Source organism: Citrobacter sp. C13 (assembly GCF_014596815.2).
GTDB lineage: Bacteria > Pseudomonadota > Gammaproteobacteria > Enterobacterales > Enterobacteriaceae > Citrobacter > Citrobacter portucalensis.
The window spans coordinates 1,608,182-1,665,852 of the sequence record NZ_CP115024.1; the positions used below are offsets into that span (position 1 = coordinate 1,608,182).

Here is a 57,671-nt window from a genome sequence, read left to right on the forward strand (position 1 = left end):
GATCCCACCAGCGTGACGCGACTGCTTCAAACTTGGCAATTTCTTCATGGTCAACGTTGTGAGCTACCGGAGGTTTTTCGGCATTCATTGGGGCTTCTACTCCTAAATTTGCGATGCAAATGAGTATATCAGCCTGACGGGATGAATAAAGCCTCTGTCAGGGGGAATCCATTTACCTGAATCTGCACGGATGTGTTATAATTTGCGACCTTTGAATCCGGGATACAGTAGAGGGATAGCGGTTAGATGAGCGACCTTGCGAGAGAAATTACACCGGTCAACATTGAGGAAGAGCTGAAGAGCTCCTATCTGGATTATGCGATGTCGGTCATTGTTGGCCGTGCGCTGCCGGACGTCCGAGATGGCCTGAAACCGGTTCACCGTCGCGTACTTTACGCCATGAACGTATTGGGCAACGACTGGAATAAAGCCTATAAAAAATCTGCCCGTGTCGTTGGTGACGTAATCGGTAAATACCACCCTCATGGTGATACCGCCGTTTACGACACCATTGTTCGTATGGCGCAGCCATTCTCCTTGCGCTACATGCTGGTAGATGGTCAGGGTAACTTTGGTTCTGTCGATGGCGACTCCGCAGCGGCGATGCGTTATACGGAAATCCGTATGTCGAAAATCGCCCATGAGCTGATGGCTGACCTGGAAAAAGAAACGGTTGATTTCGTCGACAACTATGACGGCACCGAACAAATTCCTGACGTCATGCCGACCAAAATTCCTAACCTGCTGGTGAACGGTTCGTCCGGTATCGCGGTAGGTATGGCGACCAACATTCCGCCGCACAACCTGACCGAAGTGATCAACGGCTGTCTGGCATATATTGACGATGAAGACATCAGCATTGAAGGGCTGATGGAACATATTCCGGGTCCGGACTTCCCGACTGCCGCGATCATCAACGGTCGTCGTGGTATCGAAGAAGCCTACCGTACCGGTCGTGGTAAAGTGTACATTCGCGCACGCGCGGAAGTCGAAGCGGATGCCAAAACGGGTCGTGAAACCATCATCGTTCACGAAATTCCGTATCAGGTAAACAAAGCGCGCCTGATTGAGAAAATCGCCGAGCTGGTAAAAGACAAACGCGTTGAAGGCATCAGCGCGCTGCGTGACGAGTCTGACAAAGACGGTATGCGCATCGTGATTGAAGTGAAACGTGATGCGGTCGGGGAAGTGGTTCTGAACAACCTCTATTCCCAGACCCAACTGCAGGTTTCCTTCGGTATCAACATGGTTGCATTGCACCATGGCCAGCCGAAGATCATGAACCTGAAAGATATTATTGCCGCGTTCGTACGTCACCGCCGTGAAGTCGTTACCCGTCGTACTATCTTTGAACTGCGTAAAGCCCGCGACCGTGCGCACATCCTTGAAGCGCTGGCGATTGCGCTGGCGAACATCGATCCGATCATCGAACTGATCCGCCGCGCGCCGACCCCGGCTGAAGCGAAAGCTGCGCTGGTTGCGCGTTCGTGGGAACTGGGCAACGTTTCCGCCATGCTGGAGCGTGCCGGTGATGACGCCGCGCGTCCTGAATGGCTGGAGCCGGAATTTGGCGTGCGTGACGGTCAGTACTACCTGACTGAACAGCAGGCCCAGGCGATTCTGGATCTGCGTTTGCAGAAACTGACCGGCCTTGAGCACGAAAAACTGCTCGACGAATATAAAGAGCTGCTGGAACAGATCGCTGAACTGCTGCACATTCTGGGCAGCGCCGATCGTCTGATGGAAGTTATCCGTGAAGAGATGGAGCTGATTCGTGAACAATTCGGTGACGCTCGTCGTACTGAAATCACCGCGAACAGCGCTGACATCAACATCGAAGATCTGATTAGCCAGGAAGATGTTGTCGTAACCTTGTCTCATCAGGGCTACGTGAAATATCAGCCGTTAACCGATTACGAAGCGCAGCGTCGTGGCGGTAAAGGTAAATCAGCAGCACGCATTAAAGAAGAAGACTTTATTGACCGCCTGCTGGTGGCCAACACCCATGACACGATCCTCTGCTTCTCCAGCCGTGGTCGTTTGTACTGGATGAAGGTCTATCAGTTGCCGGAAGCAAGCCGTGGCGCGCGTGGACGTCCAATCGTCAACCTGCTGCCGCTGGAAGCTAACGAACGTATTACCGCAATTCTGCCAGTACGTGAGTACGAAGAGGGCGTGAACGTCTTCATGGCAACCGCCAGCGGCACCGTGAAGAAAACGGCGCTGACCGAATTCAGCCGTCCGCGTTCTGCCGGTATTATTGCGGTTAACCTGAACGAAGGCGACGAACTGATTGGTGTAGATCTGACATCTGGCAGTGACGAAGTCATGTTGTTCTCTGCGGCAGGTAAAGTAGTGCGCTTTAAAGAAGATGCTGTCCGTGCAATGGGTCGTACCGCGACCGGTGTACGCGGTATCAAGCTGGCGGAAAAAGATAGCGTGGTATCGCTGATCGTTCCGCGCGGTGAAGGTGCGATCCTGACCGTTACTCAGAACGGTTACGGTAAACGTACGGCGGCGGAAGAGTATCCGACCAAGTCTCGTGCGACCCAGGGCGTTATCTCCATCAAGGTTACCGAGCGCAACGGTTCCGTTGTTGGCGCAGTGCAGGTTGAAGATACCGACCAGATCATGATGATCACCGACGCAGGTACGCTGGTACGTACTCGCGTGTCGGAAATCAGCGTGGTAGGGCGTAATACCCAGGGTGTGATCCTTATCCGTACTGCGGAAGACGAAAACGTCGTGGGTCTGCAACGCGTTGCTGAACCGGTTGATGATGAAGAGCTCGACTCCATCGACGGAAGCGCAGCTGAAGGTGACGAGGATATCGCACCTGAAGCGGAAAGCGATGACGATGCAGCAGCGGATGACGCTGACGAGTAATTAAGACGCTATAAAAAGGGCCGGAGAAATCCGGCCCTTTTTTTAATGGCATTGCGACAAAAGACATTTACCGCTACCTTAACCACACTCTATTAATGCCCTGAGGCGGAGCTTCGCCCCTTTGAAATACCTTGCTTCCGTTCATTCAACCCTAAAAGTCTCACGCTACCTGTTTAGAGCGTTGGCGCTCGTTATCTGGTGTCTGATTGCGTTTGCTTCCGTGTTCTACATTGTGAATGCGCTGCACCAGCGAGAGTCTGAGATCCATCAGGAGCTTAATCTCAGCTCCGATCAGGCCCAGCGCTACATTCAGCGCACATCTGATGTCATTAAAGAGCTGAAATATATTGCCGAGAATCGCTTAACGGCGGAAAACGGTGTGATGTCGCTGCGGGCGCGAGATGATAAAACCGTCGTGCCTAATTTTGAGCCGTTGTTTGCCGACTCCGACTGTTCTGTCATGGGCAACGCCTGGCGAGGTTCTCTGGAATCACTGGCATGGTTTATGCGCTACTGGCGCGACAACTTTTCCGCCGCCTATGATTTAAATCGAGTGTTCCTGATCGGCAGCGACAACCTCTGTATGGCCAATTTCGGTTTGCGTGATATGCCCGTTGAACGTGACGAGGCCCTGAAGGCGCTGCATGAGCGCATTATTAAGTATCGTAATGCTACCCAAGACGAAAATGGCAACAACTTGTTCTGGATCAGCCAGGGGCCACGTCCGGGAGTAGGGTATTTCTATGCGCTGACGCCGGTTTACCTCGCCAATCGCCTCCAGGCACTGTTGGGCGTAGAGCAGCCAATTCGCATGGAGAATTTCTTCACGCCGGGCAGTTTACCGATGGGCGTGACCATCCTCGACGAAAATGGGCATGCGCTAATTTCTCTCACTGGCCCTGAAGGGAATATTAAGGCTGAGCCCCACTGGATGCAGGAACGCTCCTGGTTTGGTTACACACCGGGTTTCCGCGAGCTGGTATTGAAGAAGAATCTGCCTCCGTCCTCCCTGAGCATCGTGTACTCCGTACCGGTCGATCTGGTGCTGGAGCGGATCCGCATGATGATCCTGAACGCTATCTTGTTGAACGTGCTGGTCGGGGCGGCATTGTTTATGCTCACGCGCATGTATGAACGGCGCATTTTTATTCCAGCGGAAAGCGATGCTCAGCGTCTGGAAGAACATGAGCAGTTTAACCGTAAAATCGTAGCTTCTGCGCCGGTGGGTATTTGTATTCTGCGCACGATGGATGGCATTAACATCCTGAGTAACGAACTGGCGCACACCTATCTGAACATGCTGACGCATGAAGACCGTCAGCGGTTAACGCAAATTATTTGCGGCCAACAGGTCAATTTTGTTGATGTGCTGACCAGCAACAATACCAATCTGCAAATCAGCTTTGTGCACTCGCGCTATCGCAATGAAAACGTGGCAATTTGTGTCCTGGTTGATGTCAGTGCGCGCGTTAAAATGGAAGAGTCGTTGCAGGAGATGGCGCAGGCGGCGGAACAGGCCAGCCAGTCCAAATCGATGTTCCTTGCGACGGTGAGCCATGAGCTACGTACACCTCTATATGGCATTATCGGTAACCTTGATTTGTTGCAAACCAAAGAGTTACCGAGTGGGGTGGATCGTCTGGTAACGGCGATGAATAACTCTTCCAGTCTGCTGCTGAAAATTATCAGCGATATTCTCGACTTCTCAAAAATTGAATCTGAACAGCTGAAGATTGAGCCGCGAGAGTTTTCACCGCGTGAAGTCATGAACCATATTACGGCTAACTATTTGCCGCTGGTGGTCCGCAAGCAGTTGGGGTTGTACTGCTTTATCGACCCGGATGTGCCTGTGGCGCTGAATGGCGATCCGATGCGTTTACAACAGGTGATTTCTAATCTGCTGAGTAACGCAATCAAGTTTACCGATACCGGTTGTATTGTGCTGCACGTGCAGTGCAGCGGCGACTACCTGAGCATTCGAGTGCGTGATACCGGTGTAGGGATCCCTGCCAAAGAGGTGGTTCGGTTGTTCGATCCTTTCTTCCAGGTGGGGACTGGCGTACAGCGTAATTTCCAGGGAACGGGACTCGGTTTGGCGATTTGTGAAAAACTGATCAGCATGATGGATGGGGATATTTCCGTCGATTCCGAGCCGGGAATGGGGAGTCAGTTTACGCTACGTATTCCGCTGTATGGCGCACAGTATCCGCTGAAAAAGGGTGTTGAAGGATTGGCCGGTACGCGTTGCTGGCTGGCAGTACGCAATGCGTCACTGTACCAATTTCTCGAATCCAGCCTGACGCGTAACGGGATGACGGTGCTGCGATATGAGGGACAACAGCCCGATGCGGATGACCTGCTGGTGGCTGACGATGTGCTGGAACAGGCGTGGCAGGGACGGGCTGCGGTGATTTTCTGCCGCCGCCATATTGGCATTCCGCTGGAAAGAGAGCCTGGAGAATGGGTACACAGCGTGGCGTCACCGCACGAACTGCCTGCGCTGTTGGCGCATATATACAGTGTAGAGTTGGGGAGTGAAGATCTCTCCACGGCGCTGCCAGCCCCGGATAAAGCCGGTGCGACGAACGATGACATGATGATCCTGGTTGTTGACGATCACCCTATCAACCGGCGCTTACTGGCCGATCAGCTGGGATCGTTGGGATATCAGTGTAAAACGGCGAATGACGGTGTGGATGCGCTCAATGTACTCAGCAAAAACCATATCGACATTGTGCTGAGTGACGTCAACATGCCAAATATGGATGGTTATCGCCTGACGCAGCGTATCCGCCAGCTAGGGTTAACGCTGCCTGTTGTGGGGGTAACGGCAAACGCGCTTGCCGAAGAGAAGCAGCGTTGTCTGGAATCAGGTATGGATAGCTGTCTGTCCAAGCCGGTGACCTTAGACGTATTGAAGCAAACGCTGGCGGTCTATGCGGAAAGAGTGAGAAAAACGCGGGGATAGGGAATAAAAGAGCCGGATGGCGGCGTTAGTCTTATCCGGCCTACGAAACGTGCACGATGCTGTGTGTTCGTAGGCCTGATAAACGCAGCGCCATCAGGCATTTTGACGTGATAAAGAATTATTCTTTGTCTGACGGACTCAGCGTCACGGAGGAGAGGTAATTCAGCAGTGCGATATCGTTTTCCACACCGAGCTTCATCATTGCCGATTTTTTCTGGCTACTGATGGTTTTAATGCTGCGGTTGAGCTTTTTGGCGATCTCAGTAACCAGGAAACCTTCGGCAAACAAGCGCAGAACTTCACTCTCTTTCGGTGACAGACGTTTGTCGCCATAGCCGCTGGCGCTGATTTTCTCCAGCAGACGAGACACGCTTTCCGGGGTAAATTTCTTACCTTTCTGCAGCGCGGCCAGCGCTTTTGGCAGGTCGGTTGGCGCACCTTGCTTCAGTACGATCCCTTCAATATCGAGATCCAGTACCGCGCTCAGGATAGCCGGATTGTTGTTCATGGTCAGAACGATAATCGACAGGCTCGGGAAATGACGCTTGATATATTTAATTAACGTGATCCCATCACCGTATTTATCTCCCGGCATGGAGAGGTCGGTAATCAACACATGCGCATCCAACTTAGGCAAATTGTTGATCAGTGCAGTGGAGTCTTCAAATTCGCCGACAACATTTACCCACTCGATTTGCTCAAGTGATTTACGAATACCGAACAGTACAATCGGGTGGTCATCGGCAATAATTACGTTCATAGTGTTCATGTATTGGGCTACCTTGCTACAGCAAGCTCTTGACGTAAACGTCAATGTCGCTGATGTATTTTTCTATACCTGGAGCATCTTTCTCTTGAATAAGATGTTCCAGCGCTTCACATAACTGCTTGCCGGGTACCAGATTAAGCATGGCAAACACGCCTTTCAGGCGATGGGCCGTTTGGGCTAATGCAGCGAAATCGCTGATAGCCGCCTCAGTATACAACCTCTTAACATCATCCGGTACTGTGTCTACAAAGAGTGCGTAGTAACCACTGGCATGAAGTTCGGCGTTTTCATCTCCGCCGAGGGGGAGTTCCTGGAACTCTTCTTGTGCCAGCTGCTCTTCAATCAGCTCAAGGACAGCTTCCTGCATAGCATTGCTCATATTAAAGTTGACGCGCAGCTGACCGGGGCCAATTTTCCGTACGCCAGACTCATCATCGCTTAAAAGCAAGCCCGAGGCAGTAAGATTAGACGGATTATCTGTTAAAAAGAGATCATATTCTTGACTATTCAACCGTTCATCGGGCGTGATGCAGGTTGCTCCCCAGTTTTCCAGTTGACGTAATACAATGCTCCGTACGTCATTTGAGGTGACATCAACCATTACGCAGACGTCATCCAACAGGCGCTCTTCACTATCAGCATGTTGATCGTGCAGCGGCATTTTAACATGGACGATGTAACGTGTTCCAAGTTCTTCCCGTGCTTTAATATTCAGGTGTCCGCCAAGCTTGCGGGCTAACTGATCGCACAGCCAGAACGTCAGCGGGTTGGCTTTGCCATACCGATCGCCCTGCGTGTCATTAATGAATGGGAAATGGAGATTATCAACTTCATTTAATGTGACGCCTTCCCCGGTATCCAGAATGCGGAAGGTCAGGCGTTCGGCCTCCGACTCATCCTGGTCGACTTCCAGCGTGATTTTACCTATCTGCGTGGTGGTTACCGCATATTGGATCAACAGCAGCAAAATACGGCGCAAGGCATCGCGATCGCCACGGCGTTCGTCATGGGCGCTTAGGTGATTTTTAATCAGTAGCTGCAGCCCTTTACGCTTAATGGCCGGCAGAACTTCCGGAACCACGTCGTCAATTAATGCCTGCACGGAAAACAGTGTGGATTCACCTTTCCAGGCATCGTTCTCCAGCAGGTTGGCTAGCTGGATTTCGTCCACCATCCGCACCAGAACGTCGGCCTGATTGGCCAGTTTCTGGCTGTCTGGTGTATTGAGCGCGGCGGCATTAGCAGCCAGCGTTTTCGCGGGGTCTTTCAGCGCGCTGCCAATATTCTGCATAAAGGCCGCTCGGGCCTGCTGGTTTTTCTCATACAGCCGCTGCGCTTGTTTCAGCTTCTTATTGACCAGCACCTCGCGGTCCTGGTCACGAATGATAAAGATCTGCGTTCTCGGGGAGATCTGGCTGCGAAACAGTCTGATTTCATACAGTTCATTATTGATGGTGGCCTGAATCACTCCCTGATGCTGCTCTGCCATATTGGTAATATTTTGCAGATTTAAATGCGGCAGCAGGTGGTCGGCAATTTTATTGCTGATAACCGTGCGGTTTGCTTCCTGATCGTGTACCAGTAATCCCAGCGGCAAAAGGGAAACAATCTCTTCATTGATTGCGCGCAGAACACGCAACTCATTATTTGCCGCAAGATTTGGCGCCACCTGGGTGGAACGGGCAGGGAGGTGGCGAAAGGTGGTATAGCCAAACAGCGCCAGAGCCAGTAACGCAATGTTCAGCAAAAGCGGTAGCAGAATGCTTTGCAATGTGTCGAGTAGCAATGAGCCAAACGGAACCTGCCACACCAGCCGCATATCCGTTGAGTTTAGCGCCGAAGAGATCTCAATTTTACTGTTGTTGAAATTAATGCTGACGCTGTCAGGCGACTCTTTTTCATTCAGGTGCTCGGTCGTTGAGGTGGCATCAGGTTCCAGATGGAAACTGTCCAGCGGCATACCGGGCGGGATCAAGTCATTAATCGGCAGGTCAAAGGCGACAACCGTTGCCAGATGTCCTGGCTGATTAAAGGTCGTGCGTAGCGTGAAGTAATGGCCGTTCTGCCAGGCCAGACGGCGCAGTGAAGAGAAGCTTTCACGTTCATCTAGCGCATTAGCCTGTTGCAGCATCTCAGCGCGCCGGGAATCGACAATATTCCCAATCGTCGATTCTTTAAAACCAGAGGTCAGATCTTTCAGCGGTAACGTTGAGATTAGGATCAGGCTGTTGTCCTGGCCATTCAGGTAATACATTGACCATGGGACATTCTCCGCGCCCCACAACGTGTCCAGATACGTTGAAATGCGCTGGGTCATTTCCAATGTAGAACTGTCATGCGAGCCGAAAATCAGCGCCTCAGTCTTTCTGCGCGGCTTCTCAAGATAATAGACGTCTTGTTTCAGACGTGTTTCCTGCAGCCCTTCTGCACCCGGCGAACTGGTTGAGGCGGCAATATTGTCATAGATTTGCCAGGTCACGTATCGCCAGGTATCGACCCTTTTATGAATGGCATGGGTAATATCAACAATCTGATAGCTCTTATCTTTTAACCAGGTGTTGACGGCGCTCTGGACCATAACACCCATCATCACCAACAGCACAACGATCAGTAATAAGAAGAAACGGGTAATACTTCCTGGTAACAGGGAGAATCGGGTGGAAACCGTTGTGTCAGACTGACTCATTCGTGTTTATGACCTGTTAAACGACGCGAAAGATGAAAGGGCAGTATAAAGGGTAATGTATGAATTACCACACTTACACCACGCCGCCTGGCCTGCATTCTTTGCGCCTGATTTTGTTGCAGCCATTACGATGCAAAGGTGTACAGAAGATAAAGGCGGGTACAAATATTCGTACGGAATGTATACATTTAGCATTAAATAACAAGAAATTATTTATCAAACTTATATCTGATCGTGACGCCCGAGATAGTTAATAGTCGTTATAGTTTTGCATCGGTAGCACGGAAAGGTAAGTTTTGTGTAAAGAAGGGTAAAAAAAACCGAACGCAGAGCATTCGGCTGAAATAGGGGTAAACAGACATTCATAAATGAATGACGGTAATAAATAAAGTTAATGATGATAGCGGGTCTATTTTAGTTGCGAGTGAAGATTTTGTTTTGTCATTCAGTGCTATAAGATTTTTTTGTGTAATGCATTGATTTTAAAGATCATTAAAATGATTCTTGATTATTTGTGCTTATTTTGTCTGTTTTTTGATTTTAAAAAAGTTCCCTCATATTAATATTTTGAAACATCTATACCGATAAATGAAACACCTTAAAAGTTTTAGTATCATATTCGTGTTGGATTATTCTGTGTTTTTGCGGAGAATGAAGTTGCCGACTGGTTAATGACCTTAATCAGTATGCAGTGGCATAAAAAAGCAATAAAGGCATATAACAGAGGGTTAATAACATGAAAGTTAAAGTACTGTCCCTCCTGGTACCAGCACTGCTGGTAGCAGGCGCAGCGAATGCGGCTGAAATTTATAACAAAGACGGCAACAAATTAGATCTGTACGGTAAAGTCGACGGTCTGCACTATTTCTCCGACAACAAAGGTGATGATGGTGACAAGACTTACATGCGTATCGGCTTCAAAGGTGAAACTCAGGTTAACGACCAACTGACCGGTTACGGCCAGTGGGAATACCAGATTCAGGGTAACCAGAGTGAAGCGAGCAACGACGCCTGGACGCGTGTGGCATTCGCGGGTCTTAAATTCGCTGATGCAGGTTCTTTCGACTACGGTCGTAACTATGGCGTGACATATGATGTAACGTCCTGGACCGACGTTCTGCCGGAGTTCGGCGGCGACACCTACGGTGCTGATAACTTCATGCAGCAGCGTGGTAACGGTTATGCGACCTACCGTAACACTGACTTCTTCGGATTGGTTGATGGCCTGAACTTTGCCCTGCAGTACCAGGGTAAAAACGGCAGCGTAAGCGGTGAAAACGTAGGTGGTCGTAGCCTGCTGACCCAGAATGGCGACGGTTATGGCGGATCTGTGACCTATGATATCGGCGCTGGCTTTGGTGTCGGTGGTGCTATCACGACGTCTAAACGTACTGCTGATCAGAATGCTGTTGGCGTGTACGGTAGCGGTGACCGTGCAACGGTTTATACCGGTGGTCTGAAATACGATGCTAACAACGTTTACCTGGCAGCACAGTACTCCCAGTCCTATAACGCAACCCGTTTCGGTACCTCTAATGGTAGCAACCCGATTGCTGCATATGGCTTCGCGGATAAAGCACAGAATTTTGAAGTTGTGGCACAGTACCAGTTCGATTTCGGTCTGCGTCCATCCGTCGCTTACCTGCAGTCAAAAGGTAAAGACATCAGCAATGGTTTCACCAACTACGGTGACCAGGATATCGTGAAATATGTTGATGTTGGCGCAACCTACTACTTCAACAAAAATATGTCTACCTATGTTGATTACAAAATCAACCTGCTGGATGACAACAACTTCACCCGTGATGCTGGCATTGCTACCGATGACATCGTAGCGCTGGGTCTGGTTTACCAGTTCTAATCTGCGCTCATGTCGTTAAAAGGCCCTGCGGGGCCTTTTTTAATGCCGTTTTTTCGCCGTACAAACAATGATTTTTGGTGTACTCTTGCGCCCGTTCGCATGAGGATAATTACGTATGGAAATGAATTTTTATCGCGCAGCACTGCTGGCTGTGACGATCTTTTTTGTCGGGTGCGATGAGGCCCCGAAACCTGCTCAGACCACAATTCCTGCCACGGTTCTGGAAGGTAAAACGATGGGCACTTTCTGGCGGGTCAGTGTGGTAGGCGTAGATGCCAAACGCGCCAGGGAACTGCAGGCCAAGATCCAGACTCAGCTTGATGCCGATGATCAACTGCTCTCCACCTATAAAAACGATTCTGCGTTAATGCGCTTTAACCTGTCGAAAAGTCTGTCGCCGTGGCCGGTTAATGACGCTATGGCGGATATCGTGACTTCGGCGCTACGCATTGGTGCAAAAACCGATGGGGCCATGGATATCACCGTGGGGCCGTTAGTCAACCTGTGGGGCTTTGGCCCGGATCAGCAGCCGTTGCATATTCCCACCCAGGGGCAAATTGACGCTGCAAAAGCGCAAACCGGGCTTTCTCATCTGAAAGTCGTGAATGAAGCGCATCAGAACTACCTGCAAAAAGACTTGCCGGATCTGTATGTTGATCTCTCAACCGTTGGCGAAGGGTACGCCGCCGATCATCTGGCTCGATTGATGGAGCAAGAGGGGATCGCCCGTTATCTGGTTTCCGTTGGTGGTGCGCTGAACAGCAGGGGAATGAATGCTGAAGGGCATCCGTGGCGAGTGGCAATCCAGAAACCCACCGATCGTGAAAACGCGGTGCAGGCGATTGTCGACATTAATGGGCATGGCATTAGCACCTCCGGCAGCTACCGGAACTATTATGAGCTGGACGGTAAGCGCCTTTCCCATGTTATCGACCCGCAAACCGGTCGCCCGATCGAACATAATCTGGTATCCGTAACGGTGATTGCGCCAACGGCGCTGGAAGCCGATGGCTGGGATACAGGATTGATGGTGCTCGGCCCGGAAAAGGCCAAAGAAGTCGTGCGTCGTGAAGGGCTGGCGGTCTATATGATTGTGAAAGAGGGTGAGGGGTTTAAAACCTGGATGTCGCCGCAGTTTAATAGCTTTCTGGTCAGCGAAAATAATTAAAAAGCAAGATTGCGGGTTTTTATGCCCGACGATGGGGACACACTGAGGCTAAGCGCTATGCTTAACAAAGGAGTCCGAAATGAAAAATCGTTTACGCATCACTGACGATGACCGTTGGCAGTCCGTTGTGGATCGCGACGTTGACGCCGATGGTCAGTTTGTTTTTGCCGTCCAGACTACCGGTATTTTCTGCCGTCCGTCCTGTCGGGCAAAACATGCGCTGCGCAAAAATGTCCGTTTTTTCGCCGATGCCCAGCAGGCACAGGATGCCGGGTTTCGCCCCTGTAAGCGCTGCCAGCCGGATAAAGACAGCGCGCAACAGCATCGGCTGGATAAAATTGCCCGCGCCTGTCAGTTGTTGGAGCAAGAGTCACCTCTTACGTTGGACGAGCTGGCACAGCAGGTGGCAATGAGCCCGTATCACTTGCATCGTCTGTTCAAAGCCACGACGGGCATGACCCCGAAAGTGTGGCAACAATCATGGCGTGCTCGCCGTCTGCGTGATGCCCTGGCGAAAGGTGTTCCGGTTACACAGGCGATTCTCAATGCCGGATTCCCCGACAGCAGCAGCTACTACCGCAAAGCCGATCAAGCATTAGGCATGACGGCAAAGCAATTTCGTAAAGGTGGCGACAACGTTTCTGTACGCTATACCCTCGCAGATTGCGCTCTGGGCCGTTGTCTGGTGGCGGAAAGCGAGCGGGGTATCTGCGCGATCTTGCTTGGCGATGATGACGCTACGTTGGTTGCGGATCTTCATGCGCTGTTTCCCGCCGCGCAGGATGTTCCTGCAGAGGCCAATTTTCAGCAGCGCGTGCGCGAAGTGATCGTCGCGATCAATTCGCGTGACGCGTCGCTATCGCTACCCCTGGATATCCGGGGCACCGCATTTCAGCAGCAGGTGTGGCAGGCGCTGCGCACAATTCCGTGCGGCGAAACAGTGAGCTACCAACAGCTGGCCAGTGCCATCGGCAAACCGAAGGCGGTGCGCGCGGTGGCCAGTGCCTGTGGGGCCAACAAACTGGCGATTGTTATTCCGTGTCACCGGGTGATCCGTGGCGATGGCGCACTTTCGGGCTACCGATGGGGTATTGCGCGCAAGGCGCAGTTACTGCAACGGGAAACTACTGGCGAGGAAACATAATGCTCGATCTCTTTGCGGATGCTAAACCCTGGCAGGAGCCGCTGGCTTCAGGTGCGGTTATTCTGCGACGTTTCGCTTTTGACTCTGCGCCCTCTTTACTGCAGGCGATAGCGGCTGTCGCCAGACAGTCGCCGTTTCGCCAGATGGTGACGCCCGGCGGCTATACAATGTCGGTGGCGATGACCAACTGCGGCCATCTGGGCTGGACGACGGATCAGCATGGCTATCTTTATTCTCCGTTTGATCCACTCACCGGCACGCACTGGCCGCCGCTGCCGGATGCGTTCGCTGATCTGTGCCAACAGGCGGCGACGGCGGCGGGCTATGCTGATTTTCAACCCGATGCCTGCCTGATTAACCGCTACACGCCAGGGGCAAAGCTGTCCTTACATCAGGATAAAGACGAGCCCGACCTGCGGGCGCCGATTGTCTCTGTATCGCTGGGGCTACCAGCCATCTTTCAATTTGGCGGCTTGCGCCGTAATGACCCTTTAAAGCGTTTACTGCTGGAACACGGCGATGTCGTGGTGTGGGGCGGTAATTCGCGGCTGTTTTATCATGGGATCCAGCCGCTTAAAACAGGGTATCACCCATTAACCGGAGACTGTCGTTACAACCTGACGTTTCGTCTGGCGGGTAAAAAAGAATAAAAATAAGAATTATTATTGCTGTCAGCGAAGAGATGTTTAAACTGCGGGCAGTTATTACTTGTCCGGGTTGTGTGCATGGAACTTTTACTTCTTGTCTGGCGGCAGTATCGCTGGCCATTTATCAGCGTGATGGCGCTCAGCCTCGCCAGCGCCGCGTTGGGGATTGGGCTGATTGCGTTTATCAACCAGCGCTTGATCGAAACGGTCGACACCACGCTGATGGTGCTACCGGAGTTTCTTGGCCTGCTGCTGTTGTTGATGGTTGTCACCCTCGGTTCTCAGCTGGCGTTGACCACGCTGGGTCACCACTTTGTCTACCGCCTGCGTAGCGAATTTATCAAACGAATTCTGGATACTCACGTCGAGCGTATTGAACAGCTTGGCAGCGCCTCGTTGCTGGCCGGTTTAACCAGTGATATCCGCAACATCACCATCGCCTTTGTTCGTCTGCCTGAACTGGTACAGGGGATTATCCTGACCATCGGATCGGCGGCGTATCTGGCGATGCTGTCGACCAAAATGCTGCTGGTAACGGCAATCTGGATGGCAATCACCATCTGGGGCGGATTTGTGCTGGTGGCGCGGGTGTATAAACACATGGCCACCTTGCGCGAAACTGAAGACAAGTTGTACAACGATTATCAGACGGTGCTGGAAGGGCGCAAAGAGCTGACGCTTAACCGCGAGCGCGCCGAGCATATCTTTAATCAGATGTACGTCCCGGATGCCAAAGAGTATCGCCACCATATTATCCGTGCCGATACCTTCCACCTGAGCGCGGTTAACTGGTCGAACATTATGATGCTGGGTGCCATTGGCCTGGTGTTCTGGATGGCTAACAGTCTGGGATGGGCTGATACCGCCGTGGCAGCGACCTATTCTCTGACGCTGTTATTCCTGCGAACGCCGCTGCTCTCTGCCGTTGGCGCGCTGCCGACGCTGCTTACCGCGCAGGTGGCGTTCAACAAACTGAATAAATTCGCACTGGCACCTTTTAAGGCCGAATTCCCACGCCCAACCGCGTTTCCCAACTGGCAAACGCTGGAGCTGCGCAACGTGGTTTTCCACTATCAGGATAATGCGTTTTCCGTAGGGCCGGTGAATCTGACGATTCATCGCGGTGAACTGATCTTCTTGATTGGCGGCAACGGTAGCGGGAAATCTACGCTGGCGATGTTACTGACCGGTCTATACCAGCCGCAGTCAGGCGAAATATTGCTTGATGGTAAGGCCGTTGCCGTTGAAAAACCGGAAGACTACCGCAAGCTATTCTCTGCCGTGTTTACCGACGTCTGGCTGTTCGACAAACTGCTGGGGCCGGAAGGTAAAGAGGCTAATCCGCAGCTGGTCGCGAAGTGGCTGGAACATCTGAAGATGGGTCATAAGCTGGAGCTGAGTGATGGTCGTATCCTCAATCTGAAGCTGTCGAAAGGGCAGAAGAAACGCGTGGCGCTGCTGCTGGCCCTGGCGGAGGAGCGCGACATCATTCTGCTGGATGAATGGGCTGCCGATCAGGATCCCCATTTCCGCCGGGAGTTCTATCAGGTGCTATTGCCTTTGATGCAGGAAATGGGGAAAACCATTTTCGCCATCAGCCACGACGATCACTATTTTATTCACGCCGATCGTCTGCTGGAAATGCGTAACGGACAGTTGAGTGAACTGTTGGGCGATGAACGTGACGCCGCCTCGCGCGACGCGGTGGCTCGCACAGCCTGAACCTTCGTGCCGCCGGTTTTTTAGCCACCCGGCGGCACTGTTTATTGTTATTTACATAAATCGGCATCATGATTAATGATATTTCATATCATGGATTTATGATTAATGTCCGTAATAAACAAAAACAGCGCCAGACTGCGTGATGAAGAGCGTGCGCGCCTCATCTGGCTGCTGACCACTGATAAAGCCATTATTTCAACGCTGTTGGGCAAGCTTACCCTGGCTGAGCAATATGACGTCGGTACGTTAGCCGACGATATTGCTGAGGTAGGGGCGCTGGTGGCTCACCTGCCACCGCCTGACCTGGCCGATACCCTCGAAGCTTTGCCCTCAGAAGAGCGCCACGCCCTGTGGCGACTGGTCGAAAATGAAAAGCGCGGTAACGTCTTGCTTGAGGCGTCTGAAAACGTCTGGGACGACCTGATCGATGAGATGAGCGACCGCGAGCTGCTGGATGCGCTGCAATACCTCGATATTGATGAACAGATTTACCTTGTTCAACATTTGCCTCGTAACCTTACCGGTCGTCTGCTGGCGACGTTACCGGCAGAGGAGAGGACGCGCGTCCGCCAGGTGCTGCACTATGAGAAGAATAGCGTCGGCGCGATCATGGAGTTCGAAGTCATCACCGTGCGTCCGGACGTGACGCTGGAAGTGGTGCAACGCTACCTGCGGCGGCTGGGGAAAATGCCGGAGAACACCGATAAACTTTTCGTGACCGATCGCAATAAAGTGCTGGTTGGCGAACTGACGCTAACCTGCATTTTGCTCAATGATGTGCAGCGAAAAGTCAACGAGGTGATGGAAAATGACCCGCTCACCTTTTCTCCTGAAGATATCGCCGAAAACGCTGCGCGTACCTTCGAACGCGACAACCTTGTCAGTGCCGCGGTGGTTGACCCTTCCGGTAAACTGATGGGCCGCTTAACCATTGATGAGATCGTTGATGTGGTTTATGAAGAAACCGACACCGATCTGCGTCGAATGGGGGGCTTAAGTGCTGAAGAGGACGTGTTTGCGCCTGTTACCAAAGCGGTAAAAACCCGCTGGGCGTGGTTGGCCGTTAACCTCTGTACCGCCTTTATCGCCTCGCGGGTGATCGACGGCTTTGAACATACGATTTCGCAACTGGTGGCGCTGGCCTCGTTGATGCCGATTGTGGCGGGTATCGGCGGCAATACCGGGAATCAAACTATCACTATGATCGTCCGCGCGCTGGCGCTGCAAAATATTCAGCCGGGGAACCTGACGTTTCTCATCCTGCGCGAGATGGGCGTGGCGTTAATCAACGGCCTCGTGTGGGGCGGGATTATGGGGGGCATTACCTGGTGGCTGTATGATGATATGGCGCTCGGCGGTGTGATGACCCTGGCGATGATGCTCAATCTGCTGATGGCGGCGTTGATGGGGGTTATCATTCCGATGACGATGGTGAAGCTCGGGCGCGACCCGGCGGTCGGCTCGAGCGTCATGATAACCGCTATCACTGATACTGGTGGTTTCTTTATTTTTCTCGGTCTGGCAACGCTGTTTCTGATGTAGTCGCCCGTTTGCGTCTGACGATACGCGGCAGAATGAGCATCGTCATCACCCCGGCAACCACGCCAATCGCCAGGTTGCCGGTTGAGACCGTGGCAGCGACGGTCACCAGCATCACCAGCGTTTCAGTGACGGGGAGATTCCTCAGCGTAGCGGGCTGGATGCTGTGCCAACTGAAGGTTTTTACCGCCACAATCACCATAATACCTGCCAGCACCGACATGGGGATTTCTGCCATCACTTCGCTTAACCCAGTGACTAACAGGAGCAATACCAGTCCGGCGGCAACCGTCGAGACGCGGCTGCGTCCTTTGCCCATCTCGACGTTAACGATGGTTTGACCAATCATCGCGCACCCGGCGATGCCGCCATAAAATCCGGCCAGAATATTGGCTATCCCCAGCCCGGCACTCTCGCGATTCTTATTCGACGGCGTCATCGTCAGGTCATCCACCAGACGGGCGGTTAACAGCGACTCCATCAAACCAACAAAAGCGATACTCAGCGCGCAGGGCCAGATAATCGCCAGCGTTTGCAGGTTGAGCGGAACCAACAACTCGGTGAAACCCGGCAGGCCGCCGCTCATTGAACCTTCATCACCGACGGTCGGTAACAGTTGCCCGCTGGTGACAGTGAACACGGTTAGCAGCACGATGGCGATAAGCGGTGCGGGAATTGCTTTAATAAACCGCGGAACCCACAGCACAATCAGCAGCGTCAGGACAAACAGCCCCCAGATGAGCGGGCTTTTGCCCCAGAAATGCGGGACCTGGGCAAAGAAAATCAATATACCCAGCGCGTTAACAAAGCCGGTCATCACGGCCGTAGGGATGAATCGCATCAGACGTGCCATTCCCAATACACCAAACAGGATCTGAATCATCCCGGCCAGCACCACTGCAGGCAGGATGTATTGCACGCCGTGTTGATGCACCATCGGACCAATCACCAGCGCGACCGATCCTGCAGCGGCGGTAACCATTGCTGGACGACCGCCTAAAAAAGACATCGCCAGGCACAGTACGACGGAGGCTACCAGACTGACTTTAGGATCAACGCCTGCGATCACGGAAAACGAGATCACTTCCGGGATCAGCGCCAGGGCGGTTACCACACCGGCCAGCGTTTCGCGAACCAGCAGACGGGGTTGGCGGAGCACGGCACGGGTCGCGTGTTCAGCGACTGCGGCAGAAGAATGTTGAGTTGCAGACATAGTTACACTCAGGTCAAAAATGGCCTGATACAGCAGACCGACAGGCATCCGTGCGGTGAATAGCAAAGCGCAGCATAGTACCCGTCTGATGGACTGGTTTCCAGAAATGATTGTCAATAACCGTATAAACTATCAACGTATTAATAACATTTTTAAAAATTAAATATAATTTATAAACAATATTTAATTATTTTTACTTAAGTGTTACCGTTGATGCCGCTCGATTTTCACCTGCATTAAAAGCAAAAAAGCGATACTAAAAGTAAGGCATTAACATTATGAAAAAAGTGACTGCCATGCTCTTCACCATGGCTGTAGGGCTGAACGTTGTCTCAATGGCGGCAAAAGCGAAAGCGGCGGAAGAGCAGGAAACGGATGTACTGTTGATTGGCGGCGGCATCATGAGCGCCACGCTGGGAACCTATTTACAGGAGCTGGAGCCGCAATGGTCAATGACCATGGTTGAGCGACTGGATGGTGTAGCGCAGGAAAGCTCAAACGGCTGGAATAACGCCGGAACGGGACACTCCGCACTGATGGAGCTGAACTACACGCCTAAAAAGGCCGACGGTAGCATCAGCATTGAAAAGGCAGTCGAAATTAACGAAGCCTTCCAGATTTCCCGCCAGTTTTGGGCCTATCAGGTCAATAATGGCGTAATGCATGAACCACGCTCGTTTATCACCACCGTTCCGCACATGAGTTTTGTCTGGGGTGACGAGAACGTGAACTTCCTGCGTGCCCGTTACACCGCACTGCAGCAGAGCACGCTATTCCGTGGTATGCGCTATTCCGAAGACCATGCGCAGATTAAAGAGTGGGCGCCGCTGGTCATGGAAGGTCGCGATCCGCAGCAGAAAGTCGCAGCAACGCGTACCGAGATTGGTACTGACGTGAACTACGGCGAAATCACCCGCCAACTGATTACCTCATTGCAGATAAAGCCCAACTTTGCACTGCAGTTGAGCACCGAAGTACGTGGCTTTAAGCGTAATGCCGACAATAGCTGGACTGTCACGGTCGCCGATCTGAAAAATAACGAAGCGGAACATGATATCAAGGCGAAGTTTGTCTTTATCGGTGCCGGTGGCGCTGCGCTGAAGCTGTTGCAGGAAACCGATATTCCGGAAGCGAAAGGCTATGCTGGATTCCCGGTTGGCGGGCAATTCCTGGTTGCAGAAAACCCGGATGTGGTCAATCGCCACCTGGCAAAAGTGTACGGCCAGGCCTCCGTTGGCGCGCCGCCGATGTCTGTACCGCATATCGATACCCGTATCCTTGATGGCAAGCGCGTTGTGCTGTTTGGGCCATTCGCGACATTCTCCACCAAGTTCCTGAAAAACGGTTCATTGTGGGATCTGCTCAGCTCGACCACCACCTCAAACTTTATGCCGATGGTCAACGTGGGTCTGGATAACTTCGATCTGGTGAAATATCTGGTGAGCCAGGTGATGCTCAGCGACGACGACCGTTTTGCTGCGCTGCAAGAGTACTATCCGCAGGCGAAAAAAGAAGACTGGCGTTTATGGCAGGCGGGCCAGCGTGTGCAGATCATCAAAAGCGATGCGGAGAAGGGCGGTGTGCTGCGTCTGGGCACTGAAGTCGTTAGCGATAAAGAAGGCACGATTGCTGCGCTGCTGGGAGCTTCTCCGGGCGCATCAACCGCGGCACCGATCATGCTGCATCTGATGGAAAAAGTGTTTAAAGATAAAGTAGCCAGCCCAGAGTGGCAGGCGAAGCTGAAAACCATTATTCCGTCTTATGGTACTAAGCTGAACGGTAACGTTGAGGCTACGGAACAAGAGCTGCAGTACACCAGTGAGGTTCTGGGTCTGAAATATGACAAGCCGCAGGTTGCTGATGAAGCGCCGAAACCACAGCTGAAACCTCAGGCACAACCGCAGCCTGAACAGAAAGCCGTCGCGGATATCGCGCTGTAAAATAAAATGCCGGATGGCGCTGCTGCGCTTATCCGGCATGGTTCATGCGTCTGTAGGCCGGATAAGGCGGTATGCCGCCATCCGGCACATTCTCACTTAGCGCGCGACTGCGTCCTGAATTTTGTCTTCCGCTTTCCAGATACGGTATTTAACGTCCACGTTTTCCGGGGTATAGACCACAATCGGCAACTTGCTGTTATAACGCAGCATACCGTCATCACCCAGATGCGCAGTAATGAATTTCTTCTCTTTCTTACCGTCCGGGCAGGCCATCATGGTTGAAACCGGAGACGTAACTTTGTCAAAGACATAGTAGTCATATCCCCAACCTTCCAGCGTTTTGCTGTCCAGTTCTCCGCCCAGGCGGTGTTGGTTACAGTCAACTTCCAGCGTTTGTCCGATCAGCAGTTCTACTTTCAGAGTAGATTCATCTTTCTCAGGGGTAAGCTGGATAACCTGGCGCTTCATACCCTTTTCCGCCTTAGGATAAGGGGCGACTTTTTCCAGCGGCTGAGCGGCGGTTTCGTTACTGGCAGCCCATGCAGAGGTGCTGGCAAAGGCGGCGAAAAGTACGGCAGGGACAATTGTCTTCATCTTATTGTTCACAGTGTTTCCTTTCTTCTGTCTTATGAACGAGTCTGTAGCAGGTTAACATATTTGGATAATCTATTAATCTGGATTTACTTATATTTAAAGTGTATTAGATAGAGGTTTACTATCAAGGTAGCGATATATTCCAGGAATTATCCTAATATTGAGATCTTTGTCTTTTTAAATAAATCGTTATATACATTGTTATATAACTCATTGAAATGTGAGCAAAAGCGCATTTTTTCCCGCCAACTCAACACTCTTTTGATCCGGCAACAGCATTTACCCCAATTGGGGTATGCACCTCTAACACATCCTGAAATATCTTACGGCTAAAAATAACTACTCATAAATAGTGCAGTTTTTTATGTCGTTCAACCCGCCGAGGGAGGGCGTCATTATGGAAGGACAATGTCATGGTTGATTTATCCCGTCGAGGCATGTTGACAGGCAGTTGGCGAAACGCCAGCGCAGGGATCCGTCCGCCGTGGAGCAAGGAAGACTCTCACTTTCTGGCTCATTGCCTCCGTTGTGACGTCTGCATCCAGGCGTGCGAAACCGACATCCTGCAGCGAGGCCAGGGTGGTTACCCGAGCGTAAATTTCAAACACGGCGAGTGCAGCTTTTGCTATGCCTGCGCAGAAGCCTGTCCCGAATCACTTTTTCTTCCGCGCCACACCAGGGCATGGGATCTGAATTTTACGATTGGGGAAAACTGTCTCGCACATCAGTCCGTTGAATGTCACCGCTGTCAGGATAGCTGTGAGCCCATGGCAATAACCTTTCGCCCCACGCTTTCCGGCATTTATCAGCCGCAGCTCGACAATCAAGACTGTAACGGATGTGGCGCCTGTGTCGCTATCTGCCCGGTATCAGCCATTAACGCGGAGTACAACCATGGACAATAACTGGCAGGTCTGCAGCCTGGTCGTTCAGGCCAAAAGCCAGCATATCAACGATATCGCCACGCAGTTGCGTTCCTTTCCCGGTTGCGAAGTTGCACTCAGCGATGTGGAAAGCGGTCAGCTGATTGTGGTGGTTGAAGCTGAGCAAAGTGAAACGCTAATGAAAACAATTGAGTCAGTGCGCAACGTTGCGGGCGTGCTGGCGGTGTCGCTGGTTTATCACCAGCAGGATGAGCAAGGTGAGGAAACACCATGAAACTCAGTCGTCGTAGCTTTATGAAAGCTAACGCCGTTGCGGCCGCTGCGGCGGCTGCCGGGTTAAGCGTGCCGGGCGTTGCCCGCGCGGTAGTCGGTCAGCAAGAAGCCATCAAATGGGACAAAGCCCCGTGCCGTTTTTGCGGGACGGGCTGTGGCGTATTGGTCGGAACGCAGCAAGGGCGTGTTGTGGCATGCCAGGGCGATCCGGATGCGCCGGTTAACCGTGGGCTTAACTGCATCAAAGGTTACTTCCTGCCGAAAATCATGTACGGAAAAGACCGTTTAACGCAGCCGATGCTGCGCATGAAAGACGGCAAGTATCACAAAGAAGGCGAGTTCACCCCGATTAGCTGGGACCAGGCCTTTGACGTGATGGAAGAGAAATTCAAAACATCGATGAAAGAGAAAGGCCCAGAGTCTATCGGTATGTTCGGCTCTGGCCAGTGGACGATTTGGGAAGGTTATGCCGCTGCCAAATTGTTTAAAGCGGGTTTCCGTTCCAATAACATCGACCCGAACGCACGTCACTGCATGGCCTCAGCGGTAGTCGGCTTTATGCGTACCTTTGGTATGGATGAGCCGATGGGCTGCTATGACGATATCGAGCACGCTGACGCCTTCGTCCTGTGGGGCGCGAATATGGCGGAGATGCACCCGATCCTGTGGTCGCGCATCACCAACCGTCGTCTGTCCGATCCTAATGTTAACGTCGCGGTTCTCTCCACCTTCCAGCACCGCAGCTTTGAGCTGGCGGATAACGGTATGGTCTTCACACCGCAAACCGATCTGGTGATCCTCAACTACATCGCGAACTACATCATTCAAAACAATGCGATTAACCAGGATTTCTTTAGCAAGCACGTTAACCTGCGTAAAGGCGTGACGGACATCGGCTACGGTCTGCGTCCAACCCATCCGCTGGAAAAAGCGGCGAAAAACCCGGGATCCGATGCCTCTGAACCGATGAGTTTTGAGGATTACAAAGCCTTCGTTGCTGAGTACACGCTGGATAAAACGGCCGAAATGACCGGCGTACCGAAAGATCAGCTGGAACAGCTGGCGCAGCTGTATGCCGATCCGAAGAAAAAAGTTATCTCCTACTGGACGATGGGCTTTAACCAGCACACCCGCGGCGTGTGGGCCAACAACCTGGTCTATAACCTGCACCTGCTGACTGGCAAAATCTCCCAGCCAGGCTGCGGCCCGTTCTCTCTGACCGGCCAGCCTTCCGCGTGCGGCACTGCGCGTGAAGTCGGTACATTCTCCCACCGTCTGCCTGCGGACATGGTGGTGACGAACGAAAAACACCGCGATATTTGCGAGAAGCACTGGAACATTCCGTCAGGGACCATTCCGGCAAAAGTTGGTCTGCACGCCGTGGCGCAAGACCGCGCGCTGAAAGATGGCAAGCTCAATGTCTACTGGGCGATGTGTACCAACAACATGCAAGCTGGTCCGAACATCAACGAAGAACGTATGCCGGGCTGGCGCGATCCGCGCAACTTCATCATCGTCTCCGATCCGTACCCGACGATCAGCGCCCTGTCGGCTGACCTGATCCTGCCGACCGCGATGTGGGTAGAGAAAGAAGGCGCCTACGGGAACGCGGAACGCCGTACGCAGTTCTGGCGTCAGCAAATTAAAGCGCCGGGCGAATCGAAATCGGATTTGTGGCAACTGGTGCAATTTTCTCGTCGCTTCAAAACAGAAGAAGTGTGGCCGGAAGAGCTGCTGGCACAAAAACCGGAACTGCGTGGCAAAACGCTGTATGACGTGCTGTTTGCCACGCCAGCAGTAACGAAATTCCCAGTGACTGAACTGGCTGAAGATCAACTGAACGATGAATCCCGCGAGCTGGGCTTCTATCTGCAAAAAGGCTTGTTCGAAGAGTACGCCTGGTTTGGTCGCGGTCACGGGCATGACCTTGCGCCATTTGACGATTACCACAAAGCGCGCGGTTTACGCTGGCCGGTCGTTGAGGGCAAAGAAACCCAGTGGCGCTACAGCGAAGGCAATGATCCTTACGTGAAAGCAGGTGAAAGCTACAAGTTCTACGGTAAACCGGACGGCAAAGCGGTTATCTTCGCGCTGCCATTTGAACCTGCTGCTGAAGCGCCGGATAAAGAATATGACCTGTGGCTGTCTACCGGACGTGTGCTGGAACACTGGCATACCGGCAGTATGACGCGTCGTGTGCCTGAACTGCACCGTGCTTTCCCGGAAGCCGTGCTGTTTATCCACCCGCTGGATGCAAAAGCTCGCGATCTGCGCCGTGGCGATAAGGTCAAAGTGATTTCCCGTCGTGGCGAAGTGATTTCGATTGTTGAAACACGCGGTCGTAACCGTCCGCCGCAGGGGCTGGTGTACATGCCGTTCTTCGACGCCGCACAGCTGGTGAACAACCTGACGCTGGATGCGACGGATCCGCTCTCCAAAGAGACGGATTTCAAGAAGTGCGCCGTGAAACTGGCGAAGGTGTAACGCGTTATGTCCCGGTCAGCAAAACCCCAAAATGGCCGCCGCCGCTTTCTGCGCGATATGGTTCGCGCAGCGGGCGGGCTGGCCGTCGTTGGCGTGGCGCTGGGGTTGCAACAACAAACCGCACGCGCAACCGGCGTGCGGTTGCGCCCGCCAGGTGCACTGAGCGAGGAGGCATTCGCCAGCGCCTGCGTACGTTGCGGTCAGTGCGTTCAGGCGTGTCCGTATGACACGCTGAAACTGGCAACGTTGGCCTCCGGGCTGGCGGCCGGTACGCCATATTTTGTCGCCCGTGATATTCCCTGCGAAATGTGTGAGGACATTCCGTGTGCCAAAGTCTGCCCGAGCGGCGCGTTGGACAGGGAAATTGAATCCATTGACGATTCGCGTATGGGGCTGGCGGTACTGCTGGATCACGAAAACTGCCTCAACTATCAGGGATTACGCTGCGACGTTTGCTATCGCGAGTGCCCGAAAATCGATGAGGCGATCACCCTGGAGCTGGACCGCAATATGCGTACCGGCAAGCATGCGCGGTTTATTCCGACCGTGCACAGCGATGCCTGTACCGGCTGTGGGAAATGCGAAAAAGTCTGCGTACTGGAACAGCCAGCAATAAAAGTGCTGCCGCTGTCGTTGGCGAAAGGGGAGTTAGGACACCATTACCGCTTCGGTTGGCTGGAGGGGAACAATGGCAAATCGTAAACGTGATGCCGGGCGTGAAGCGCAGGCAAAAAAAGGATGGTGGAAGAGTCATCGCTGGCTGCTGCTGCGTCGTTTGAGTCAATTTCTGATACTGGCGATGTTCCTCAGCGGCCCATGGCTTGGCGTGTGGATCCTGCATGGCAACTACAGTAGCAGCCTGTTGCTGGACGCTATCCCGTTCACCGATCCGCTGATTACTCTGCAAAGCCTGGCCAGCGGGCATCTGCCGGCGACGGTGGCGTTAACGGGGGCGGCTATCATCACGGTGCTGTATGCCCTGGCCGGTAAGCGACTGTTTTGCAGTTGGGTTTGTCCCATGAACCCGGTTACCGATATAGCCAGTTGGTTGCGCAGAAGGTTTGACCTGAATCAGTCCGCAACCCTGCCGCGCCATATACGGTACGTCCTGCTGGTGGTTATCCTGGTCGGTTCCGCCCTGACCGGTACGCTGCTGTGGGAGTGGATAAATCCAGTCTCTCTGCTTGGACGGAGCCTGGTAATGGGATTCGGTAGCGGAGCGCTGCTGATCCTCGCGCTGTTTTTATTTGATTTACTGGTCGTTGAGCATGGCTGGTGCGGGCATCTTTGCCCACTGGGTGCGCTGTATAGCGTGGTGGGAAGCAAAGGGGCATTAACCGTTTCGGCAAAAGAACGTAACAGATGTAACCGCTGTATGGATTGTTTTCATGTTTGCCCGGAACCGCATGTGCTACGTGCGCCGGTGCTGGATGAGCAAAGTCCGGTGCAGGTAACCAGCCGCGATTGCATGGCCTGTGGTCGCTGTGTGGATGTCTGTTCTGAGGATGTTTTTACAATAACAACACGATGGAGTTCGGGAGCGAAATCATGAAAAGCCATGACCTGATTAAGACGCTGTGTCAATGGACGGCCCTGCTTGCCCTGGTCGTCAGTGGGGCCGTTTGGGCTGCAAATGGAGTGGATCTGAGCCAGTCACCGGAAGTCTCAGGAACACAGGAAGGGGCGATTCGCATGCCGAAAGAGCAAGAGCGCATGCCGCTGAACTATGTGAATCAGCCGCCGATGGTTCCGCATAGCGTTGAAGGGTATCAGGTGACGACTAACACTAACCGCTGCCTGCAATGCCACGGTGTGGAAAGCTATCGCACTACCGGTGCGCCGCGCATCAGTCCGACGCACTTTATGGACAGCGACGGTAAGGTATTGGCTGAAGTTGCGCCGCGTCGTTATTTCTGCCTGCAATGTCACGTTCCGCAGGCTGACGCCGCGCCGATTGTTGAAAATACCTTCACCCCCTCGAAAGGTTACGGGAAATAAGAGGTCATTATGGAAAATTCTAACCGTAAACCAGGCTGGATTAAGCGCGTCTGGCAATGGTGGCGTCGCCCCAGCCGTCTGGCGCTCGGCACGCTGTTGTTAATCGGCTTTGTGGGCGGCATTATTTTCTGGGGCGGCTTTAATACCGGTATGGAAAAGGCCAATACAGAAGAGTTCTGCATTAGCTGTCACGAAATGCGCAATACGGTATACCAGGAATACATGGAAACCGTACACTACAACAACCGCAGTGGTGTGCGAGCGACTTGCCCTGATTGCCACGTCCCGCATGAGTGGGGCCCGAAAATGATTCGTAAGATCAAGGCCAGTAAAGAGCTGTACGCGAAAGCACTGGGGCTGATAGATACACCGCAGAAATTTGAAGATCATCGTCTGACGATGGCGCAAAATGAGTGGCGGCGTATGAAAGATAATAATTCGCAAGAGTGCCGAAACTGTCACAACTTCGAGTTTATGGATTTAACCGCCCAGAAAGGCGTTGCGGCCAAAATGCACGACCAGGCCGTGAAAGACGGGCAAACCTGTATTGACTGTCATAAAGGGATAGCGCACAAACTGCCTGATATGCGCGAAGTCAAACCGGGCTTTTAACAGGATGTAGATAACCAGGTATGCTTGAAGCCAGAGAATTACTTTGCGAGCGGGATGACAGAATACTGTTCAGCAATCTGTCATTTCGCGTCAACGCAGGGGAATGGGTACAAATTACCGGCAGCAACGGCGCAGGGAAAACTACTCTGCTGCGGTTGCTTACCGGGCTGGCGCGTCCCGATGCAGGGGAGGTTTGCTGGCAAGAGCAGCCGCTGCATCACGTGCGGGACAACTACCATCAGCAACTGCTGTGGATCGGACATCAGCCGGGGATAAAAACCCGGCTTTCGGCGTTGGAGAACCTGCGTTTCTTCCATCATGACGGCGACATTGCACAGTGTCTGGCTGCGCTGGCGCAGGCGGGACTTGCCGGATATGAAGATATCCCGGTGAACCAGCTCTCCGCCGGACAACAGCGGCGTGTGGCGCTGGCCCGTTTGTGGCTGACCCGCGCCCGGCTGTGGATCCTCGATGAACCCTTTACCGCCATTGATGTGAACGGCGTTGAACGACTGACTCAGCGTATGGCGCAGCATACAGAGCAGGGTGGTATTGTTATTCTCACCACCCACCAACCGCTCAATGTCGAAACCGATAAAGTGCGACGTATTGCGCTGACCAGCGAGAGGGTAACGCAATGATGTGGCGAATCTTCCGTTTAGAACTGCGAGTTGCGTTTCGTCATAGTGCGGAAATCGCCAATCCTTTATGGTTCTTCCTGATTGTTATTACGCTGTTCCCCCTGAGCATTGGGCCGGAGCCGCAGCTACTGGCGCGCATTGCGCCGGGCATCATTTGGGTTGCGGCGCTGCTGGCATCATTGCTGGCGCTGGAACGCCTGTTTCGTGATGACCTGCAGGACGGCAGCCTTGAGCAACTGATGCTGCTGCCGTTACCGCTACCGGCCGTGGTGCTGGCGAAAGTGATGGCGCACTGGGTCGTGACCGGCCTGCCGCTGTTGATCCTCTCGCCGTTGGTGGCGCTGCTGCTGGGCATGGATATGTACGGCTGGAAAATTATGGCGCTGACGTTGTTACTCGGCACGCCGACGCTGGGCTTCCTCGGTGCGCCGGGTGTGGGGTTGACGGTGGGCTTAAAGCGCGGCGGCGTGTTGTTAAGCGTGCTGGTGCTCCCGCTCACCATACCCTTACTGATTTTTGCAACCGCCGCGATGGATGCGGCTTCTATGCACTTACCGGTTGAAGGGTACATGGCAATCCTGGGTGCGTTGCTGGTCGGCAGCGCCACGTTAAGCCCGTTTGCCACAGCCGCTGCGTTACGGATAAGCGTGCAGTAACGAGAATTAGATGTGTAGGCCGGGCAAGGCGCTCTGGCACAACGGATTTTAATTTATGGAGTCTGGTGACTGAACTATGTGGAAAACACTTCATCAATTGGCGATGCCCCCTCGGCTCTATCAGATCTGTGGCTGGTTTATCCCGTGGCTGGCGATTGCCAGTGCGGTGGTACTGATAACGGGATGGATCTGGGGCTTTGGTTTCGCGCCTGCGGATTACCAGCAGGGGCAAAGCTATCGCATTATTTATCTGCACGTTCCGGCGGCAATCTGGTCGATGGGCATTTATGCCTCGATGGCTGTTGCCGCGTTTATCGGCCTGGTCTGGCAGATGAAAATGGCCAATCTGGCGCTGGCTGCGATGGCGCCGATTGGTGCAGTGTTTACCTTTATTGCGCTGGTGACCGGCTCCGCATGGGGCAAACCGATGTGGGGAACCTGGTGGGTCTGGGATGCCCGACTCACCTCTGAACTGGTGCTGCTGTTTCTCTACGTTGGCGCCATTGCGCTGTGGCATGCCTTTGACGACCGCCGTCTGGCAGGTCGTGCCGCCGGTATTCTGGTGCTGATTGGCGTAGTCAACTTACCGATTATCCACTACTCGGTTGAGTGGTGGAATACGCTGCATCAGGGGTCTACCCGCATGCAGCAAAGCATCGATCCGGCGATGCGTACGCCGCTGCGTCTGGCGATCGTCGGCTACCTGTTACTGTTTGTCACGCTGGCGCTGATGCGCATGCGTAACCTGATTTTGATGATGGAAAAACGCCGCCCGTGGGTGAGCGAACTGATCTTAAAAAGAGGCCGCCAATGACCCCTGCATTTGCATCATGGAGTGATTTTTTCGCGATGGGCGGCTACGCCTTGTATGTCTGGCTTGCTGTAGCGATGAGCGTAATCCCGCTGGTGGTGCTGGTACTGCATTCCACGTTACAACATCGCGCAATTTTACGCGGTGTGGCGCAGCAGCGGGCGAGAGAAGCGCGTATGCGTGCGGCGCAAGTGCAACGGGAGGCGGCGTGAATATTCGACGTAAAAATCGGTTATGGATAGCCTGTGCGGTACTGGCGGGTCTGGCTTTGACCATTACGCTGGTGCTTTATGCGCTGCGTTCTAATATTGACCTGTTCTATACGCCGGGAGAGATACTCTACGGTAAGCGCGAAACGCAGCAGATGCCCGAAGTCGGTCAGCGCCTGCGCGTGGGCGGAATGGTGATGCCCGGTAGCGTAAAGCGCGATCCGCAGTCGTTGAAGGTGAATTTCAGTATCTATGACGCCGAAGGTGTGGTGGATGTCACCTATGAAGGCATTCTGCCGGATCTGTTCCGCGAAGGGCAGGGTGTTGTTGTTCAGGGCGAACTGGACGAGGGAAATCATGTGCAGGCCAAAGAGGTTCTTGCCAAACATGATGAGAATTACACCCCGCCGGAAGTCGAAAAAGCGATGCAGGAAAACCATCGTCGCCCGGAAAGTGTTTATAAGGATAAAACGTCATGATGCCTGAAATTGGCAATGCGCTGTTGTGCCTTGCGCTAGGCGTCGCGTTATTGCTGTCGGTCTATCCGCTGTGGGGCGTAGCGCGCGGCGACGTGCGAATGATGGCCTCCGCGCGGCCTTTTGCCTGGGTTCTGTTTATCTGCGTGATGGGGGCGTTCCTGATTCTGGTTAACGCCTTCGTGGTTAATGACTTTACCGTCACCTACGTTGCCAGCAACTCCAATACCCAGCTTCCGGTCTGGTATCGGGTGGCAGCAACCTGGGGGGCCCATGAAGGCTCTCTGCTTCTATGGGTATTGCTGATGAGCGGCTGGACGTTCGCCGTTGCGGCGTTCAGTCAGCGTATGCCGCTGGATATCGTTGCCCGCGTGCTGGCAGTGATGGGGATGGTCAGCGTTGGCTTCCTGCTGTTTATTCTGTTTACCTCCAACCCGTTTGCCCGTACGTTGCCCAACTTCCCTATTGAAGGGCGCGATCTGAACCCGTTGTTGCAGGATCCGGGGCTGATTTTCCATCCGCCGTTGCTGTACATGGGGTATGTCGGTTTCTCCGTGGCCTTCGCGTTTGCGATTGCCGCGCTGATGAGTGGACGACTGGACAGTACCTTCGCTCGTTTTTCGCGTCCGTGGACGCTGGCGGCGTGGGTGTTCCTGACGCTGGGCATTGTGCTCGGTTCGGCCTGGGCCTATTACGAGCTGGGCTGGGGCGGCTGGTGGTTCTGGGATCCAGTTGAGAACGCCTCGTTTATGCCATGGCTGGTGGGAACGGCGCTGATGCACTCGCTGTCAGTAACCGAACAACGTGCCAGCTTTAAAGCCTGGACGCTGCTGCTGTCAATCTGCGCATTCTCGCTTTGCCTGTTAGGTACTTTCCTGGTGCGCTCCGGCGTACTGGTATCGGTGCATGCTTTCGCCTCCGATCCGTCGCGCGGGATGTTTATTCTGGCCTTTATGGTATTGGTGATTGGCGGCTCTCTGCTGCTGTTTGCCGTGCGTGGTCACAAGGTCCGCTCACGGGTAAACAACGCGCTGTGGTCGCGTGAATCTCTGCTGTTGGGCAACAACGTCCTGCTGATTGCCGCCATGCTGGTGGTGCTCTTGGGCACGCTGCTGCCGCTGGTGCACAAACAGCTGGGGCTGGGCAGCATTTCGATTGGCGAACCATTCTTCAACACCATGTTTACCTGGCTGATGGCGCCGTTCGCATTGCTGCTGGGAATTGGGCCATTAGTGCGCTGGGGCCGTGACCGACCGCGTAAACTGAAAACGTTACTGATTATCGCGTTTGTCACCACGCTTGTTCTGTCGCTGCTGCTGCCGTGGTTGTTTGAGGATCGCATTGCCGCTATGACGGTGGTAGGGCTGGCGATGGCATGCTGGATATTCGTGCTGGCGATGTCCGAAGCATTCCTGCGTGTTTCCCGCGGAACGAAGTTAACACCAAGCTATTGGGGTATGGTGTCGGGCCACGTTGGGCTGGCGATTACTATTGTCGGTATTGCCTTCAGCCAGAACTACAGCGTTGAACGCGATGTCCGCATGAAAGCGGGTGATAGCGTCAGTATCCATAACTATCAGTTCACGTTCCGCGAAGTGAAAGATATTACCGGACCTAACTACCGGGGCGGTGTCGCCATTATTGGCGTTACCAGAGATGGTAAACCGGAAGCCACGCTGCATGCGGAAAAACGCTTCTATAACAGCACCAGTTCGATGATGACCGAAGCGGCAATTGACGGCGGGTTCACGCGCGATCTGTACGCCGCGCTGGGTGAAGAACTGGATAACGGCGCATGGGCTGTGCGTCTGTACTACAAACCGTTTATTCGCTGGATTTGGGCCGGAGGATTGCTGATGGCGCTGGGCGGATTGTTCTGCCTGTTTGATCCACGCTATCGTCAGCGCGCGCGTCCTCGCGCCGCGGTGCAAAAAAATGCGTCGGAGGCTGTATGAAGCGCAACGCACTGTTAATTCCGTTTATTATTTTTCTGATCATTGCGGCGGCGCTGCTGTGGCAGCTGGCGCGTAACGCTCAGGGGGACGATCCCACGAATCTGGAATCGGCGTTGATCGGCAAGCCCGTTCCGACATTCCGCCTGGAGTCGCTGGAGAATCCAGGTCAGCATTATCAGGCCGATGTGCTGACCCAGGGCAAACCGGTATTGCTGAACGTCTGGGCGACCTGGTGTCCGACCTGTCGCGCCGAACATCAGTATCTGAACCAGCTGTCTGCACAAGGCGTGCGGGTGGTGGGTCTGAACTATAAAGACGATCGTCAGAAAGCCATTGTCTGGCTGAAAGAGCTGGGCAATCCTTACTCATTAAGCCTGTTTGACGGTGACGGTATGCTCGGTCTGGATCTTGGTGTGTACGGCGCGCCGGAGACGTTCCTGATCGACGGTAAAGGTATTATTCGCTATCGCCATGCCGGTGATTTGAATGCCAGGGTGTGGGAGAGCGAGATCAAACCGTTGTGGGATAAGTACAGTAAGGAGGCTGCGCAATGAGATTTTTACTGGGCCTGCTGATGCTGATTATCTCGGGATCTGCGCTGGCGACCATCGATGTGATGCAGTTTAAGGATGAAGCGCAGGAGCAGCAATTCCGTCAGCTTACCGAACAGCTGCGCTGTCCTAAATGTCAGAACAACAGTATCGCCGATTCTAACTCGATGATTGCCACCGACCTGCGCCAGAAAGTGTACGAACTGATGCAGGAAGGAAAAAGTCAGAAAGAGATTGTCGACTACATGGTGGCGCGCTACGGCAACTTCGTCACCTACGATCCGCCGTTGACGCCGCTTACAGTGCTTTTGTGGGTGATGCCGGTAGTAGCGATTGGTTTGGGCGGCTGGATTATTTTTGCCCGTACTCGCCGACGCGTTCGGGTGAAGCTGGAAGAGTTTCCTGATGACGTTATCCCGGATGGCAAGCGCGGTGGATTTGGGTTGTTTGTGCCCGGCATAGTGGTGGCGCTGATCGTTGGCGCGGTGAGCTATTATGAAACCGGCAGCTATAAGCAGGTTCAGGTCTGGCATCAGGCCACTGCTCAGGCTCCGGCGCTGCTGGAACGCGCATTGGATCCGAAAGCTGACCCGCTCAATGAAGAGGATATGACACGTCTGGCGCTGGGGCTGCGCACGCGTTTACAAGCCGATCCTACAAACGTTGAAGGTTGGATCATGCTTGGCCGTATTGGCATGGTACTCGGTAATGCCAGTACGGCCACTGAAGCCTATGCCAATGCATATCGACTGGATCCTAAAAACAGCGATGCGGCGCTGGGTTATGCGGAAGCACTGACCCGTTCATCCGATCCTGACGATAATCGCAGGGGCGGGGAGCTGTTACGCCAGCTGGTGCGCGGCGAGCATGCCAACGTGCGGGTTCTCAGCATGTACGCATTTAACGCTTTTGAACAGCAGCGCTTTGGTGAGGCGGTTGCGGCGTGGGAGATGATGCTGAAATTATTACCGGCCAATGATACCCGTCGGGCGGTGATAGAACGCAGCATTAAGCAGGCGATGGAGCAGCTAACGCCGCAGGAGAAGTAAGAGTCCAGATTACCCGAAGGCGTGCTGCTTTCGGGCCTGTGCGAGCTTTGTAGGCCGGATATGACGCTGCTGCGTCGTCATCCGGCATCTCATTGATTACTGCATGCCGCGCGTTTGCAAAAACAGGATGGTGGCAGCAACGCGAGAACGCACATTGAGTTTGCGCAGCAGGTTGCGAATATGCACCTTCACCGTCTGTTCAGAAATATTCAGCACTGATGCAATCTGTTTGTTCGACAGCCCCTGAGCAAGTTCATGCAATACATCCAGCTCGCGTTCGGTGAGAATGCTGAACGGATCTTCTTGTGCGCCAAACAGGTCACGTTCGCGCAGATATTCGCTAACGCGAGCGCTAAACGCTTTACCCCCCTTGGCGCCGTTACGAATGGCTTCCAGCAAGACTTCAGGATCGCTATCTTTCAGTAAATAACCATCCGCGCCGGCATCAATTAAGGCGTACACATCGCTGGCGGCATCCGATACGGTAAGAATAATAATTTGCGCGGTGACGCCGTCCCGACGCAGCGCATTCAGGGTGTCCAGCCCGCTCATACCTTTCATATTGAGATCCAGCAGGATCACATCAAGGTCCAGACGGTTTGCCAGATCGATAGCACTTGCGCCGTCGCCAGCTTCAGCGACTACGTCAAATGCGGGATCCAGTTGCAATAATTGACTAATTCCCCGCCGCATGAGCGGGTGGTCGTCGACAATCAGCACCCGAAAAGGCGTTACTTCAGGCATACTATTCTCCTGAGCTTTTATTAGTATCATTATTGTTTTCAGCGCATCAATCGTCCAGATTCATCGCGCTGATGAGAAGATAAATTTTACCCCAATTTATGCATGGGTAAGTAGTAAAACCTGTGCTGAAGGTGGTGGTAATACTCAGGAATACAGAATCGCAGGCATAAAAAAACCAACCGCAAGGGTTGGTTTTTTTTGGGATTTTTGGTCGGCACGAGAGGATTTGAACCTCCGACCCCCGACACCCCATGACGGTGCGCTACCAGGCTGCGCTACGTGCCGACGCGCTGCTAATACTACTGCTTTCCGCTACGAATGCAAGAGGATGCCTCACTAACTGATTTATAATTAATCAGTTAGCAATAAATCGTTTCTCATCCGTCAGAACCTGTAGCAGCAGGCTGAGCTGCGGTTTCTGATCTTTAATTTTCTCGCCACGTAAATCATAGGTCTGGTAATTACCGTTGTTGTTCAGTACCAGCGTCATCTCTGGTGTGGTCACTGCCATCGTGCTGCCGTCAGCGGCGGTCACCCAGTAATGGCGGCGTGTAGCATTGAACAAATCCTGCCCCTGCGAGTATTCGTTAGCCGGCGTGCTGACATGCAGCAGGCGCTGCATCAGCGTCGTCATCAGGTCTGTATGATCGGTCAGGCTATTGATGCGCTGGGCAGGTGTTCCCGGCCAGTGAATAACCAGAGGAACCTGCAGATGACCGCGCGACCAGGCAAAGTTGTTCTCTTCCTGCGTCAGCGGCACGCCTCTACCAGCGGTAATAATCACCACCGTGTTGTCCAGTTTACCCGAGTCGCGCAGGGCGCTAAGAACACGGTTAATATTGGCATCCACATCCTGAGCGGCGCTGGCGTAGCGTTTGGCAAAGTTCTTCTGGTTACTGTCATCAAGGTTTGTCCCGTTAAAGGAGACCCAGGAGAACCAGCGATTATCTTCCTGCGCGTAGCGTCCCAGCCAGTTAATCCATTGGCTTGCGGTTTGTTCGTCTGATTGCGTTTGCACGCTCGGCATGGAGAAATCTGACAGCAGCGCCTGACGATAAAGCGGGCTGGTAAAGCCATCCGAGGAGAATAGCCCTAACTGATAACCCTGCTGGTTCAGTGCAGAGATCAGCGCCGCAGGCGTTCGGGTCGATAAAATGCCGTCCATGTAGCTTGGCGAAACGCCGTAGAACAGGCCAAAGATTCCGTTATCCGTGGTGTTGCCTGAGCTCATGTGACGCGTAAAGGAGATATTCTGCCCGGCGAACTCAGCCAGCGCAGGCATCTGCTTTTCAAAGCGTGAGTAGTTCAGGCCGTCTACGGTGATCAGCAGAACGTTCTGGCCGGTGCCCATATCGCGATAGTGCAGTTCGCTGAGCGGGTACTGCACGGAAACCGCTTCCGGATTGCCCTGTTCGATCAGGCGACGCTGATACTCTTGCGCATCCAGCAGGCCATGTTTTTCCAGAAACTTACGCGCCGTCATCGGGTAAGAGAGTGGCAGGTTTGCGCGCTGCATGGTAATCGGGCGATAGAAATTGGCATCAGCCCAGATATACACCACATGCGAGGCGATAAAAGAAACGAAAAAGAATGCCGCTAACGGTTTGGCGAAATGGCGACGACGCGTCAGGCTGCGCAGCTTTTGCCAGCTCCAGGTCGCAAACAACATTTCTATTAACAGGATAACCGGCACGCTGATAAACAACAGTTGCCAGTCACGCGCCGCTTCGTTCTGGTCAGGGTTAATGACCAGTTCCCAGACGATCGGGTTGAGGTGCAGGTGGAAGCGGGTGAAAACCTCGCTGTCGATTAACAACAGCGTCATGCCAGCCGTCGCCAGAATAGCCGATAAGAATCGCATCAGCCTCTGGGACATGACGATAAACGTCAGGGGAAACAGGATTAGCAGATAGGTGGCAAACACCAGAAAGCTAAAATGCCCGACAACGCTCAGGTAGGAATATACACGACCTGCAAGGGTTGTCGGCCAGTCGGCGACAAACAGGTAACGGCTACCGAGAACCATGGCCAACAGAATGTTGAACAAGGCAAACCAGTGCCCCCAGCTAACCATCTGGGAGACTTTCTCACGGTAGCGCTGACGATGAGTTACCATAAACTGTTGTTCGTTTCCCCGGAGCAGGCTCTTAATGCGCTTGGTCGTCGTTTACCGAAGACTGCAATGCGCGGGCAAAAGAGTTGGCAATCGCCTGGCGCTGGGCCGGTGCGATGCTTGTATTGATAAGGTTAGTCACCATATTTCCCAGTACCATCAGGGAAAGGTCGGTCGGCGCCTTATGTTTTTCCAGTACGTTGAGCATCTCATTCAGCAGTTGTTCAACGTGTTCGTCACTATAGCGGGAAATTTGTGGCATAAATCGAAATCAGTCTGTTCATGAAAGGGCAACATATTACCGTACAGACAGTTTTTTTTCTGCTTTTTTATCTTCTATTGCGTCACTGCCCGGCAGGTGGTTGAATACCGCCCGGTCTAAAAGGAGAGTTTATCATGAGTCTGGATATCAACCAGATTGCCCTGCACCAGCTTATCAAACGTGACGAGCAGAACCTTGAGCTGGTCTTGCGCGATTCATTACTGGAACCGACAGCGACGGTTGTCGATATGATGGCTGAGTTGCATCGGGTGTATAGCGCCAAGAATAAAGCCTATGGCCTGTTTAGCGAAGAGAGTGAACTGGCGCAAACGCTGCGTTTACAGCGTCAGGGTGAAGAGGATTTTCTGGCATTTAGTCGTGCCGCGACCGGACGCTTGCGGGACGAACTGGCGAAATATCCTTTTGCCGACGGTGGTATTGTCCTGTTCTGTCATTACCGCTATCTGGCGGTAGAGTATTTGTTGGTCGCCGTGCTGAACAATTTAAGCAGCATGCGCGTCAATGAAAATCTGGATATCAATCCGACGCACTATCTGGATATCAATCATGCGGACATCGTGGCGCGCATTGATTTAACCGAGTGGGAAACCAACCCGGAGTCCACGCGCTATCTGACGTTCCTGAAAGGGCGGGTAGGGCGCAAAGTCGCCGATTTCTTTATGGACTTCCTCGGTGCCAGCGAAGGTCTGAATGCCAAAGCGCAAAACCGTGGCCTGCTGCAGGCGGTCGATGACTTTACTGCCGAGGCGCAACTCGATAAAGCCGAACGCCAGAACGTGCGTCAGCAGGTGTATAGCTACTGTAACGAGCAGCTGCAGGCTGGTGAAGAGATCGAACTGGAGTCGCTGTCTAAAGAGCTTTCCGGCGTCAGTGAAGTTAGCTTCAGCGAATTTACCGCTGATAAAGGTTACGAGCTGGAAGAGAGCTTCCCTGCGGATCGCAGTACGCTGCGTCAGTTAACCAAATTTGCCGGCAGCGGCGGTGGGTTAACCATTAACTTCGACGCTATGTTATTGGGTGAGCGTATTTTCTGGGATCCGGCTACAGATACGTTGACCATCAAAGGTACGCCGCCGAACCTGCGCGACCAGCTGCAGCGCCGCACGTCGGGCGGGAAATAAAACCGTTTGCTGGATGGAGCGGAAACGCCTTATCCGGCAAGCGTGCTTCATCTTTACCGCCAAAAAAATCCCATAAAAAAACCCCGCCAAGGCGGGGTTTTTCTTCAACTTGTTGGCGATTACGCGCGAACGAAGTCGATGTGAGACAGCTTCGGCTTGAACGGGTGACGCTGTACAGCCTGAGCTTTAACTTTAACTTCTTTACCGTCAACAACGATGGTCAGAACTTCGCTGTAGAATTCAGCTTTAGCTTGCATGTTCATAACTGCATCGTGATCCAGTTCGATAGCAATCGGGGCTTCTGCGCCACCGTAGATGATTGCCGGGAACTTGTTAGCGGCACGCAGGCGGCGGCTCGCACCCTTACCCTGCTCTTTACGTACTTCAGCGTTGATAGTAAACATTTAAATCTCTCTTTAATAATTCCTGCTACAGGCGACCCAGCAACAGGTAAGTGATCTGCTTTGCGTATGCAAAAGCGGGCGAGATTCTATACTCAAACGGCTGGTACATCAATCAAAAGTACGATTAACCGCGTAATTCATGTGCCCGACGAAAGCGTCCTTCATAATCGAAGACCTTTTCACGGACCTGCCAGTACTGACCTTTCATACGCGCCACCACGAAATCAGGATGCCGTAACAACGCCTGCTGATTGAGGATATCGGCGGCGGTTATCCAGCGTAAGGGTATACCGGGTGTTCGGGTGTGCGGGCGAATAAACAGTTGTTCGAAGGCCGTACGCTGCGCGGGAGTGTGCAGGCGAAAGCGTTCGCTGACGTCAGCGCCATCTTCATCGTAATAGGTGATTTTCAGCCATTCGCCTTTATCATCCTGCCCGTTTTGTAACACCATACCGCTACAGCGCAGGACCAGCGCATCTTTGAGCCTGAGCGCGGCTTTCAGCATGTCATCCGGGTCAACCAGCACCGCGTCGCACTCCCGACAACGGCGGGCGGCGATGTCATTTTCCGCGTTGCACTGTGGGCAGTTTTTAAAACGGAAACGAAAATCGCACTGTTCGCGATGGCCGTCATCATCTTCAAACCATCCCTGGCAGCGGCGGCCAAAATGTTCAATCAGCGTGCCGTCTGCCGTGGTTTTGCCCCAGAAGGTGTTTGCAAATCCGCAGGCAGGACAGAACACCTGTACCGGAACGTTGTCGCTGTTTCCTTTCGGAGCACCCACTTCCGGTGCGTACAAATCGTGCGGGTTGCCGGCATAATCGAGGATCAGACAGTCGGTTTTACCCGGTGCAAGGCGCAACCCACGACCGACAATTTGTTGGTAAAGGCTAACTGACTCTGTTGGGCGCAGAATAGCGATAAGGTCGACGTGCGGGGCATCGAAGCCGGTGGTCAGGACCGACACATTCACCAGATAGCGAAAGCGCTGGGCTTTGAACTCTTCAATCAGCACGTCTCGCTCAGCGCCTGGCGTATCTCCAGTGATTAGCGCGGCGTCGTCAGCGGGCAGCAGGCCCAGAATTTCTTTGGCGTGCTCAACGGTGGCGGCGAAAATCATCACCCCTTTGCGGGTTTGGGCAAACTCGATAATCTGGCTGATGATATGCGGCGTTATTCGCTGCTGCTTTTTCAGCTCCTGATTCAGATCCGCTTCGCTAAACAGGCCGTTACTCTGTGCCTGCAGGCGGCTAAAGTCATACTGCACGACCGGCATGTCGAGGCGTTCTGGCGGCGTCAGGTAGCCGTGTTTAATCATGTAGCGCAGCGGTAATTCATAAATGCAGTCGCGAAACAGCGCTTTTTCATCGCCGCGCACCATTCCATGATAATGAAAATGATATATCCAGCCCTTACCCAAACGAAAAGGTGTGGCGGTAAGCCCGAGCAGACGTAAGTGGGGATTTACTTTAGTCAGGTGAGTGAGGATTTGCTGATACTGACTCTCTTCATCATCGCCAATACGATGACATTCATCGACGATCAGCAGGGAGAATTCACCCTGAAAGGCGTCCAGATTACGCGCTACCGACTGTACGCTGCCAAAGACTACTTTCCCGTGGCTCTCTTTACGCTTCAGGCCTGCGGCAAAAATATCGGCTTCCAGCCCCAGTGCACAATATTTGGCATGGTTTTGTGCGACCAGTTCTTTGACGTGCGCCAGTACCAGTACGCGACCACGTGCTACGCGGGCCAGTTCTGCAATCACCAGACTTTTGCCCGCGCCGGTTGGCAGGACGATAACCGCTGGCGTGCGGTGGTGGCGAAAATGGTTGAGCGTGGCGTCCACGGCTTCTTTTTGGTACGGGCGAAGAGTAAAAATCATGAGCTCATTAAGGTAAACAGCAACAATGTATAGTATGCCATGAATCATTTCCCTTGAGGGATGGTGTAACACCGCTATACTGGGCGGATAACAGTCCCACTTTTCGGGCGTAAACCCGCTTCTCGTTTTTTTACAGGCAAAAATCACACTCATGCGACTTGATAAATTTATCGCTCAGCAACTCGGCGTCAGCCGCGCTATTGCCGGGCGTGAGATCCGTGCTAACCGCGTTACCGTCGACGGTGAAATCGTTAAAAACAGTGCCTTTAAGCTGCTACCAGAACACGACGTCGAATATGACGGTAATTCCCTGGTTCAACAAAATGGCCCGCGCTATTTTATGCTGAATAAGCCTCAGGGTTATGTTTGCTCAACGGATGACCCGGATCATCCGACGGTGCTCTATTTCCTTGATGAACCGGTTGCCTACAAACTGCATGCGGCAGGGCGTCTGGATATCGACACCACCGGACTGGTACTGATGACCGATGACGGACAGTGGTCGCATCGTATCACCTCTCCTCGTCACCATTGTGAGAAAACCTATCTGGTGACGCTGGAGTCGCCAGTGGCAGACGATACCGCCGAGCAGTTTGCCCGTGGCGTACAGTTGCATAATGAAAAAGACCTGACCAAACCGGCTGTTCTGGAGGTCATTACGCCAACTCAGGTGCGATTGACCATCAGCGAAGGGCGCTATCATCAGGTAAAACGTATGTTTGCCGCGGTGGGTAACCACGTTGTGGAACTGCACCGTGAACGAATTGGTGACATCAGGCTTGATGACGATCTGGAGCCGGGTGAATACCGTCCATTGACCGAAGAAGAAATCGCCAGCGTTAACTTAACCCCGCGTTAATTTCAGGAGCTAAATGTGACCACCCGGCAGAACTCGTCAATTGCCATAGTCTTTATCCTTGGCTTGTTAGCCATGCTGATGCCGTTGTCGATTGATATGTATCTTCCGGCGCTACCTGTTATCTCAGAACAGTTTGGTGTGCCTGCGGGTAGCGCGCAGATGACCCTCAGTACCTATATTCTGGGGTTTGCAGTGGGGCAGTTGCTCTATGGCCCAATGGCTGACAGCATTGGGCGCAAGCCGGTGATTCTGGGCGGAACGCTGGTGTTTGCGGCGGCGGCAGTGGCCTGCGCCCTGGCGCAAACTATCGATCAACTGATCGTGATGCGTTTCTTCCACGGTCTGGCTGCCGCGGCGGCGAGCGTGGTTATCAACGCCCTGATGCGCGATATCTATCCGAAGGAAGAGTTCTCGCGCATGATGTCATTCGTCATGCTGGTGACCACAATTGCGCCTTTGTTGGCACCTATCGTGGGTGGTTGGGTGCTGGTATGGCTGAGCTGGCACTATATCTTTTGGATCCTCGCCATGGCGGCTGTTCTGGCGTCGGTGATGATCTTTACGCTAATCAAAGAGACCCTGCCTGTAGAGCGTCGCCAGCCGTTTCGCCTGCGTACCACTATTGGCAACTTTGCCTCGCTGTTTCGTCATAAACGAGTGCTGAGCTATATGCTGGCCAGCGGGTTCAGCTTTGCCGGGATGTTCTCGTTTCTGAGCGCCGGACCCTTTGTTTACATTGAGATTAACCACGTTTCACCGCAGCATTTCGGTTATTACTTCGCACTTAACATCGTATTCCTGTTCGTGATGACTATCATCAACAGCCGCTTTGTGCGTCGGGTTGGGGCATTGAATATGTTCCGTACTGGTCTGTGGATCCAGTTCGTGATGGCGGGATGGATGGTCTTTAGTGCACTGTTTGGGCTGGGGTTCTGGGCTCTGGTCGTTGGCGTTGCGGCGTTTGTTGGCTGTGTATCGATGGTGTCATCAAACGCCATGGCGGTTATCCTGGATGAATTTCCGCATATGGCAGGAACGGCGTCATCGCTGGCTGGGACATTCCGCTTCGGCATTGGCGCCATTGTCGGGGCCCTGTTGTCTCTGGCGACCTTTAACTCGGCCTGGCCAATGATATGGTCGATCGCATTTTGCGCTACCTGCTCAATTCTCTTCTATCTTTACGCCAGTCGCGCTCAAAAACGGTGATCTATTACACAACCTGGGGGCCATAAGGTCTCCAGAGTTGATGTACATCAACCGCAAATCTATCATTTCCCCTGCTTATGTTTATTTTATGTAAAATCAATTTATGTAAAAAGTCACATCATTGTAGTTAAAAAGGTTGAGTTAGATCGCAGAAACGAGTACATATAGCCCGGAAATATGCCAGAACCGTTGAATAAATTTAATTACTGGGTTCTGTAAGCAGCATAAGTACTGGATGTAAACGTTTACCAACTGTCTAAAGACGTATTGTCAATGATGTGTTAATATTGATGTAAAATAATTGTGAAGTGATTGTGCTTCCAGGGAAAGAAAGTGATGACATTACAACTCTCAATCGTTCATCGTCTGCCGCAGAGCTATCGTTGGTCGGTGGGTTTCGCAGGTTCGAAAGTTGAACCGATTCCGCAAAACGGTCAGAGTAATGAGAACAGCCTGGTGGCACTCAAATTGCTCAGCCCTGATGGTGACAGCGCGTGGTCAGTCATGCATAAGCTCAGCCAGGCCCTCAGTGATATCGAGGTTCCTTGTTCCGTACTGGAATGTGAAGGGGAGCCGTGCCTGTTTGTGAATCGCCAGGACGAATTTGCCGCGACCTGCAGACTGAAAAACTTCGGCGTGGCTATCGCAGAACCGTTTTCAAACAACAATCCTTTTTGAGCGTCAGCTTAGCGCGAGCAGCTGACGCGTATAGGCTTGCTGTGGCGCGTTAAATACGTGCTCGCATTGCCCTTGCTCCACGACCTCTCCCTGACGTAGCACAATAACCTGATGGCATAACGCGCGTACTACGTGCAAATCATGGCTGATAAAAATATAAGCTAGCCGATGCTTTTCCTGTAAGGACTTTAACAACGTCAGGATTTGCGCCTGTACGGTCCTGTCGAGCGACGATGTTGGTTCATCCAGAATGATCAGGGAAGGTTTAAGAATCAATGCCCTGGCAATAGCAATGCGTTGGCGTTGCCCGCCAGAAAACTCCGCAGGATAACGATGCCGTGTTTCGCTATCCAGTCCCACTTCCGCCATCACCGCTTTCACCTGTGCCTCGCGCTGTTCAGCTGACAGGGTAGGCTGATGAACGCGCAACCCCTCCTCGATAATCTGTAGCACGCTCAGGCGTGGGTTCAGCGAGGAGTTGGGATCCTGAAACACTACCTGAATGCGGTGCCGGACCGGTAACAGCTGGCGACGATTTAAGGTATGCAGCGCCAGACCATCGAACACAATGCTTCCCTGTGAGGTGATTAACCTCAGTAACGCCAGCCCGGTGGTGCTTTTTCCGGAGCCTGACTCTCCAACCAGCCCCAGCGTTTCACCGGGCCGAAGGGAAAAACTGACATCGTTAACGACGACGTTGTGGTCCACCACGCGTTTCAGGATACCTTTGCGGATAGGAAAGGCGACGCGAAGCTTTTCTACTTCCAACAGCGGGGCTTGTCCGACAGGCAAAGGTACCGGGTCGCCGGAAGGTTCACTGTTTAGCAACTTCTGCGTGTAGGGATGCGTTGGCGCAGCGAGCAGTTGTACCGCTTTATTTTGCTCTACACACTGACCGTTTTGCATGACCGCCACGGTATCGGCTAGCTTTTTCACAATGCTCAGGTTGTGGGTGATGAACAGTAATCCCATGTTCAGCTCACGCTGTAACTCCCGCAACAGCTGCAGGATCTGCGCCTGTACGGAAACGTCCAGCGCGGTAGTCGGTTCATCAGCAATAAGCAGCTCTGGTCGTGTCAGCAACGCCATGGCGATCATCACACGCTGGCGTTCACCGCCGGAAAGCTGGTGCGGGTAGTCTGCGAGACGTTTGGCTGCCTGACGGATGCCAACGCGATCCAGGCAGGTCAGGATTTCTGCCCGCGCCGCCTCCCGACGCATTCCCCTATGCAGCGACAGCACTTCATAAAGCTGTTTTTCCAGATTGTGGAGCGGGTTCAGTGACACCATCGGCTCCTGGAAAATCATGGCGATTTTATTCCCCCGTACGCCGCGAAGCGTCTGCTCGTTGGCGTGAAGTAATGATTCACCATGAAAACGGATGTCCCCGGAAGGGTAAACTACCGGAGGGGACGGTAACAACCGTAGGATAGAAAGCGCGGTCACGCTTTTACCCGAGCCAGATTCACCCACCAGCGCCAGCGTTTGTCCGGCATCAACCCGTAGTGAGAGGGCATTGACTACGGTGCGCACGGTCTCTTGTTGACGAAAACCTACCGATAAATTCTCAATGGCTAACAGAGGTTGTGTCATTTTAAATCGCCTTGTTGGGATCAAACGCATCGCGTACCGCTTCACCAATAAAGATCAGTAGCGATAGTAGCAGGGCAACGGAGATGAACGCGGTGATGCCAAGCCACGGTGCCTGCAGGTTGTTTTTACCCTGCAACAGGAGTTCTCCCAGTGATGGCGAGCCAAGCGGTAAACCGAACCCAAGAAAATCCAGTGAGGTCAGAGTAGTTATCGAGGCGCATAAAATAAACGGTAAAAAAGTCAGGGCCGCGACCATCGCGTTGGGCAGCATATGACGCAGAATAATACTGCGATCGCTTACGCCGAGCGCCTGAGCGGCTCGAATGTAATCAAAGTTTCGGGTACGTAAAAATTCCGCGCGCACCACGCCAACCAGACTCATCCAGCCAAACAGTACGGTAATGCCCAGCAGCCACCAGAAGTTAGGCTGGACCACGCTCGATAGCAGAATGATGAGAAACAGCGTTGGCATTCCTGACCAAACTTCAATGAATCGTTGCCCCCACAGATCCACCTTGCCGCCATAATAGCCCTGAATTGCGCCAGCCATAATGCCCATCACGCTCGAACAGAGGGTGAGCATTAGACCAAACAAGACAGATATACGTGTGCCGTAGAGGATGCGTGCCAGTACATCACCGCCGTTAGCGTCTGTTCCCAACCAGTTTTGTGCGGAAGGCGGGGAAGGGAAGGGCTTATCGGTGGCAAAGTTAATGCTGGTGGCCCCAAAGCGTATTGGTGCCCACAGGATCCAGCCCTGGTTTTCCAGGCGCTGTTGTAGCCACGGGTCCTGATAATCAGCCTGAGTCGCCAGCGGTCCGCCGAAGTCGCTTTCACTGTAGTTTTTGAACAGGGGGAAATACCAGCTATTGTCGTAGCGCACCAGTAGCGGCTTATCATTGGCAATCAGTTCTGAACACAGGCTAAGGCCGAACAGCACCAGAAAAATCCACAGCGACCAGTAGCCGCGACGGTTGTGGCGAAAGCGCGCCCAGCGGGCCTGATTGACGGGGCTTAATCGCGACATTAGCGTCCCTCAAAATCAATACGAGGATCGACCAGCGTATAGCTGATGTCGCTGAGGATATTCAGCAGCAGACCGATCAGGGTGAAGATATAAAGCGTGCCAAACATTACCGGGTAGTCGCGTGATACGGTAGATTCATAACCCAGCAATCCCAGGCCGTTAAGTGAGAACATCACTTCAATCAGCAGTGAGCCGGTAAAAAACATGCTGATAAACGTTGCCGGGAAGCCGGCGATCACCAGCAACATGGCATTGCGAAACACATGTTTCCACAGAATATTTTTCTCGCTGACCCCTTTAGCGCGTGCGGTGACGACATATTGTTTGCGCACCTCATCCAGAAATGAGTTCTTGGTCAACATAGTCAGCGCGGCAAACCCACCAACCACCGTCGCCAGCACCGGCAGGGTAATATGCCAAAGGTAGTCGGTTACTTTCTGATACCAGGGCAGGGAGTCAAAATTGGCGGATACCAGCCCGCGAAGCGGGAACAGGTCGTAGTAGCTTCCCCCGGCAAAAAAGACGATCAGCAAAATGGCAAACAGAAAGGCCGGTATGGCATAGCCGATAATAATAAATGCGCTGCTCCAGACATCAAACCGGCTGCCGTTATGCACCGCTTTGCGGATCCCAAGCGGTATCGACACCAGGTAGATGATGAGCGTACTCCACAGCCCCAGCGTGACGGAAACAGGCAGGCTGTCTTTGATAAGCGTCAGCACCGAGGCGCTACGAAACAGGCTGTCACCGAAATCGAAACGAATGTAATCCCAGAGCATTTTGAAGTAACGCTCATGAATGGGCTTATCGAACCCATAGCGGCGAGTGATTTCGGCGATCACTTCCGGGTCCAGACCCCGGCCGCCTCGATAATTACTGTCGCTGATGTTACCCACGCCGGTTTGCGCGTGGCTGGCACGAACGCCTTCGCTACCTGCGCCGGGTAATGCTCCGCTTTGCCCGAACTCAATGGCGGCGACGGCCTGTTCAACTGGACCGCCGGGGGCTATCTGCACGATAAAAAAGTTGATGGTGATGATGGCCCAAAGCGTTGGGATCACCAGCAGCAGACGTCGAATCAGATAAGCGCCCATTTATTCTCCCTGCCGCCTGGCTGCGGGCAGCTTCGCCGCTTTGTTGACGTCATACCACCAGTTGTCGAGGCCAATAGTATAAATTGGGCGAATAGCAGGATGTGAAAATTTATCCCACCATGCAATGCGATCCTCTGCCATAAACCACATAGGCAACATGTAGTAGTTCCAGGTTAATACCCTGTCCAGCACCCGGCCCAGTGGGATCAATTTGGCTTTATCGCCTTGCGCCGCGATGATTTGGTCGATCAGTTTATCAATCACCGGGCTTTGTACGCCGGGGGCGTTGTAGCTGGAATCAATATATTGAGAGGCCCACAGAATTTGCAGGTCCGAACTCGGCCACGGCATCGCACGATACAACCTCGGCATCATGTCATAGTCGCGACTGCGCAGGCGGTTCGTGATTTGTGAGTTATCCACCTGGCGGATATTCATGGTAATGCCTAAGCGCTGTAGGTTGTGCTGGAACGGCAGCACCCACTGACTGTTGCTGCCCGCAGGGAGCAACAGTTCAAAGCTCAGAGGTTTACCGCTGGCGCTGTTTACGCGCTGCTGACCCTTTAGTATCCACCCGGCCTGTTCCAGTAAGGTATCGGCTTTCAACAGATTGTCGCGATCGTAGCCATCGCCTTTTGATTTTGGCGGCTGATAGATTTGGCTAAAGACCTCAGGGGGAAGATCCTTTTTCAAGGGCGCGAGTATCACCAACTCATCCGCGTCGGGGTATTTTGTCGCGGCATATTCGGTATTCTGAAAATAGCTGTTGGTCCGGCTCCAGGCGTTATAGAACAGCGCTTTATTCATCCATTCAAAATCAAAGGCCAGCGTGATGGCTTCCCGCACCCGTCGGTCGCTGAATACCGGACGCTGAATATTAAATGCCAGCCAGCGGGTATCCTGCGCGGACTCGTTTTTTTGCTCATCTTTGATGATGTAATGATTCGCGAAATTTTTCCCGGTATAACGCGTCGCCCAGTTTTTAGCATCATTTTCAAGACGCAGATCAAACGCACCGGCCTTAAACGCTTCAAAGGCGACGTTATCATCCAGATAGTAGTCGTAGCGGATGGTATCAAAGTTCCAGCGTCCACGATTGACGGGCAGATTAGCGGCCCAATAATCTTTGACGCGCGAATAGACAATATACTGGCCCATCTTCCATTTGGTAATGCGATAAGGGCCGCTGGCGAGCGGTGGCGATGATAAGGGATCGCTGAGCTTATGATCCTTCCAGTACTTCTCTGGCATCACGGGTAATGAAAACAGGCTGAGCATGTCCTCTTTACCCGGTTTGGCTAATTCAATGCGTACGGTTAATGGCGCGATGGCTTTTACCGTTGTTCCTTTGTAGACCAGACGAAACTGCGGCACGCCTTCAGTCATAAATTTGTGGAAGGTGAATGCGACGTCGCGGGCGGTAATGGGTGAGCCATCGTGAAAACGCGCGCGTGGATTAATGGCAATTTCTACCCAGGAATAGTCGTCAGCATAGCGTGCGCTGTCGGCAATGAGCGGGTAATAGCTACCAGGTTCATCGTCAGAGGTGGTAAATAGCGTATCGTAAAGCGTTTCGGTACGTGCGCCGGGATTGCCACGCATCGCATAGCGGTTGAAGTTATCGAACGTACCAATCGCGGAGAGGGTGATTTGCCCGCCTTTGGGGGCGGCTGGGTTGACGTAATCAAAGTGGTTAAAGTTAAACGCGTACTTCGGTTCACCCAGTACGGCAAACGCATAGCTTTCTTTGATGGATTGCGCCTGGACGCTAAACCCGATGAGGGCGATAAACAGCAGCAGTAGGCGAGGGATCATATAAAAGCGATTTCCTTTTCCTGCCACAACCCGACGGGCATCATGCCTGAAAGATAAGGGATGTAGCGGCGAGTGAGAGTATATGAATCGCATACTGCGATCACCACGTCGGCTTATTGGGCTGTGCCATCCAACGCACAAAATCAGCAAGCTGTAATGGTCGGCTAATCCAGTACCCCTGGAAAAAATGCACCCCACGATCGCGCAGCCAACGGGCTTGCTCAGGAGTTTCTACCCCTTCCGCAACCGTCAGCATATTAAGACGTTTAGAAAGTGTCAACACGGCGTCCAGTACCGGAGAAGTCAGTGTTTCCGTCCCAATGGCGTTAATAAACCCGCGATCGATTTTCAGGTAGTCAACGGTAAACCGTTCCAGGTAAATAAGCGCACTATGACCGGTGCCAAAATCATCAATCGCAATTTCAAAACCTGCGGAATGCAGCCATTCAAATAGCTTTGTGGCCTCGTGCTGATTGAGCATATCTCGTTCAGTGATTTCCAGTACTATCTGAAAATAGTCTGCGGGAAGCGAAGCGTGCAGGTGCCGAATGTCGTCTTTAAACGTCTCGCCATGCAGATGTGATGGCGCGATATTGATCCCCAATTTTGCGCCAGCGGGAAATACCTTTTGCAGCGTCGGGGCATCCTGGGCGATCAACTTAAAGAGATGCTGAGTCAGCGGGACAATCATTTTCTGTGATTCAGCGTAATGAATAAAGGCATCCGGTGGGATCTCGCCCGTTGTTGGGTGATTCCAACGTAACAGGACCTCGACGCCTTTCACTTCCAGCGTTTGCATCTCTACGACGGGCTGGTACACCACATAAAACTGGTTATGTTTGATGGCGTTGAGGATATCTTTGCCTGGGCGTAAACGGATGCTGTAGATGTAGTACCAGAGGAGAAGGGAGGCAATAATCCCGGCCATACATCCCAACAAAATAGAATACCAGACGTCGGTATAGTTCCACTCTTGTGCGTATAAGCGAATTTTAAGCGGGATCCCTTCAAGAGTGGCCTGCCGCCAGGAGGTATGAGGAAGAGCGGAGACATCGATGATTCGCGATGAGAATGTCGAAATTGCGGTATTACCGACGATAATAGCAATACCGTCAAAATCATCCTGCCGGGCGGTATAGAGTAGGTAAGGCGCCAGATTGATATTCAGTGAGGTAAATACGCCGCTATCATTGAACGACGCGTTTCGGTGCCAAATCATGATCGCTGGTTTGTCCGGCATCATGGGCGTACCGGGAAGTAATTCCACATCAATATTTCTGCTGATATCGAGGTTCGGGATCAAATCTAAAATCGGAGTGAACATGGAACCTGTTGCGGAAGAGCAGAAAGCGATGCCGTCTTTTACCAGTAAAAAAGCGCGAACGTTCAGGCTAAAGGCTGCACTGGAGGTCAGTTTAGCGCTGACTTGTTGGCAACTGTTGGCAACCAGCGGCTGAAGGGCATCGGTGGTGGTTTTGAGGTCGGTGAAGTAGCTGCTGACGTAATTCTGGATATCGGCAAGGAGCGTGTCGTACTTAACTTCTCGTTTATGCCAGGTGACGAAAAACTGCAGGGTACTCACGAGTATTGCGACGATAAGCCCCGTTAACATACAGGAAAGCAGGATTTTCCGACCGGATGAAGAAGAGCGTCTGAACATAGATCCTTATTTTACCTGATTTAACCGCTTACTCTGTATGAATATAACCTGAAATGACTCATGTTGTGAGATTTTTCTTAGTCGCAGGGTGAAACAAAAAAGCACCGCCGAAGCAGTGCTTTTGGAATGTCTCATCAGGATAGCCAAGGGATAGCTGCCAAACGAAACTAACTGCGGCTCAGAACCCGGCGAGCTTCGTTGTAGCGTTTTTTCCAGTAAGGCTCGTTCATGCTGGAAATGATAACGCCACTGCTGGTCGAGGCATGTACAAACTGGTTGTTACCGATATAAATACCGACGTGACGGCCGGTAGAGCCAGCACGGAACAGAACCAGATCGCCTGTGCGCAGATTAGTGCGCGAAACGGATTTTCCCGTTTCCTGTTGTTCATAGGTTGAGCGCGGAAGCTCTAAACCAAATTGCTCGCGGAATGTACGCTGCACGAAGCTTGAGCAATCAATACCTTTTTTGGTGCTGCCGCCAAGGCGGTAACGCACGCCTTTCCAGTCAGCATACTGGTCCATAATACGTGATTTAACATCGATATTACGTACCATATTTTCAAATTCATCCTGAGAGGCTTGCAGTGAAGAGTTATCTCCATTGCCCACAGCATGCGTCTCAGAATGCATATTCTTGGCGGTGTTCGTTGTGCTACATGCAGAAAGCAGAACCGCAACTGCTATCGCGGGGATGCCCCGCAAGATATATCTCAAAATCGGTTGAGATTTGACCATTTTGTTTGTTTTCCCTTGAAGTCCTTAACGATAAATATCGTTATAAAAAATGCCAAACGTGACGAGACTAATTACCATCGCACGATGAGACAATTCCTTAAGGTCAAATCTGTGGCAGAACGCACAAATTTATTCTGAAAGGGAATAATTATCCCGCGAGGCAAAACGAGTTCGAGATTACCCGATCGTTCCGGTCAATGCGAGTGATTTTACGTGATTTCTTATAAGAAAAATTGATACAGAAAGTGAATAAACGGCATTGTCTAAATTAAGAACAATCAGGGTAAAAAATACGCAACCTACTCATTTTAAACATGAATAAGATGACAGGGGAATGACAATCAGAATGATGAAATATTGCCCGGCATCATCAGGGAATCAGAAGCATCCCTGATGATGTTAATTACTCTGCGTTATTTGTTTAAAAATTGTTTGTTTTTGCCGGGGAGATAATTCACGAACAGAGTGACTAATCGGTCACTTAATGGCGTCATTAGCCACCAGGGAAGGCCAATCAAGACCACCGTCATGGAACCAACCACGATATCAGTGAGCCAGTGAGCGCCAATCATTACGCGTGGAAAGGCAAAAACCACAGCAATAATAAGGCCGATTATTCCTGCGACTTTTCCGAAATAACGCAGCATAAATGCGGAAAAAATAAGCAGCATCATGCCGTGATCGCCAGGAAAACTGTCTCTCGACGCATCTTTGGTCGGAATATGCAGCAGTTCGCTGACGCGATAAATATTATCCAGCATCAGGGTCGGGCTGGCGCGTTTAACGGGAATAAGCGCCTGGCCCAGCTGATTTAATACCACTGCGGTGAGCAGCATAACCAAACCGATAGCTACAATACGTCGGCGACCTTCCGACGTCTCTTTGAGCCAAAAGTGCAGCATCAATGCGCCCATAGCCAGCAATGAGCAGCCATCAAATGCCCGATTATTGGTAATAGCAACAACCCATAAGAACAGTGGGCTTTCCACCAGTTTATGATTAAAGAAGCGGAAAACGCCCGTATCCAGTGAAGACCAGAACCCATGCCCGACTGGAATATACCAGGACATAAACAGTGCCAGGCCCGCAATATTTAGCAGGAGGATTGAAGGGTATCGGGTTTTCATCGTCGTTTACCATTGCTAAAAACGAAGGCAACCTTACGCGCTAGCGTCTAAACGAAGTCTCAACAACGCGCTCTGTAACGCATTCCAGTCGGTCTCGGTATCGGCGATGAGTTCAATACGGCTATCGGGTGGTGCGACGTTTTGCGTCTCTATATGCCAGTCGTCTCCCTGGCGGTTAATGCGTACCAGTCCTTCTTTAATACGCATTACCCCCTTCACGCGTCCAACAGGAGCAAGACGCGACCATTCCAGCAGACCGATGGTATCGAACACTGTATCGGCGTCAAAAATCCAACCGCAGGCCTGATGGCCCTGACCGCTGTTCAGGCTACGACGCCAGCGCTGCTGTGCGGGTAAGCTCAACGCTGCCAGCCCCTTTTTGTTGGCATGGCTATGGGCGTGCTCCGCGCTTGCAGGAAGCTCCGCCAGGTTTAGTCGGGGCAAATTCAGTAGCTGTCCGTCAATTTGCCCATGGTCGGCATGAACTAACTGGCGATTACCGCCGTAGTGTTGCCACCAGCTTTGCAGGGCGTTTTCGCTTTCCGTCGTGGCACGGTCGGTTTTGTTGGCAACAATGATATCAGCGGCGGCCAGCTGATCGCGGAAATTGTCATTGGCGACGCTTTTCTCATCCAGTAACAGGCGAGGATCAAGGATACAGAGGGTTGCGCGCAGATCGATCCACGGCTCATAAACCGGTGCAGTGAGTAAATCCAGAATCTGTTTGGGATGCCCGAGGCCGGTGGGCTCAATCAGCAGACGGTCGGGTTTTCCCTGACGCAGCAGCGTATTGAGGCCAACCTGCATTGGCAGGCCGTTAACACAGCACATACAGCCGCCGGGGATCTCTTTTAGCAGCGCACCGCTGTCGGCCAGCAACGCGCCATCAATGCCAACTTCGCCAAACTCATTAACCAGCACGGCCCACTTTTCAGCAGGATCTTTGTTTGCCAATAAATGAAGAATAGAGGTGGTTTTGCCACTGCCGAGAAAACCGGTGATGAGATTGGTTTTAGTCACATTTACTCCAGAATCATAAATTACCGTAATGGCATTTAACAATCCTGGCGAAAAACGGGGAAAAAGAGAAGGGGGGAGAGGACGAAGAGGCGCTTCGTCCTGCTTAATGGCAGAAATCGTTAACTTTTTAACGTCTCAATGACAGCCTGATGCGCACCGTATTGGGCAATGCGTTGCCAGGCCTGCTGAATGGCCGCGACAAACTGCGGATTCTGTACGAGATCGGTGGCGAAAATCTCGCGCAGCGAAAGCAGGGCGTTGACGCGTTCTGACTCTGTGCTCTGTTTAACCAGAGCGGCAATTTTCTCACTCAACGGGTCACGAACATCAATAGCGGTGCCTGAATCATCCACGCCGCTCACATAACGCATCCAGCCTGCGACGCCGAGCGCCAGCAGTGGCCACTCACTTTGGCGGGCTAAATGTACGCGGATCCCTTCCAACATGCGCTGGGGTAATTTCTGGCTACCGTCCATCGCGATTTGCCAGGTTTTATGTTTCAACGCTGGGTTGGCAAAACGCTCCAACAGGCTTAGGGCATACTGGTCTAAATCCACATCGGTAATTTGCAGCGTGGGTGCCTGTTCGTTGAGCATCAGGCGGTAAGCGGCTTCACGAAAAGCGCTGTCCTGCATACAGTCGCTGATGTGCTGGAACCCGGCCAGATAGCCGAGATAAGCAAGAAACGAATGACTGCCGTTCAGCATCCGCAGTTTCATTTGTTCCCACGGCAACACATTTTCGACCATCTGGACGCCGGCCGTTTCCCATTGTGGGCGGCCACACACAAAATTATCTTCAATCACCCACTGGATAAACGGTTCGCAGCTGATTGCGCAAGGATCGGCAACCCCCAGCTCGCGGGCAATTTCGGCCAGTGACTCTTCAGTGGCGGCAGGGACAATGCGGTCGACCATGGTGCCTGGGAAACTGACATGTTCCTGAATCCAGGTTGCCAGTTCTGGTGAACGTTTCTCCGCCATTCCAAGGACGGCGTTTTTTACCACATGACCATTGTCCGGGATGTTATCGCAAGAGAGGACGGTAAACGGCTGTAGCCCGCGTTCACGTCGGCGGTGTAGGGCTTCAACAATAATTCCGGGGGCGGAGTGCGGTTCAGTCGGTGTTTGCAGATCGTGAGCAATACGTGGATTACTGAGGTCTAACGAGCCTGTCGCCGGATCGATGCAGTAGCCTTTTTCAGTGATGGTTAGCGAGACAATAGCCACCTGAGGTTCGCAGAATTTTTCGATAATGGCCGCCAGCGAATCCAGCCTGGCGTTGAGACATTCGTTGACGGCGCCGATAACAATTGGCTGGTTGCGGTTGGCCCCTTTTTCCAGCACGGTAAATAAATGATCCTGTTCGCGCAGTTGGCTCATCAGTCGATCGCCGCTGAACAGACTGATCTCACAAATACCCCAGTCTCCACCCTGCGCATTCAGCACCCTGTCGGTTAGTAACGCCTGATGGGCGCGGTGAAAAGCACCGAAACCAAAATGCACAATCCGCGTTTTTAATTGCTGGCGGTCGTATTGCGGCATCATGACATTTTCCGCCAGTGGCGCTGAGGCAATAGTTTTCATTTAATACACCTGATTAACCATAAATTAACAATGGCAGTATAAAGTTATATGACAACAAATTGAATTGGTGTGCCTCATTTATCCGGGGAATGTGAGCTTGATCAACCAATCATCGGCAATGTGTTGATCGGTTGACGGATGCCTGTATGGTAGTCGTCATTAAGATGATTTAATTTGGTATAACAACTTGTGAGGTGAAACAATGGAACAAACCTGGCGTTGGTACGGACCTAAGGAAGGTGCGAACAAGTTCCTGATATGAGATCATCATATTCATCCGGAGCGCATCCCAGAGGGACATCATGAGCCATCAACTCACCTTCGCCGATAGTGAATTCAGCACTAAGCGCCGTCAGACCCGAAAAGAGATTTTCCTCTCCCGCATGGAGCAGATTTTGCCATGGCAGAATATGACCGCTGTCATCGAGCCGTTTTATCCCAAGGCGGGCAATGGCCGACGGCCCTATCCGCTGGAGACCATGCTGCGTATTCACTGCATGCAGCATTGGTACAACCTGAGCGACGGTGCCATGGAAGATGCCCTGTACGAAATCGCCTCCATGCGCCTGTTTGCCCGATTATCCCTGGATAGCGCCCTGCCGGATCGCACCACCATCATGAATTTCCGCCACCTGCTCGAGCAGCATCAACTGGCCCGTCAATTGTTCAAGACCATCAATCGCTGGCTGGCCGAAGCAGGCGTCATGATGACCCAAGGCACTTTGGTGGATGCCACCATCATTGAGGCACCCAGCTCTACCAAGAACAAAGAGCAGCAACGCGATCCGGAGATGCATCAGACCAAGAAAGGCAATCAGTGGCACTTTGGCATGAAGGCCCACATTGGTGTCGATGCCAAGAGTGGCCTGACCCACAGCCTGGTCACCACCGCGGCCAACGAGCATGACCTCAATCAGCTGGGTAATCTGCTTCATGGAGAGGAGCAATTTGTCTCAGCCGATGCCGGCTACCAAGGAGCGCCACAGCGCGAGGAGCTGGCCGAGGTGGATGTGGACTGGCTGATCGCCGAGCGTCCCGGCAAGGTAAAAACCTTGAAGCAGAATCCGCGCAAGAACAAAACGGCCATCAACATCGAATACATGAAAGCCAGCATCCGTGCCAGGGTGGAGCACCCGTTTCGCATCATCAAGCGGCAGTTCGGCTTCGTGAAAGCCAGATACAAGGGGCTGCTGAAAAACGATAACCAACTGGCGATGTTATTCACCCTGGCCAACCTGTTTCGGGTGGACCAAATGATACGTCAGTGGGAGAGATCTCAGTAAAAACCGGAAATAACGCCAGAAATGGTGGAAAAAATAGCCTAAATAGGCTGATTCGATGTGTTTGCGGGAAAAAAATCGGCCCAGATCCGCGAAATTTTAATCAGCGAGTCAGCTTGGGAAGAAATGACCTGCTTATTCGCACCTTCCCTAACGATCCGGTATCGCTTGATGATGTGCGTCAGGCTGGCGCAACGGGTGTTGTGACCGCCTTGCACCATATTCCTAACGGTGAAGTGTGGCCGGTAGAAGAAATTCAACAGCGTCAGGCCATTCTGGCTGAAAAAGGGCTGACCTGGTCGGTGGTGGAAAGTATCCCTGTCCACGAAGATATCAAAACGCGTTCAGGTCAATTTCAAACGTGGATTGCCAACTATCAGCAGAGTATCCGTAATCTGGCGACCTGTGGTATCGATACGGTGTGCTATAACTTCATGCCGATCCTCGACTGGACGCGTACCGACCTCGAATATCAGCTGCCGGATGGTTCCAAAGCGCTGCGTTTTGACCAGATTGCTTTTGCGGCCTTCGAACTTCACATTCTGCAACGCCCGGGAGCTGAAGCGGATTATACCGCCGAAGAACAACGCCAGGCGCTGGACTACTTCAATGCCATGAGTGATGCAGAAATTGAAAAGCTGACCCGCAATATCATTGCTGGGCTGCCAGGTGCAGAAGAGGGCTATACGCTGGATCAGTTCCGTGCGCGTCTCGCTGAATATGACGGCATCAGCAAGGACGATCTGCGTGATAATATGGCGGTATTCCTGCGGGCGATTGTGCCAGTGGCAGAAGAAGTCGGCGTGCGTCTGGCCGTGCATCCTGACGATCCGCCGCGCCCGATCCTCGGCCTGCCGCGTATCGTTTCGACTATCGAAGATATGCAGTGGCTGAAAGAAACGGTCGATAGCATTAATAACGGTTTTACCATGTGCACCGGTTCTTACGGCGTGCGCGCTGATAACGATCTGGTGAAAATGATCGAAACCTTTGGCGATCGAATCCACTTCACACACCTGCGCTCAACCTGTCGTGAAGATAACCCGAAAACCTTCCATGAAGGTGCGCACCTGCAGGGCGATGTGGATATGGTATCGGTGGTGGCTGCCATTTTGAGCGAAGAGCAGCGGCGTAAAAAGGCGGGCGACCTGCGTCCTATCCCGATGCGCCCGGATCATGGACACCAGATGCTTGACGATCTGCACAAGAAAACTAATCCGGGCTACTCTGCGATTGGTCGCCTGAAAGGCCTGGCAGAAGTCCGCGGCGTTGAGCTGGCGCTGAAACAAACGCTGTTCCGCGACCTGCTGTAAGTCTAACCACAGGGATTGCGCGACAGGCGCGATCCCTGTTATTCATCAAGGCTGCGCAAGCGCCTGCTCCAGCACTGTCAGCACTTTATTGATCTGCTGTATCTGCAATCCACCAAATCCAAAAAACATAACAGCATCGCTGTTCTCTTTGCGCCAGGCGGCTTCTGATCCATTTTCTATATCCGGCAGAGTGTCGAAACGGATCCCGGCCAACAGGCAGCTTTGTTGCAGCCTGGCTATGAATTCGGTATGTCTGGCAATGCGTAACGAGAGGTGCAGACCTGCCGTTGCGCCAGCGATTTTCCCTTCGGGAAACAGAGTGGAAAGGCCATCGCGTAACAGGGCGAGGCGCGTCGCATAGCTGCAGGCCAGCTTGCTGATATGCGTATA

General features: G+C 52.7%; 49 protein-coding genes, 1 tRNA gene and 1 pseudogene (2 of these 51 running past the window's edge). 30 read left to right on the top strand and 21 right to left on the bottom strand.

Annotated features, from left to right (window positions below):
- Nucleotides 1–88, bottom strand: the start of a protein-coding gene (gene ubiG, locus IB222_RS07560; protein WP_008785314.1) for a bifunctional 2-polyprenyl-6-hydroxyphenol methylase/3-demethylubiquinol 3-O-methyltransferase UbiG. 641 nt of this gene lie to the left of the window's left edge; the window shows 88 of its 729 coding nt (coding positions 1–88); its start codon is at nucleotides 86–88; the stop codon falls past the left edge of the window.
- 158 nt (nucleotides 89–246) lie between these two features.
- Between ubiG and gyrA the strand changes: the two genes are divergently transcribed.
- Both gyrA and rcsC read left to right on the top strand, forming a co-directional pair.
- Nucleotides 247–2,886 carry a DNA topoisomerase (ATP-hydrolyzing) subunit A gene (gyrA, locus tag IB222_RS07565; RefSeq protein ID WP_003834662.1) on the top strand — a complete coding sequence of 880 codons (2,640 nt, stop codon included), beginning with the start codon at nucleotides 247–249 and terminating at the stop codon, nucleotides 2,884–2,886.
- 121 nt (nucleotides 2,887–3,007) lie between these two features.
- The gene (rcsC, locus tag IB222_RS07570) at nucleotides 3,008–5,854 is read left to right on the top strand and encodes a two-component system sensor histidine kinase RcsC (RefSeq protein WP_008785313.1); all 2,847 of its coding nucleotides are present in this window, start codon (nucleotides 3,008–3,010) and stop codon (nucleotides 5,852–5,854) included.
- A gap of 118 nt (nucleotides 5,855–5,972) precedes the next feature.
- Here rcsC and rcsB read toward each other — a convergent pair whose 3' ends face one another.
- Entirely contained in the window at nucleotides 5,973–6,623 is a 651-nt protein-coding gene (gene rcsB / locus IB222_RS07575) for a response regulator transcription factor RcsB (RefSeq protein ID WP_003027592.1), read from the bottom strand.
- Nucleotides 6,624–6,639: 16 nt separating this feature from the next.
- On the bottom strand, nucleotides 6,640–9,309 hold the full coding sequence (gene rcsD / locus IB222_RS07580; RefSeq protein ID WP_148361718.1) for a phosphotransferase RcsD: 2,670 nt from the start codon (nucleotides 9,307–9,309) through the stop codon (nucleotides 6,640–6,642).
- A 736-nt stretch (nucleotides 9,310–10,045) separates the two neighbouring features.
- On the opposite strand from rcsD, the gene IB222_RS07585 reads away from it, so the two are divergent.
- From IB222_RS07585 to mgtE, 6 genes and pseudogenes are all read left to right on the top strand, one after another.
- Nucleotides 10,046–11,170, top strand: coding sequence for a porin OmpC (locus IB222_RS07585; RefSeq protein ID WP_149384769.1), 1,125 nt, complete (start codon nucleotides 10,046–10,048; stop codon nucleotides 11,168–11,170).
- Nucleotides 11,171–11,285: 115 nt separating this feature from the next.
- Complete coding sequence (gene apbE / locus IB222_RS07590) at nucleotides 11,286–12,338, top strand: FAD:protein FMN transferase ApbE (RefSeq protein WP_148361720.1); 1,053 nt, start codon at nucleotides 11,286–11,288, stop codon at nucleotides 12,336–12,338.
- A 79-nt stretch (nucleotides 12,339–12,417) separates the two neighbouring features.
- Complete coding sequence (ada, locus tag IB222_RS07595) at nucleotides 12,418–13,482, top strand: bifunctional DNA-binding transcriptional regulator/O6-methylguanine-DNA methyltransferase Ada (RefSeq protein WP_063940546.1); 1,065 nt, start codon at nucleotides 12,418–12,420, stop codon at nucleotides 13,480–13,482.
- Nucleotides 13,482–14,172: pseudogene (gene alkB / locus IB222_RS07600) on the top strand (DNA oxidative demethylase AlkB). Before ada ends, alkB begins: the two are co-directional and overlap by 1 nt.
- Before the next feature lie 35 nt (nucleotides 14,173–14,207).
- Nucleotides 14,208–15,851, top strand: coding sequence for a multidrug ABC transporter permease/ATP-binding protein (locus IB222_RS07605; RefSeq protein WP_003834645.1), 1,644 nt, complete (start codon nucleotides 14,208–14,210; stop codon nucleotides 15,849–15,851).
- Between the two features lie 105 nt (nucleotides 15,852–15,956).
- Nucleotides 15,957–17,393: a magnesium transporter gene (gene mgtE / locus IB222_RS07610; RefSeq protein WP_148361721.1), complete on the top strand. Its 1,437-nt coding sequence runs from the start codon at nucleotides 15,957–15,959 to the stop codon at nucleotides 17,391–17,393.
- On the opposite strand, the gene IB222_RS07615 is transcribed toward mgtE, so the two are convergent.
- Nucleotides 17,356–18,603: a SulP family inorganic anion transporter gene (locus IB222_RS07615; protein ID WP_148361722.1), complete on the bottom strand. Its 1,248-nt coding sequence runs from the start codon at nucleotides 18,601–18,603 to the stop codon at nucleotides 17,356–17,358. The two genes, mgtE and IB222_RS07615, sit on opposite strands and share 38 nt — an antisense overlap.
- Nucleotides 18,604–18,881: 278 nt before the next feature.
- On the opposite strand from IB222_RS07615, the gene mqo reads away from it, so the two are divergent.
- A complete protein-coding gene (gene mqo, locus IB222_RS07620) occupies nucleotides 18,882–20,543 on the top strand; it encodes a malate dehydrogenase (quinone) (protein ID WP_149384770.1) in 1,662 nt (553 codons plus the stop codon).
- Between the two features lie 96 nt (nucleotides 20,544–20,639).
- On the opposite strand, the gene eco is transcribed toward mqo, so the two are convergent.
- Nucleotides 20,640–21,137 carry a serine protease inhibitor ecotin gene (gene eco / locus IB222_RS07625; RefSeq protein WP_032934607.1) on the bottom strand — a complete coding sequence of 166 codons (498 nt, stop codon included), beginning with the start codon at nucleotides 21,135–21,137 and terminating at the stop codon, nucleotides 20,640–20,642.
- Nucleotides 21,138–21,550: 413 nt separating this feature from the next.
- Between eco and napF the strand changes: the two genes are divergently transcribed.
- From napF to IB222_RS07700, 15 genes are all read left to right on the top strand, one after another.
- Nucleotides 21,551–22,042 carry a ferredoxin-type protein NapF gene (napF, locus tag IB222_RS07630; protein ID WP_003834634.1) on the top strand — a complete coding sequence of 164 codons (492 nt, stop codon included), beginning with the start codon at nucleotides 21,551–21,553 and terminating at the stop codon, nucleotides 22,040–22,042.
- Nucleotides 22,032–22,295 (top strand): chaperone NapD, encoded by a 264-nt coding sequence (gene napD, locus IB222_RS07635; protein ID WP_003027560.1) that lies wholly within the window; start codon nucleotides 22,032–22,034, stop codon nucleotides 22,293–22,295. Before napF ends, napD begins: the two co-directional genes overlap by 11 nt.
- Nucleotides 22,292–24,778 carry a nitrate reductase catalytic subunit NapA gene (napA, locus tag IB222_RS07640; RefSeq protein ID WP_008785300.1) on the top strand — a complete coding sequence of 829 codons (2,487 nt, stop codon included), beginning with the start codon at nucleotides 22,292–22,294 and terminating at the stop codon, nucleotides 24,776–24,778. Before napD ends, napA begins: the two co-directional genes overlap by 4 nt.
- Before the next feature lie 6 nt (nucleotides 24,779–24,784).
- The gene (gene napG, locus IB222_RS07645; RefSeq protein WP_003834629.1) at nucleotides 24,785–25,480 is read left to right on the top strand and encodes a ferredoxin-type protein NapG; all 696 of its coding nucleotides are present in this window, start codon (nucleotides 24,785–24,787) and stop codon (nucleotides 25,478–25,480) included.
- A complete protein-coding gene (gene napH / locus IB222_RS07650) occupies nucleotides 25,467–26,330 on the top strand; it encodes a quinol dehydrogenase ferredoxin subunit NapH (RefSeq protein WP_148361724.1) in 864 nt (287 codons plus the stop codon). The genes napG and napH overlap by 14 nt, the downstream gene beginning before the upstream one ends.
- Nucleotides 26,327–26,776 carry a nitrate reductase cytochrome c-type subunit gene (gene napB, locus IB222_RS07655; RefSeq protein ID WP_003834627.1) on the top strand — a complete coding sequence of 150 codons (450 nt, stop codon included), beginning with the start codon at nucleotides 26,327–26,329 and terminating at the stop codon, nucleotides 26,774–26,776. The genes napH and napB overlap by 4 nt, the downstream gene beginning before the upstream one ends.
- Nucleotides 26,777–26,785: 9 nt before the next feature.
- Complete coding sequence (gene napC, locus IB222_RS07660; RefSeq protein ID WP_003027548.1) at nucleotides 26,786–27,388, top strand: cytochrome c-type protein NapC; 603 nt, start codon at nucleotides 26,786–26,788, stop codon at nucleotides 27,386–27,388.
- A 20-nt stretch (nucleotides 27,389–27,408) separates the two neighbouring features.
- Nucleotides 27,409–28,029: a cytochrome c biogenesis heme-transporting ATPase CcmA gene (gene ccmA, locus IB222_RS07665; protein WP_003834625.1), complete on the top strand. Its 621-nt coding sequence runs from the start codon at nucleotides 27,409–27,411 to the stop codon at nucleotides 28,027–28,029.
- The gene (gene ccmB / locus IB222_RS07670; RefSeq protein ID WP_003027542.1) at nucleotides 28,026–28,685 is read left to right on the top strand and encodes a heme exporter protein CcmB; all 660 of its coding nucleotides are present in this window, start codon (nucleotides 28,026–28,028) and stop codon (nucleotides 28,683–28,685) included. Before ccmA ends, ccmB begins: the two co-directional genes overlap by 4 nt.
- A gap of 76 nt (nucleotides 28,686–28,761) precedes the next feature.
- Nucleotides 28,762–29,499 (top strand): heme ABC transporter permease, encoded by a 738-nt coding sequence (locus IB222_RS07675; protein ID WP_032949675.1) that lies wholly within the window; start codon nucleotides 28,762–28,764, stop codon nucleotides 29,497–29,499.
- Nucleotides 29,496–29,708 (top strand): heme exporter protein CcmD, encoded by a 213-nt coding sequence (gene ccmD, locus IB222_RS07680; protein ID WP_048215892.1) that lies wholly within the window; start codon nucleotides 29,496–29,498, stop codon nucleotides 29,706–29,708. Before IB222_RS07675 ends, ccmD begins: the two co-directional genes overlap by 4 nt.
- Nucleotides 29,705–30,184, top strand: a complete 480-nt coding sequence (gene ccmE / locus IB222_RS07685; RefSeq protein ID WP_003834619.1) for a cytochrome c maturation protein CcmE — start codon at nucleotides 29,705–29,707, stop codon at nucleotides 30,182–30,184. The genes ccmD and ccmE overlap by 4 nt, the downstream gene beginning before the upstream one ends.
- Nucleotides 30,181–32,136 (top strand): heme lyase CcmF/NrfE family subunit, encoded by a 1,956-nt coding sequence (locus tag IB222_RS07690; protein WP_008785295.1) that lies wholly within the window; start codon nucleotides 30,181–30,183, stop codon nucleotides 32,134–32,136. Before ccmE ends, IB222_RS07690 begins: the two co-directional genes overlap by 4 nt.
- Nucleotides 32,133–32,690, top strand: coding sequence for a thiol:disulfide interchange protein DsbE (gene dsbE, locus IB222_RS07695; RefSeq protein ID WP_003834613.1), 558 nt, complete (start codon nucleotides 32,133–32,135; stop codon nucleotides 32,688–32,690). The genes IB222_RS07690 and dsbE overlap by 4 nt, the downstream gene beginning before the upstream one ends.
- Nucleotides 32,687–33,736 carry a cytochrome c-type biogenesis protein CcmH gene (locus IB222_RS07700; protein ID WP_149384771.1) on the top strand — a complete coding sequence of 350 codons (1,050 nt, stop codon included), beginning with the start codon at nucleotides 32,687–32,689 and terminating at the stop codon, nucleotides 33,734–33,736. Before dsbE ends, IB222_RS07700 begins: the two co-directional genes overlap by 4 nt.
- Nucleotides 33,737–33,832: 96 nt before the next feature.
- Here the strand turns inward: IB222_RS07700 and narP are convergent, their stop codons facing one another.
- The 4 genes from narP to IB222_RS07720 form a co-directional block, all read right to left on the bottom strand.
- Complete coding sequence (narP, locus tag IB222_RS07705; RefSeq protein ID WP_003834605.1) at nucleotides 33,833–34,480, bottom strand: nitrate/nitrite response regulator protein NarP; 648 nt, start codon at nucleotides 34,478–34,480, stop codon at nucleotides 33,833–33,835.
- A 208-nt stretch (nucleotides 34,481–34,688) separates the two neighbouring features.
- Nucleotides 34,689–34,765, bottom strand: a tRNA-Pro gene (locus IB222_RS07710).
- A gap of 70 nt (nucleotides 34,766–34,835) precedes the next feature.
- Nucleotides 34,836–36,596 (bottom strand): LPS biosynthesis-modulating metalloenzyme YejM, encoded by a 1,761-nt coding sequence (gene yejM, locus IB222_RS07715; RefSeq protein WP_003834595.1) that lies wholly within the window; start codon nucleotides 36,594–36,596, stop codon nucleotides 34,836–34,838.
- Between the two features lie 31 nt (nucleotides 36,597–36,627).
- On the bottom strand, nucleotides 36,628–36,855 hold the full coding sequence (locus tag IB222_RS07720; protein ID WP_003027506.1) for a YejL family protein: 228 nt from the start codon (nucleotides 36,853–36,855) through the stop codon (nucleotides 36,628–36,630).
- A 134-nt stretch (nucleotides 36,856–36,989) separates the two neighbouring features.
- Here IB222_RS07720 and yejK point away from each other — a divergent pair, with 134 nt between their 5' ends.
- Nucleotides 36,990–37,997 (top strand): nucleoid-associated protein YejK, encoded by a 1,008-nt coding sequence (gene yejK, locus IB222_RS07725; RefSeq protein ID WP_003027504.1) that lies wholly within the window; start codon nucleotides 36,990–36,992, stop codon nucleotides 37,995–37,997.
- Nucleotides 37,998–38,116: 119 nt separating this feature from the next.
- Here the strand turns inward: yejK and rplY are convergent, their stop codons facing one another.
- Nucleotides 38,117–38,401 (bottom strand): 50S ribosomal protein L25, encoded by a 285-nt coding sequence (rplY, locus tag IB222_RS07730; protein WP_003027502.1) that lies wholly within the window; start codon nucleotides 38,399–38,401, stop codon nucleotides 38,117–38,119.
- A gap of 124 nt (nucleotides 38,402–38,525) precedes the next feature.
- Complete coding sequence (locus IB222_RS07735) at nucleotides 38,526–40,286, bottom strand: DEAD/DEAH box helicase (protein WP_149384772.1); 1,761 nt, start codon at nucleotides 40,284–40,286, stop codon at nucleotides 38,526–38,528.
- A gap of 151 nt (nucleotides 40,287–40,437) precedes the next feature.
- On the opposite strand from IB222_RS07735, the gene rsuA reads away from it, so the two are divergent.
- The 3 genes from rsuA (at nucleotide 40,438) to IB222_RS07750 (ending at nucleotide 43,029) form a co-directional block, all read left to right on the top strand.
- Nucleotides 40,438–41,145: a 16S rRNA pseudouridine(516) synthase RsuA gene (gene rsuA / locus IB222_RS07740; protein ID WP_003834586.1), complete on the top strand. Its 708-nt coding sequence runs from the start codon at nucleotides 40,438–40,440 to the stop codon at nucleotides 41,143–41,145.
- 15 nt (nucleotides 41,146–41,160) lie between these two features.
- Nucleotides 41,161–42,351 (top strand): Bcr/CflA family multidrug efflux MFS transporter, encoded by a 1,191-nt coding sequence (locus IB222_RS07745; protein ID WP_003834584.1) that lies wholly within the window; start codon nucleotides 41,161–41,163, stop codon nucleotides 42,349–42,351.
- A 333-nt stretch (nucleotides 42,352–42,684) separates the two neighbouring features.
- Nucleotides 42,685–43,029, top strand: coding sequence for a YejG family protein (locus IB222_RS07750; RefSeq protein ID WP_085951589.1), 345 nt, complete (start codon nucleotides 42,685–42,687; stop codon nucleotides 43,027–43,029).
- Between the two features lie 3 nt (nucleotides 43,030–43,032).
- Here IB222_RS07750 and yejF read toward each other — a convergent pair whose 3' ends face one another.
- From yejF to IB222_RS07795, 9 genes are all read right to left on the bottom strand, one after another.
- Nucleotides 43,033–44,622: a microcin C ABC transporter ATP-binding protein YejF gene (gene yejF, locus IB222_RS07755; protein WP_149384773.1), complete on the bottom strand. Its 1,590-nt coding sequence runs from the start codon at nucleotides 44,620–44,622 to the stop codon at nucleotides 43,033–43,035.
- A gap of 1 nt (nucleotide 44,623) precedes the next feature.
- A complete protein-coding gene (locus IB222_RS07760; RefSeq protein WP_003834577.1) occupies nucleotides 44,624–45,649 on the bottom strand; it encodes an ABC transporter permease in 1,026 nt (341 codons plus the stop codon).
- Nucleotides 45,649–46,743, bottom strand: coding sequence for a microcin C ABC transporter permease YejB (locus IB222_RS07765; RefSeq protein ID WP_003834575.1), 1,095 nt, complete (start codon nucleotides 46,741–46,743; stop codon nucleotides 45,649–45,651). Before IB222_RS07765 ends, IB222_RS07760 begins: the two co-directional genes overlap by 1 nt.
- Complete coding sequence (locus IB222_RS07770; protein ID WP_149384774.1) at nucleotides 46,744–48,558, bottom strand: extracellular solute-binding protein; 1,815 nt, start codon at nucleotides 48,556–48,558, stop codon at nucleotides 46,744–46,746.
- Between the two features lie 100 nt (nucleotides 48,559–48,658).
- On the bottom strand, nucleotides 48,659–50,218 hold the full coding sequence (locus IB222_RS07775) for a cyclic di-GMP phosphodiesterase (protein ID WP_149384775.1): 1,560 nt from the start codon (nucleotides 50,216–50,218) through the stop codon (nucleotides 48,659–48,661).
- A gap of 167 nt (nucleotides 50,219–50,385) precedes the next feature.
- Nucleotides 50,386–50,955: a bifunctional murein DD-endopeptidase/murein LD-carboxypeptidase gene (gene mepS, locus IB222_RS07780; RefSeq protein WP_003834567.1), complete on the bottom strand. Its 570-nt coding sequence runs from the start codon at nucleotides 50,953–50,955 to the stop codon at nucleotides 50,386–50,388.
- A gap of 413 nt (nucleotides 50,956–51,368) precedes the next feature.
- Nucleotides 51,369–52,082, bottom strand: a complete 714-nt coding sequence (locus tag IB222_RS07785) for a phosphatase PAP2 family protein (RefSeq protein ID WP_126317672.1) — start codon at nucleotides 52,080–52,082, stop codon at nucleotides 51,369–51,371.
- A 33-nt stretch (nucleotides 52,083–52,115) separates the two neighbouring features.
- A complete protein-coding gene (locus IB222_RS07790) occupies nucleotides 52,116–53,102 on the bottom strand; it encodes a GTP-binding protein (protein ID WP_126317673.1) in 987 nt (328 codons plus the stop codon).
- A 119-nt stretch (nucleotides 53,103–53,221) separates the two neighbouring features.
- A complete protein-coding gene (locus IB222_RS07795) occupies nucleotides 53,222–54,688 on the bottom strand; it encodes a fructuronate reductase (protein WP_149384776.1) in 1,467 nt (488 codons plus the stop codon).
- 302 nt (nucleotides 54,689–54,990) lie between these two features.
- Between IB222_RS07795 and IB222_RS07800 the strand changes: the two genes are divergently transcribed.
- On the top strand, nucleotides 54,991–55,971 hold the full coding sequence (locus IB222_RS07800) for an IS5-like element ISKpn26 family transposase (protein ID WP_000019448.1): 981 nt from the start codon (nucleotides 54,991–54,993) through the stop codon (nucleotides 55,969–55,971).
- A 128-nt stretch (nucleotides 55,972–56,099) separates the two neighbouring features.
- The gene (uxuA, locus tag IB222_RS07805; protein ID WP_149385121.1) at nucleotides 56,100–57,281 is read left to right on the top strand and encodes a mannonate dehydratase; all 1,182 of its coding nucleotides are present in this window, start codon (nucleotides 56,100–56,102) and stop codon (nucleotides 57,279–57,281) included.
- Between the two features lie 45 nt (nucleotides 57,282–57,326).
- Here uxuA and IB222_RS07810 read toward each other — a convergent pair whose 3' ends face one another.
- Nucleotides 57,327–57,671: the 3' end of a PLP-dependent aminotransferase family protein gene (locus IB222_RS07810; protein WP_149385114.1), read on the bottom strand. Its footprint extends 1,128 nt past the window's final position; only the last 345 of its 1,473 coding nucleotides appear in the window; its start codon lies off the right edge, out of view; its stop codon occupies nucleotides 57,327–57,329.

Excerpts from the sequence above, each read along its gene's own strand:
- gyrA (WP_003834662.1), top strand. The coding sequence starts at position 247 with ATGAGCGACCTTGCGAGAGAAATTACACCGGTCAACATTGAGGAAGAG.
- eco (WP_032934607.1), bottom strand. The coding sequence starts at position 21,137 with ATGAAGACAATTGTCCCTGCCGTACTTTTCGCCGCCTTTGCCAGCACC.
- napC (WP_003027548.1), top strand. The coding sequence starts at position 26,786 with ATGGAAAATTCTAACCGTAAACCAGGCTGGATTAAGCGCGTCTGGCAA.
- IB222_RS07690 (WP_008785295.1), top strand. The coding sequence starts at position 30,181 with ATGATGCCTGAAATTGGCAATGCGCTGTTGTGCCTTGCGCTAGGCGTC.
- ccmA (WP_003834625.1), top strand. The coding sequence starts at position 27,409 with ATGCTTGAAGCCAGAGAATTACTTTGCGAGCGGGATGACAGAATACTG.
- IB222_RS07585 (WP_149384769.1), top strand. The coding sequence starts at position 10,046 with ATGAAAGTTAAAGTACTGTCCCTCCTGGTACCAGCACTGCTGGTAGCA.
- IB222_RS07765 (WP_003834575.1), bottom strand. The coding sequence starts at position 46,743 with ATGGGCGCTTATCTGATTCGACGTCTGCTGCTGGTGATCCCAACGCTT.
- IB222_RS07605 (WP_003834645.1), top strand. The coding sequence starts at position 14,208 with ATGGAACTTTTACTTCTTGTCTGGCGGCAGTATCGCTGGCCATTTATC.
- IB222_RS07785 (WP_126317672.1), bottom strand. The coding sequence starts at position 52,082 with ATGAAAACCCGATACCCTTCAATCCTCCTGCTAAATATTGCGGGCCTG.
- narP (WP_003834605.1), bottom strand. The coding sequence starts at position 34,480 with ATGCCTGAAGTAACGCCTTTTCGGGTGCTGATTGTCGACGACCACCCG.
- yejF (WP_149384773.1), bottom strand. The coding sequence starts at position 44,622 with ATGACACAACCTCTGTTAGCCATTGAGAATTTATCGGTAGGTTTTCGT.
- mepS (WP_003834567.1), bottom strand. The coding sequence starts at position 50,955 with ATGGTCAAATCTCAACCGATTTTGAGATATATCTTGCGGGGCATCCCC.
- napB (WP_003834627.1), top strand. The coding sequence starts at position 26,327 with ATGAAAAGCCATGACCTGATTAAGACGCTGTGTCAATGGACGGCCCTG.
- rcsB (WP_003027592.1), bottom strand. The coding sequence starts at position 6,623 with ATGAACACTATGAACGTAATTATTGCCGATGACCACCCGATTGTACTG.
- apbE (WP_148361720.1), top strand. The coding sequence starts at position 11,286 with ATGGAAATGAATTTTTATCGCGCAGCACTGCTGGCTGTGACGATCTTT.
- IB222_RS07795 (WP_149384776.1), bottom strand. The coding sequence starts at position 54,688 with ATGAAAACTATTGCCTCAGCGCCACTGGCGGAAAATGTCATGATGCCG.
- IB222_RS07615 (WP_148361722.1), bottom strand. The coding sequence starts at position 18,603 with ATGTCTGCAACTCAACATTCTTCTGCCGCAGTCGCTGAACACGCGACC.
- mqo (WP_149384770.1), top strand. The coding sequence starts at position 18,882 with ATGAAAAAAGTGACTGCCATGCTCTTCACCATGGCTGTAGGGCTGAAC.
- napD (WP_003027560.1), top strand. The coding sequence starts at position 22,032 with ATGGACAATAACTGGCAGGTCTGCAGCCTGGTCGTTCAGGCCAAAAGC.
- ccmB (WP_003027542.1), top strand. The coding sequence starts at position 28,026 with ATGATGTGGCGAATCTTCCGTTTAGAACTGCGAGTTGCGTTTCGTCAT.
- IB222_RS07700 (WP_149384771.1), top strand. The coding sequence starts at position 32,687 with ATGAGATTTTTACTGGGCCTGCTGATGCTGATTATCTCGGGATCTGCG.
- IB222_RS07800 (WP_000019448.1), top strand. The coding sequence starts at position 54,991 with ATGAGCCATCAACTCACCTTCGCCGATAGTGAATTCAGCACTAAGCGC.
- mgtE (WP_148361721.1), top strand. The coding sequence starts at position 15,957 with ATGTCCGTAATAAACAAAAACAGCGCCAGACTGCGTGATGAAGAGCGT.
- napF (WP_003834634.1), top strand. The coding sequence starts at position 21,551 with ATGGTTGATTTATCCCGTCGAGGCATGTTGACAGGCAGTTGGCGAAAC.
- IB222_RS07720 (WP_003027506.1), bottom strand. The coding sequence starts at position 36,855 with ATGCCACAAATTTCCCGCTATAGTGACGAACACGTTGAACAACTGCTG.
- ccmD (WP_048215892.1), top strand. The coding sequence starts at position 29,496 with ATGACCCCTGCATTTGCATCATGGAGTGATTTTTTCGCGATGGGCGGC.
- napG (WP_003834629.1), top strand. The coding sequence starts at position 24,785 with ATGTCCCGGTCAGCAAAACCCCAAAATGGCCGCCGCCGCTTTCTGCGC.
- napH (WP_148361724.1), top strand. The coding sequence starts at position 25,467 with ATGGCAAATCGTAAACGTGATGCCGGGCGTGAAGCGCAGGCAAAAAAA.
- rsuA (WP_003834586.1), top strand. The coding sequence starts at position 40,438 with ATGCGACTTGATAAATTTATCGCTCAGCAACTCGGCGTCAGCCGCGCT.
- ada (WP_063940546.1), top strand. The coding sequence starts at position 12,418 with ATGAAAAATCGTTTACGCATCACTGACGATGACCGTTGGCAGTCCGTT.
- rcsD (WP_148361718.1), bottom strand. The coding sequence starts at position 9,309 with ATGAGTCAGTCTGACACAACGGTTTCCACCCGATTCTCCCTGTTACCA.
- dsbE (WP_003834613.1), top strand. The coding sequence starts at position 32,133 with ATGAAGCGCAACGCACTGTTAATTCCGTTTATTATTTTTCTGATCATT.
- IB222_RS07770 (WP_149384774.1), bottom strand. The coding sequence starts at position 48,558 with ATGATCCCTCGCCTACTGCTGCTGTTTATCGCCCTCATCGGGTTTAGC.
- IB222_RS07775 (WP_149384775.1), bottom strand. The coding sequence starts at position 50,218 with ATGTTCAGACGCTCTTCTTCATCCGGTCGGAAAATCCTGCTTTCCTGT.
- yejK (WP_003027504.1), top strand. The coding sequence starts at position 36,990 with ATGAGTCTGGATATCAACCAGATTGCCCTGCACCAGCTTATCAAACGT.
- napA (WP_008785300.1), top strand. The coding sequence starts at position 22,292 with ATGAAACTCAGTCGTCGTAGCTTTATGAAAGCTAACGCCGTTGCGGCC.
- rplY (WP_003027502.1), bottom strand. The coding sequence starts at position 38,401 with ATGTTTACTATCAACGCTGAAGTACGTAAAGAGCAGGGTAAGGGTGCG.
- IB222_RS07760 (WP_003834577.1), bottom strand. The coding sequence starts at position 45,649 with ATGTCGCGATTAAGCCCCGTCAATCAGGCCCGCTGGGCGCGCTTTCGC.
- IB222_RS07735 (WP_149384772.1), bottom strand. The coding sequence starts at position 40,286 with ATGATTTTTACTCTTCGCCCGTACCAAAAAGAAGCCGTGGACGCCACG.
- yejM (WP_003834595.1), bottom strand. The coding sequence starts at position 36,596 with ATGGTAACTCATCGTCAGCGCTACCGTGAGAAAGTCTCCCAGATGGTT.
- IB222_RS07675 (WP_032949675.1), top strand. The coding sequence starts at position 28,762 with ATGTGGAAAACACTTCATCAATTGGCGATGCCCCCTCGGCTCTATCAG.